General features: G+C 56.7%; 44 protein-coding genes, 3 tRNA genes and 1 rRNA gene. 20 read left to right on the forward strand and 28 right to left on the reverse strand.

The genetic code is table 11. From position 1 onward, the window contains the following. The 3 genes from R84865_RS12920 to R84865_RS12930 form a co-directional block, all read right to left on the reverse strand. Nucleotides 1-571: ribosomal RNA gene (locus tag R84865_RS12920) — 16S ribosomal RNA — on the reverse strand; the annotation flags it as partial. A gap of 415 nt (nt 572-986) precedes the next feature. After that, nucleotides 987-1,682 (reverse strand): GntR family transcriptional regulator, encoded by a 696-nt coding sequence (locus R84865_RS12925; protein ID WP_435638176.1) that lies wholly within the window; start codon nt 1,680-1,682, stop codon nt 987-989. A gap of 81 nt (nt 1,683-1,763) precedes the next feature. After that, entirely contained in the window at nt 1,764-2,603 is an 840-nt protein-coding gene (locus R84865_RS12930; RefSeq protein WP_435639888.1) for an alpha/beta fold hydrolase, read from the reverse strand. 103 nt (nt 2,604-2,706) lie between these two features. On the opposite strand from R84865_RS12930, the gene pabB reads away from it, so the two are divergent. Together pabB and R84865_RS12940 are read left to right on the forward strand one after the other, a co-directional pair. Beyond that, nucleotides 2,707-4,092, forward strand: a complete 1,386-nt coding sequence (pabB, locus tag R84865_RS12935; protein ID WP_435639889.1) for an aminodeoxychorismate synthase component I — start codon at nt 2,707-2,709, stop codon at nt 4,090-4,092. Between the two features lie 123 nt (nt 4,093-4,215). Further along, nucleotides 4,216-4,848, forward strand: coding sequence for a phosphoadenosine phosphosulfate reductase domain-containing protein (locus R84865_RS12940; RefSeq protein WP_435639890.1), 633 nt, complete (start codon nt 4,216-4,218; stop codon nt 4,846-4,848). Between the two features lie 106 nt (nt 4,849-4,954). On the opposite strand, the gene rpoD is transcribed toward R84865_RS12940, so the two are convergent. The 3 genes from rpoD to rpsU all read right to left on the reverse strand — a co-directional run bounded on the left by rpoD (nt 4,955) and on the right by rpsU (nt 9,401). Then, nucleotides 4,955-6,811, reverse strand: a complete 1,857-nt coding sequence (gene rpoD / locus R84865_RS12945) for an RNA polymerase sigma factor RpoD (protein ID WP_435632641.1) — start codon at nt 6,809-6,811, stop codon at nt 4,955-4,957. Nucleotides 6,812-7,154: 343 nt separating this feature from the next. Then, on the reverse strand, nt 7,155-9,002 hold the full coding sequence (gene dnaG / locus R84865_RS12950) for a DNA primase (RefSeq protein ID WP_435639891.1): 1,848 nt from the start codon (nt 9,000-9,002) through the stop codon (nt 7,155-7,157). Nucleotides 9,003-9,185: 183 nt separating this feature from the next. Next, nucleotides 9,186-9,401 carry a 30S ribosomal protein S21 gene (gene rpsU / locus R84865_RS12955; RefSeq protein ID WP_084055411.1) on the reverse strand — a complete coding sequence of 72 codons (216 nt, stop codon included), beginning with the start codon at nt 9,399-9,401 and terminating at the stop codon, nt 9,186-9,188. A 305-nt stretch (nt 9,402-9,706) separates the two neighbouring features. Between rpsU and tsaD the strand changes: the two genes are divergently transcribed. The 3 genes from tsaD to folK are packed head-to-tail and all read left to right on the forward strand — an operon-like array spanning nt 9,707 to nt 11,675. Then, nucleotides 9,707-10,771, forward strand: a complete 1,065-nt coding sequence (gene tsaD / locus R84865_RS12960) for a tRNA (adenosine(37)-N6)-threonylcarbamoyltransferase complex transferase subunit TsaD (protein ID WP_435639892.1) — start codon at nt 9,707-9,709, stop codon at nt 10,769-10,771. Next, the gene (gene folB, locus R84865_RS12965) at nt 10,764-11,117 is read left to right on the forward strand and encodes a dihydroneopterin aldolase (protein ID WP_435639893.1); all 354 of its coding nucleotides are present in this window, start codon (nt 10,764-10,766) and stop codon (nt 11,115-11,117) included. The genes tsaD and folB overlap by 8 nt, the downstream gene beginning before the upstream one ends. Before the next feature lie 3 nt (nt 11,118-11,120). Continuing rightward, entirely contained in the window at nt 11,121-11,675 is a 555-nt protein-coding gene (gene folK / locus R84865_RS12970) for a 2-amino-4-hydroxy-6-hydroxymethyldihydropteridine diphosphokinase (RefSeq protein WP_435638170.1), read from the forward strand. A gap of 94 nt (nt 11,676-11,769) precedes the next feature. Here the strand turns inward: folK and R84865_RS12975 are convergent, their stop codons facing one another. The 6 genes from R84865_RS12975 to R84865_RS13000 all read right to left on the reverse strand — a co-directional run bounded on the left by R84865_RS12975 (nt 11,770) and on the right by R84865_RS13000 (nt 19,159). Beyond that, nucleotides 11,770-12,888 (reverse strand): tRNA nucleotidyltransferase/poly(A) polymerase-related protein, encoded by a 1,119-nt coding sequence (locus R84865_RS12975; RefSeq protein ID WP_435639894.1) that lies wholly within the window; start codon nt 12,886-12,888, stop codon nt 11,770-11,772. After that, nucleotides 12,885-13,205: a thiosulfate sulfurtransferase GlpE gene (glpE, locus tag R84865_RS12980; RefSeq protein ID WP_435632647.1), complete on the reverse strand. Its 321-nt coding sequence runs from the start codon at nt 13,203-13,205 to the stop codon at nt 12,885-12,887. The genes R84865_RS12975 and glpE overlap by 4 nt, the downstream gene beginning before the upstream one ends. 57 nt (nt 13,206-13,262) lie before the next feature. Next, entirely contained in the window at nt 13,263-14,075 is an 813-nt protein-coding gene (locus R84865_RS12985; protein ID WP_435639895.1) for a symmetrical bis(5'-nucleosyl)-tetraphosphatase, read from the reverse strand. Further along, a complete protein-coding gene (gene rsmA, locus R84865_RS12990) occupies nt 14,072-14,908 on the reverse strand; it encodes a 16S rRNA (adenine(1518)-N(6)/adenine(1519)-N(6))-dimethyltransferase RsmA (RefSeq protein WP_435632649.1) in 837 nt (278 codons plus the stop codon). The genes R84865_RS12985 and rsmA overlap by 4 nt, the downstream gene beginning before the upstream one ends. A 140-nt stretch (nt 14,909-15,048) precedes the next feature. Further along, on the reverse strand, nt 15,049-16,506 hold the full coding sequence (locus tag R84865_RS12995) for a peptidylprolyl isomerase (RefSeq protein ID WP_435632650.1): 1,458 nt from the start codon (nt 16,504-16,506) through the stop codon (nt 15,049-15,051). A 163-nt stretch (nt 16,507-16,669) separates the two neighbouring features. Continuing rightward, entirely contained in the window at nt 16,670-19,159 is a 2,490-nt protein-coding gene (locus tag R84865_RS13000) for an LPS-assembly protein LptD (protein ID WP_435639896.1), read from the reverse strand. A 214-nt stretch (nt 19,160-19,373) separates the two neighbouring features. On the opposite strand from R84865_RS13000, the gene R84865_RS13005 reads away from it, so the two are divergent. From R84865_RS13005 to R84865_RS13025, 5 genes are all read left to right on the forward strand, one after another. Beyond that, nucleotides 19,374-20,417: an aminoglycoside phosphotransferase family protein gene (locus R84865_RS13005; RefSeq protein ID WP_435632652.1), complete on the forward strand. Its 1,044-nt coding sequence runs from the start codon at nt 19,374-19,376 to the stop codon at nt 20,415-20,417. Next, on the forward strand, nt 20,414-21,094 hold the full coding sequence (gene murU / locus R84865_RS13010; RefSeq protein WP_435638164.1) for an N-acetylmuramate alpha-1-phosphate uridylyltransferase MurU: 681 nt from the start codon (nt 20,414-20,416) through the stop codon (nt 21,092-21,094). The genes R84865_RS13005 and murU overlap by 4 nt, the downstream gene beginning before the upstream one ends. A 68-nt stretch (nt 21,095-21,162) precedes the next feature. Beyond that, nucleotides 21,163-21,585 (forward strand): OsmC family protein, encoded by a 423-nt coding sequence (locus tag R84865_RS13015; RefSeq protein ID WP_435632654.1) that lies wholly within the window; start codon nt 21,163-21,165, stop codon nt 21,583-21,585. A gap of 65 nt (nt 21,586-21,650) precedes the next feature. Further along, complete coding sequence (locus tag R84865_RS13020; RefSeq protein WP_435632655.1) at nt 21,651-22,712, forward strand: AI-2E family transporter; 1,062 nt, start codon at nt 21,651-21,653, stop codon at nt 22,710-22,712. A gap of 174 nt (nt 22,713-22,886) precedes the next feature. After that, nucleotides 22,887-24,323, forward strand: coding sequence for an MFS transporter (locus R84865_RS13025; protein ID WP_435639897.1), 1,437 nt, complete (start codon nt 22,887-22,889; stop codon nt 24,321-24,323). Here the strand turns inward: R84865_RS13025 and R84865_RS13030 are convergent. The 5 genes from R84865_RS13030 to purD all read right to left on the reverse strand — a co-directional run bounded on the left by R84865_RS13030 (nt 24,313) and on the right by purD (nt 28,857). Next, nucleotides 24,313-24,873: a prepilin peptidase gene (locus R84865_RS13030; protein ID WP_435639898.1), complete on the reverse strand. Its 561-nt coding sequence runs from the start codon at nt 24,871-24,873 to the stop codon at nt 24,313-24,315. The two genes, R84865_RS13025 and R84865_RS13030, sit on opposite strands and share 11 nt — an antisense overlap. Before the next feature lie 492 nt (nt 24,874-25,365). After that, nucleotides 25,366-26,010, reverse strand: coding sequence for a hypothetical protein (locus R84865_RS13035; RefSeq protein WP_435632658.1), 645 nt, complete (start codon nt 26,008-26,010; stop codon nt 25,366-25,368). Nucleotides 26,011-26,186: 176 nt separating this feature from the next. Further along, nucleotides 26,187-26,528, reverse strand: coding sequence for a histidine triad nucleotide-binding protein (locus R84865_RS13040; RefSeq protein WP_435638160.1), 342 nt, complete (start codon nt 26,526-26,528; stop codon nt 26,187-26,189). A gap of 65 nt (nt 26,529-26,593) precedes the next feature. Further along, the gene (locus tag R84865_RS13045) at nt 26,594-27,466 is read right to left on the reverse strand and encodes a phosphoribulokinase (protein WP_435632660.1); all 873 of its coding nucleotides are present in this window, start codon (nt 27,464-27,466) and stop codon (nt 26,594-26,596) included. A gap of 89 nt (nt 27,467-27,555) precedes the next feature. Beyond that, nucleotides 27,556-28,857: a phosphoribosylamine--glycine ligase gene (gene purD / locus R84865_RS13050; protein WP_435639899.1), complete on the reverse strand. Its 1,302-nt coding sequence runs from the start codon at nt 28,855-28,857 to the stop codon at nt 27,556-27,558. 213 nt (nt 28,858-29,070) lie between these two features. On the opposite strand from purD, the gene R84865_RS13055 reads away from it, so the two are divergent. The 7 genes from R84865_RS13055 to mnhG all read left to right on the forward strand — a co-directional run bounded on the left by R84865_RS13055 (nt 29,071) and on the right by mnhG (nt 36,300). Then, nucleotides 29,071-29,799 (forward strand): 16S rRNA (uracil(1498)-N(3))-methyltransferase, encoded by a 729-nt coding sequence (locus tag R84865_RS13055; protein WP_435639900.1) that lies wholly within the window; start codon nt 29,071-29,073, stop codon nt 29,797-29,799. 609 nt (nt 29,800-30,408) lie between these two features. Further along, nucleotides 30,409-33,243, forward strand: coding sequence for a monovalent cation/H+ antiporter subunit A (locus tag R84865_RS13060; protein ID WP_435639901.1), 2,835 nt, complete (start codon nt 30,409-30,411; stop codon nt 33,241-33,243). Between the two features lies 1 nt (nt 33,244). After that, nucleotides 33,245-33,631, forward strand: a complete 387-nt coding sequence (locus R84865_RS13065; RefSeq protein WP_435632664.1) for a Na+/H+ antiporter subunit C — start codon at nt 33,245-33,247, stop codon at nt 33,629-33,631. Then, on the forward strand, nt 33,628-35,154 hold the full coding sequence (locus tag R84865_RS13070; protein WP_435639902.1) for a monovalent cation/H+ antiporter subunit D: 1,527 nt from the start codon (nt 33,628-33,630) through the stop codon (nt 35,152-35,154). The genes R84865_RS13065 and R84865_RS13070 overlap by 4 nt, the downstream gene beginning before the upstream one ends. Beyond that, a complete protein-coding gene (locus R84865_RS13075; RefSeq protein ID WP_435632666.1) occupies nt 35,151-35,648 on the forward strand; it encodes a Na+/H+ antiporter subunit E in 498 nt (165 codons plus the stop codon). Before R84865_RS13070 ends, R84865_RS13075 begins: the two co-directional genes overlap by 4 nt. Beyond that, complete coding sequence (locus R84865_RS13080; RefSeq protein WP_435632667.1) at nt 35,642-35,929, forward strand: K+/H+ antiporter subunit F; 288 nt, start codon at nt 35,642-35,644, stop codon at nt 35,927-35,929. Before R84865_RS13075 ends, R84865_RS13080 begins: the two co-directional genes overlap by 7 nt. Nucleotides 35,930-35,943: 14 nt before the next feature. Further along, a complete protein-coding gene (gene mnhG / locus R84865_RS13085) occupies nt 35,944-36,300 on the forward strand; it encodes a monovalent cation/H(+) antiporter subunit G (RefSeq protein ID WP_435632668.1) in 357 nt (118 codons plus the stop codon). A 165-nt stretch (nt 36,301-36,465) separates the two neighbouring features. On the opposite strand, the gene R84865_RS13090 is transcribed toward mnhG, so the two are convergent. The 11 genes from R84865_RS13090 to rnr form a co-directional block, all read right to left on the reverse strand. Then, nucleotides 36,466-37,335 (reverse strand): Hint domain-containing protein, encoded by an 870-nt coding sequence (locus tag R84865_RS13090; RefSeq protein ID WP_435639903.1) that lies wholly within the window; start codon nt 37,333-37,335, stop codon nt 36,466-36,468. 610 nt (nt 37,336-37,945) lie between these two features. Continuing rightward, complete coding sequence (gene hemH, locus R84865_RS13095) at nt 37,946-38,938, reverse strand: ferrochelatase (protein ID WP_435632670.1); 993 nt, start codon at nt 38,936-38,938, stop codon at nt 37,946-37,948. 288 nt (nt 38,939-39,226) lie between these two features. Next, nucleotides 39,227-39,490: a DUF6482 family protein gene (locus R84865_RS13100; protein WP_435632671.1), complete on the reverse strand. Its 264-nt coding sequence runs from the start codon at nt 39,488-39,490 to the stop codon at nt 39,227-39,229. 382 nt (nt 39,491-39,872) lie between these two features. Further along, nucleotides 39,873-40,169, reverse strand: coding sequence for a hypothetical protein (locus R84865_RS13105; RefSeq protein ID WP_435632672.1), 297 nt, complete (start codon nt 40,167-40,169; stop codon nt 39,873-39,875). Nucleotides 40,170-40,212: 43 nt separating this feature from the next. Beyond that, complete coding sequence (gene dnaB, locus R84865_RS13110) at nt 40,213-41,601, reverse strand: replicative DNA helicase (RefSeq protein WP_435632673.1); 1,389 nt, start codon at nt 41,599-41,601, stop codon at nt 40,213-40,215. Nucleotides 41,602-41,837: 236 nt separating this feature from the next. Next, nucleotides 41,838-42,284, reverse strand: coding sequence for a 50S ribosomal protein L9 (gene rplI / locus R84865_RS13115; RefSeq protein WP_435632674.1), 447 nt, complete (start codon nt 42,282-42,284; stop codon nt 41,838-41,840). Between the two features lie 12 nt (nt 42,285-42,296). Then, nucleotides 42,297-43,151, reverse strand: coding sequence for a hypothetical protein (locus R84865_RS13120; RefSeq protein ID WP_435639904.1), 855 nt, complete (start codon nt 43,149-43,151; stop codon nt 42,297-42,299). Between the two features lie 15 nt (nt 43,152-43,166). Beyond that, nucleotides 43,167-43,394 (reverse strand): 30S ribosomal protein S18, encoded by a 228-nt coding sequence (rpsR, locus tag R84865_RS13125; RefSeq protein ID WP_025732762.1) that lies wholly within the window; start codon nt 43,392-43,394, stop codon nt 43,167-43,169. Between the two features lie 22 nt (nt 43,395-43,416). Beyond that, nucleotides 43,417-43,845, reverse strand: a complete 429-nt coding sequence (rpsF, locus tag R84865_RS13130) for a 30S ribosomal protein S6 (RefSeq protein WP_435632676.1) — start codon at nt 43,843-43,845, stop codon at nt 43,417-43,419. Between the two features lie 236 nt (nt 43,846-44,081). Next, a complete protein-coding gene (gene rlmB / locus R84865_RS13135) occupies nt 44,082-44,903 on the reverse strand; it encodes a 23S rRNA (guanosine(2251)-2'-O)-methyltransferase RlmB (protein ID WP_435637911.1) in 822 nt (273 codons plus the stop codon). Continuing rightward, nucleotides 44,903-47,503, reverse strand: coding sequence for a ribonuclease R (gene rnr, locus R84865_RS13140; protein WP_435639905.1), 2,601 nt, complete (start codon nt 47,501-47,503; stop codon nt 44,903-44,905). The genes rlmB and rnr overlap by 1 nt, the downstream gene beginning before the upstream one ends. A gap of 575 nt (nt 47,504-48,078) precedes the next feature. Between rnr and R84865_RS13145 the strand changes: the two genes are divergently transcribed. The 3 genes from R84865_RS13145 (at nt 48,079) to R84865_RS13155 (ending at nt 48,428) form a co-directional block, all read left to right on the forward strand. Further along, nucleotides 48,079-48,165: transfer RNA gene (locus tag R84865_RS13145), tRNA-Leu, on the forward strand. A gap of 49 nt (nt 48,166-48,214) precedes the next feature. Next, a tRNA-Leu gene (locus R84865_RS13150) sits at nt 48,215-48,301 on the forward strand. Between the two features lie 40 nt (nt 48,302-48,341). Then, a tRNA-Leu gene (locus R84865_RS13155) sits at nt 48,342-48,428 on the forward strand. The last annotated feature ends 31 nt before the right edge of the window (nt 48,429-48,459 follow it).

Consider the following 48,459-nt stretch of genomic DNA (forward strand, 5'->3'; position numbering starts at 1 on the left):
TTACGCCCAGTAATTCCGATTAACGCTTGCACCCTCCGTATTACCGCGGCTGCTGGCACGGAGTTAGCCGGTGCTTCTTCTGCGAGTAACGTCCTTCATGGAAGGTATTAATCTCCATGACTTCCTCCTCGCTGAAAGTGCTTTACAACCCGAAAGCCTTCTTCACACACGCGGCATGGCTGGATCAGGGTTGCCCCCATTGTCCAATATTCCCCACTGCTGCCTCCCGTAGGAGTCTGGGCCGTGTCTCAGTCCCAGTGTGGCTGATCATCCTCTCAGACCAGCTACGGATCGTTGCCTTGGTAGGCCTTTACCCCACCAACTAGCTAATCCGACATGGGCTCATCCGATAGCGAAAGGTCCGAAGATCCCCTCCTTTCTCCCGTAGGACGTATGCGGTATTAGCGTGCGTTTCCACACGTTATCCCCCACTACCGGGCAGATTCCCATGCATTACTCACCCGTCCGCCGCTCGACGCCTGGAAGCAAGCTTCCATCGTTTCCGCTCGACTTGCATGTGTTAGGCCTGCCGCCAGCGTTCAATCTGAGCCATGATCAAACTCTTCAGTTAAATACTGCTAACAAAGCCGAAGCTTCGTTTAATTTGGCTCGAGAATTGACTGCTAAAAGTTCTGCATAATATGAATTATGACAGTGCTAGAGCACTACAATCTCGATTATCTTAAGCTCACCGACTTTAAAAGCCTGCTCTTGCGAGCGTGGTGAGTGACGTTGCCGTCCGAATCGAAACGAGCGCCCACACAAATTGTCTGATCGATTTGTTAAAGAGCGTCGAACTGAAGCGCTAAACCGTGCCCCGTTCGAGTGGAGATGCATCTTACCTGAACACGAGATTGTGTCAACATTTTTCTCAACGGTAACCGTATGAATTTCATTCGCTTACCCAAAAGATTGACCACCGTGCTAAAAACACTACCCCACGAACATTTACCGAAGCCCATCGTCGCGGCAACTGTAACCGTGATTCACTGATGATGATCATCCAGCGCTACTGCATAGCGCTCCGAAACATTTTGTCGCGAAGCCACTACGTGACGCCTCATTAGCATTTCGGCCAGCTCCTCGTCGCCCGCCTCGATGGCGTCGACGATTCGATAATGCTCAAGATAGGCACGCTGCGGGCGTGCTCCAGCGGCGCTGAATTGGGTGCGATAAAGGCGTACCAGGTAATACAGATCGTCACATAGCGTGGTGAACAGCATACGATTGTGGCTACCTTGAGCAATCAAGTAGTGGAAATCGAGATCACCTTCACGCTGAAAATACGCTTCTTCCGATGGCATGCCTTGCTGGCGTTCATGCAGCGCCAAAACATCGCGCAGCTTTTTTATCTCTTCGTCGGTCATGTTACGCGCAGCCAAACGCGCAGCCATACTTTCGAGCGCTTCGCGCAAATCGAATAGCTCGAGCAGTTCGCGCATGGATAACTGCACAACCCGAGCCCCCACGTGCGGTACCCGCTCGATAAGCCGATATGCCTCAAGCCGGCGCATTGCTTCTCGCAACGGCCCTCTCGAAATACCGTACGCCTGCGCCAAACCTGGCTCGGTGATTTTAGTGCCGGAAGGAATTTCTCCGCGAACAATCGCTTCCTGGAGCTGCTGGAACACGCGCTCCGCGAGCGTTCGCACCTCGCCTCCCGCTTCTGTCAATTCATTCATCACGAACCTATATGGGAACAGCCGTTGCAATAATTTTGCAACTTACCTTAATAACACCGACAACGCACCCGGTGTTACCGGTTACTCCATTCGATCGATAAGCCGAGCGATATGAGTAGGTTTCTGGAAAGGCAACGAGTGATCGGTGCCGCTCAATTGCACGGTACGCCAGCTTGGCTGAGTGCGCGCCAGTTGCTGATGATAATCGCGCAGCGTGTGCGGACTGTTGCCACCAACAATCGACACGACTCGTCGCTGAGCAGCTAGCACCGAAGCCCTATCCAGGGACATGATAGCTTCAGTAACGCAATCGAGCGCATTGGCGAATCCTAGCGGACGCTGCGCCAATCTCGCGGTGATGATCTTCTCGACACGCGGATTGCGCGAACGATGTGGCGCAATCAGGGCCAGAAAGCGATCGATACCTTGCTCCCCCAGCGATTCTCTGATCGCTTGGGCGGCTTCTTGATAGCCAGCGCGCATGGCGCGCATTTCTTCGAGATTAGCGCGTTCCAATAGCCCAGGCTCGAGCAAGGTGACATCTGCAATACGGCTGCCCAAGCGCTGCTTGAGCAGCATCGTCATTAAGCCGCCGAAGGAATATCCCGCAACATCGAACTGCTCAAAGCCTTGTGAATCCACCAACGCCACAAGATCATCAATGATCTGATCAGCGCTAAACGATGCTTCATCACCGCTTAACGACTCAGTGCGACCCGCTCCGCGCAAATCGGGAATCACTATAGCGCTGCGCGGCCGCAGCTGCTGCACCACGCCCTTCCAGGTCAGCCCACCGGCAACGCCGGCGCCGTGCAGCAGCAGTAGCGGACGAACCTCTGCCGAGCTGGATAAGCGCCGCCAGAAAATCCGTTGATCGCTGACCGCGAGCGTTCCCTCGCGCAGGGTGTAACAAGAAGCCATCAAAATCTCCCAATATTGTGGCAAAGTATTATCCCTACCTTGTCTGGCCGTCTCAATCGCCCTAACGTAGCCTCCTTATTTGCCATTGAACTTGTGGATTACCATGGCCGCTGCCGCTTATCGCATTACCTCTATCGCTACACCGCTTGACTATTCGCCAACGCCCATTCACTACTTCAGCGCACTGAAACATCTAACAGGAGCCGTGCTACTCGACAGCGGCGCTCCCTCCGACATCGCCGGTCGTTTCGATATCATCTCGGCCATGCCCCTGGCGACGCTGACCACCAATGCGCATGGACAGGCTCACTGCGACAGCCACGCCTCACTTTCCCAGTATCCCATTGCTGCGCAGCGTGAACTGCTTGGACTGCTTGAATGCGATCGCGAACAGGTGCCCGAACACCTGCCCTTCGCCGCCGGATTGTTAGGCGCATGGAGTTACGATTTTGGTCGTTTGTTGGAGCAGCTAGCTGTTTCGCAGAACGAAGGTGATCCGATCGCTTGGTGTGGGCTATACGACTGGGCCTTGGTTCAGGACCATCATCTTCAGCAAAGCTGGCTAATCGCCACCCCCGAGCGTCGTGATCAGGTGGTGGCGCTACTCGAAAGCGCTCATGAGAATACAGATGCCCCCTTTGCATTGACGTCTTCTTTCGAACCGCTGATATCGCGCGCTCAATATGACGCCGCCTTCGCTCAGGTGAAGCACTATATCGACGCCGGGGACTGTTATCAGATCAATCTCACCCAAGCGTTCAGTGCCCGCTATCAGGGGGACGAATGGTCCGCCTATCAGCGCCTGCGCGCGGCCACCCCTTCTCCGTTCAGTGCCATGATGAAAATTGGCGACACCTGGCTGCTGTCGGTGTCACCTGAGCGATTTATCCGCGTAACCGACCATGATGTGATTGCTCAGCCCATTAAGGGCACTCGTAAACGCGGCAGCACGCTGGAAGAGGATCAGCGATTGGCAGCGGAGCTGGAGAACAGCCTTAAGGACCGCGCCGAGAATGTGATGATTGTCGATCTACTGCGCAATGATTTGGGGCGCGCTTGCGCTATCGGTAGCGTGAAGGTGCCAATGCTCGCTGAGCGGATTGGCTATGCCAACGTGCATCATTTGGTCAGCACGGTAAGCGGCCGGCTGGCCGCTCATCGCGATGTGCACGACTTGCTGGCAGCTTCGCTTCCGGGCGGTTCGATTACCGGCGCGCCCAAGCACCGCGCCATGGAAATTATTGATGAGCTGGAAGCAGCGGCGCGCGGCTATTATTGCGGCAGCATTGGCTATATCGACAGTCGCGGCAACATGGACACATCGATTGCCATACGTACCGCTCAAACCAGCGCGGGTAGGATTACGCTATGGGGCGGCGGCGGCATTGTCGCTGATTCCGCTGGCGAGGATGAGTACCTGGAAAGCGTCGCCAAGATAAACAGCTTGATGCAGGCGCTAACGGATCAACCTGCCACGGCGTTGTGTTAAGTGCCACGACTTATATATAAGCAGGGAATTTAACGTTATTACGCGTTGGAGCCACATTTTGGTAGGGTGACGGAATTGAAGTGCTGCACGTGATGCGGCTCGCCCTTTTGTGGAGAAATTGGTATGACCGACAAAACATCCCTGGACCTCGATTCAGTCAACCGCGAGATCGGACACAGTGCCGAAGAGCTGGTGCGCTGGGCGCTATCACTCGACAAGAAAGCCATTTGCACGACCAACTTTCGCCCGTTCGAAGCCGTTATCCTGCACATGGTCACCCAGGTTCAGCCTGATATTCCGATTGTCTGGATGGATAACGGCTATAACACCGAGGCGACGTATCGCTTTGTGGAGGAGGTCAGAAAGCGCCTTGACCTGAATCTGATCACTTATCTTCCCAAGCGTACCCGCGCTCACCGGGAAGCGGTCGATGGACCGACGCCCGCGCTGGACGATCCACGCCACCAAGCCTTTACCGAAGAAGTGAAGCTGGAGCCGTTTTCCAGAGCCTTGCGAGAAACCAACCCTGGCGTTTGGTTCACTGCCCTGCGAGCAAGTGATACTGCGGTACGTGCTTCCATGCAGCCGGTCAGTATCAACCAGGATGGGCTGATCAAGGTGGCTCCCCTGCTCCACTGGTCTTCCAAGGATTTGTACGAATACCTGCAGGCCCACGACCTTCCCAACGAGTTCGACTATGTCGATCCCACCAAGGGTGAGGATAACCGCGAATGCGGGCTGCACTTGCAGCACTGATATCAGCATCACAGGTGCTGTTGCAGAAGCGGTTTCCACTGAACGCCCAATAAAAAACCCCAGCATCAACCAGATGCTGGGGTTTTTGCTGCGTTAGCGCTTGCCGCTACTCGTCCATGAACGACCGCAGCGATTCTGACCGAGACGGATGGCGCAACTTGCGCAGCGCCTTGGCTTCGATCTGGCGAATACGCTCACGCGTTACGTCGAACTGCTTACCCACTTCTTCCAGGGTGTGATCGGTATTCATGTCGATACCGAAACGCATGCGCAGCACCTTCGCTTCACGAGCGGTCAGCCCACCCAGTACGTTGCGCGTTGCTTCGATCAACCCCTCTCCGGTAGCGGAGTCGATGGGCGAGATCATGGCGCCGTCCTCGATGAAGTCTCCCAGATGAGAGTCGTCGTCGTCGCCAATGGGCGTCTCCATGGAGATCGGCTCTTTAGCGATTTTCAGCACCTTGCGCACTTTCTCTTCCGGCATTTCAAGGCGCTCGCCGAGCTCCTCAGGCGTGGGCTCACGGCCCATTTCCTGAAGCATCTGACGCGACACGCGATTGAGCTTGTTAATGGTCTCAATCATGTGCACCGGAATACGGATGGTGCGCGCCTGGTCCGCAATCGAACGCGTGATGGCCTGACGAATCCACCAGGTTGCGTAAGTCGAGAACTTGTAGCCACGGCGGTACTCGAACTTGTCGACCGCTTTCATCAGTCCGATGTTGCCTTCCTGAATCAGATCGAGGAACTGCAAACCACGGTTGGTATATTTCTTCGCGATAGAAATAACCAAACGCAGGTTAGCTTCCACCATCTCTTTCTTGGCACGGCGAGCCTTCGCTTCACCGATGGAAAGACGACGGTTGATCTCTTTCAGCTCAGCAACCGAAAGACTGACCTCTTCCTGCTCTTCAGCAATGCGACGCTGAGCACGCAGGATATCGGAGCGATAGCCTTCCAGCTCTTCAGCGTATTTGGGGTGCTTAGCGATGAATTCATCAAGCCACTGCTGATTGCTCTCGTTGGCCGGGAAAGACGAGATAAACGTCTTGCGTGGCACGCGCGCGCGCTTCACGAAGATTTGCATGATGCGTTTTTCGTTCGCACGAACCTGCTCGATGGTGATACGCACCTGCAGGATAAGGCGTTCGAAATGCTTGGGTACCAGCTTGATCGGCGAAAACAGCTCTGCAAGACGCTCCTGCGCAACAATGACATCGGGCGCACCGCGGCCATTTTTGGCGATCAGCTTCTTAACCAGTTCGTTCTGCTCACGAATCTGCTCGAAACGCACCTTGGCCAATTCGGGGTCCGGGCCGCCCTCATTGGTGTTGGAGCTGTCGTCTTCATCTTCGTCTTCTTCGTCATCATCGACGTCGGAGTCATCTTCGGATGCTTCCGCAGAAAGATCGATTTCTTCTTCGACCTCGGCAACACCGGGTACGCCTTCATCGGGATCGATGAATCCGCTGAAGAGGTCGGATAGACGACCACCCTCTTCGCCCTGAGTGCCATCGAACACCGTCAGGATGGTGTCAACTGCACCTGGCAGGAATGCCAGCGCTGACATGACCTCACGCGTACCTTCCTCGATACGCTTGGCGATTTCGATTTCGCCTTCGCGAGTCAGCAGCTCTACCGTTCCCATTTCACGCATGTACATACGCACGGGATCAGTAGTACGCCCTACTTCAGTTTCAACGGCTGCCAGCGCAGCGACCGCTTCTTCTGCAGCGCTTTCGTCGGTAGAGCTATCCGACATCATCAGATCGTCGGCATCGGGCGCCTCTTCAACGACATTGATACCCATGTCGTTGAACATGCTGATGATGTCTTCAACCTGATCTGGATCGGCAATATCTTCAGGAAGGTGATCGTTGACCTCGGCGTAGGTTAGGAAGCCTTGCTCCTTGCCACGAGCGATCAATTCCTTAAGACGCGACTGCGGTGTATTTCCAGCCATAGAAACCTGTCTCGACGAATTAAATGGATCATGCTGTCGTTAGCTACAAGATAGCGCCGTCTCACTAGAACGAAAGTGACAACATGTAATTCCTACTACTGCAAAGGCTCAGTCAGGCGAATTGCCATTGAAGGCAAGCGCCGGCGCTATAGTGATACGCCAAGAGCGTTTTGCAGCCTGTCATTTGCTGCCGTGAAGCACTGCCAAATCCAAAAACAAGGCAGGCCAAACGGCCAATGTTCAGCGGGTGGGCATCGAACTGTCTCTGCCAATACCCGCTGCGTTTAACCTGTTGTTTCACAAATGGGGCGCCACGCCAGGGATTTCAACCCTAGGGTCGCTATCAGCGCCTGCCGAGCTCCTCAATGAGCGCCAGCAGGCGATGTTGTTGAGTGGCCGTCAGTTTCTGCCCCGACCGACTGACCGCCAGTAATTGCTGGTACTCTTCTTCTGGCGATAGCCGCTGGCGCTGCTTGTAAAGCATATCGATCAAAGCACGCAGCTCGGCCGCCTGATCCTCCCGAGCCATGTCAGGCGCTCGTTTCAGCAGCGTAATCAGACGCGCCCCTTGCTCGGTGCCATGAAAATGCGCGAGCAGTACCTGGGAAGAGCGATACCCTCCCGCTTTGAGCAGTCGCGCTACTTCTATAAACAGTAGTCCATCTTCGGACTCAGGGCACCAATCGTTTTGCTCCGGGAGATCGCTTGATAGCCCCGGATTATGTACCAATAAATGCAGCGCCCGCGTAATGGGCGCTGACCCTATATGTACCTTGGCGGTGCGCCCTGCAGTGGCGAACCGCCCGACACCGGCACTAGTCTCGCCGGTATCGCTGGCCGCCGCATTGTCTTGCGGCTGAGCTGCCTGAGAAGCGGGAGCGACAAACTGTTCAAGCCGCGACACACTGATACCGCTGCGCGTCGAGAGCTCCTCCATTAACAGTGAATGAAGCACGCCCTGCGGCAGCAACCGCAGCTTCTCGAGCACATGTGCCACGAAGCGCTCGCGTCCTTCAACGCGCTTGAGGTCAAGACCTTCACGCGCTTGATCGAACAAGAACTCTGACAACGGACTGGCGCATTCGATTCGTGCCTGAAAGGCTTCTCTGCCCTCCTGACGCACCAGAGAGTCAGGATCTTCTCCTTCAGGCAAGAACAAAAACCGCGCCTGGCGCCCGTCAATCATCGACGGCAGCGCTACCTCGAGTGCCCGCTTAGCCGCGCGACGCCCTGCACCATCGCCATCGAAACAGAACACCACCTCGTCAACCACACGGTATAGGCGAGTCAGGTGTTCTTCAGTAATGGCGGTGCCCAGCGTTGCCACTGCGTTGTGGATGCCGTGCTGCGCCAGCGCCACGACATCCATATAACCTTCTACTACCACCAGCCGCGCGATATTGCTCTTTTGCTGACGCGCTTCATAAAGGCCATACAGCTCACGACCTTTATGGAATACCGGCGTTTCGGGCGAGTTCAGGTATTTGGGCTTGGCGTCACCCAACACACGACCGCCGAACCCGAGCGTTCTTCCCTTCCAGTCGCGAATGGGGAAGATGACGCGGTTGCGAAACAGATCCCAGGTGCGCGAATCATCCTCACGCTGGCGTAGCAGGCCGTACTCCACCTGCACGTTTTCAGCCACTGAGTGACCGTTAAGGTATTGCTTCAGGCCATCCCAGCTATCAGGCGCAAATCCGATCGCAAACGCGTCGATGATATCGCTGTTCAGCCCGCGGCCATCGAGATAGCGACGCGCCTCGGCAGCGTGCTGCTCGGTTAGCTGCTGCCGGAACCAATCGGATGCCAGCTCCAGCAAATTAACGCCGGCATCACGCTTGCGACGCTGCTCGGCGAGCTTCTCCTTTTGCGCGGCGGGAAGATGGTCGTCTTCACGCTCGACCTCCATGCCCTGACGCTGCGCCAATTGCTCGACCGCCTCAGGAAAGCTCAGGCGGTCGTATTCCATCAAAAAGCGCAGTGCGTTGCCATGGGCTCCGCAGCCGAAACAGTGGTAAAACTGTTTTTCCCGACTAACGGTAAAGGAAGGCGATTTTTCATCGTGAAATGGGCACAGCCCGGAGAGGTTGCGCCCCGCTTTCTTGAGCACCACTCGCTCACCCACCAGTTCGCCAATATCGACCCGTGCGAGCAAATCATCGATAAAGCGCTGAGAGATGGGTCCAGCCACGATAATCTCCGCCAGAAATAGTTACGACCAGCAGTGAAGGAAAAGCAGGCCCGTGATGCACATCCAACAGATGAAAGGATTCGCATCACCGACCATAGAATACGAACGGCCGCCGGAATGGCGGCCGATCAACCCTCTAGAAGCGGCGGGCTACCGCTTCGGGTACGCAGTATCGATCAGAGATCAATACAGACGTTCGAAACGCTTACGTTCACGCTGAAGTTTCTTGGCATGACGTTTCACAGCTGCTGCTGCTTTACGCTTACGCTCAGTTGTCGGTTTTTCATAGTGTTCACGGCGACGGACTTCAGAAAGAACGCCCGCTTTTTCGCAGGAACGCTTGAAACGACGGAGAGCGACATCGAACGGCTCGTTGTCACGTACTTTGACGGAAGGCATTAAGCGATCACCACCTTAAGGGTAAGTCGATTTATGATAAATCGCGCCCCAGGTATTCACCTGCCCGGAGAGCGGCCCAGTTAAGAGACACGGCATTCTACAGCCAGTCAATTTCATTTGCAATCCAAACGCCGAGACGCGCTAACGAGCATAACAGCGCCTGAAAGCACGCGGTAACGGCGCGTTTATCACGGCGCCTTGCAACCAAGGGAAGACGCTGCCCGCGAAAACAATTAGAATCTGCGCCCTGATTCCGCCCCTTTCTGCGGTGGCAACGCTATTTTTGATGAGCAACGGAGACGCCGATGCGTGTACTGGGCATCGAAACATCCTGCGATGAAACCGGTATTGCGCTCTACGATACCGAAAAAGGCCTGTGCGCAGATGCACTGTTCAGCCAAATCGACATGCATGCCGATTATGGCGGCGTGGTGCCAGAACTGGCCTCGCGCGACCATATTCGTCGAGTACTGCCGCTAATAGAGAAGGTGCTGGCCGACGCCCAGCTAAAGCGCAATCAACTCGATGCCATCTGCTACACCGCAGGTCCCGGCCTGGTTGGTGCGCTGATGGTAGGTGCCTGCACCGCGCATGGCCTCGCTCACGCTCTTAACGTGCCGGTACTGGGAGTTCACCACATGGAGGGCCATTTGCTGGCGCCCATGCTGGAAGAGAACCCACCTGCCTATCCTTTCGTTGCGCTGCTGGTATCGGGCGGCCACACTCAGTTGGTCGACGTGGCAGGACATGGCGATTATCGCTTACTCGGCGAATCCATCGACGATGCAGCTGGAGAAGCCTTCGACAAGGTAGCCAAGATGCTAGGGCTCGCCTACCCGGGCGGGCCGTCCGTTTCACGTCTCGCCGAGCAAGGCGACCCTAAGGCACTGCGCTTTCCGCGCCCGATGACCGACCGCCCCGGGCTGGATTTCAGCTTCTCAGGGCTGAAAACGCACACTCTCACCAGTTTGCGCCAGTTAAATGCTGATAACGCACTCAGCGAGCAGCACAAGGCTAACGTTGCCCGCGCGTTCGAAGAAGCCGTTATCGATACCATTGTTATCAAATGCCGCCGCGCCCTCGAGCAGACCGGCCGCGATCGACTGGTAGTGGCCGGTGGTGTTAGTGCCAATCAGCGCTTGCGCGCCCAGCTGGAACCCGCGCTACGCCAGAAGCGCCCGGCTGCCGAGGTATTTTACCCCGGCGCGCGTTTCTGCACCGACAATGGTGCCATGATTGCCTACGCTGGCGCGCTGCGTTTGCAAGCAGGAGAGCAAGATGCCAACGGTCCACTGGTAACCGCGCGCTGGCCGCTCGCTGAATTATCCCCTACCGCTACTGAAGCCTCGGAGCATCACGCAAATGGCTAGTATCTTGATTGAAGGATTAACATTCGACGCTGTTATTGGCGTGCATGAATGGGAAAAGAAGATATATCAGAAGCTGCGTGTTGATATAGAGATGGAATGGGATATTAGCGCTGCTGCAGCTACCGATGATCTTACCCACACGATCGATTACGCCGCGGTATCCAGCCGAATCATCGCCTGCGCTAACGAGCAACCGCTTGAATTAATTGAAGCCATGGCGGAAAAGATTGCCGACGTGGTTAGCCACGAATTTGGCGTTAGCAAGCTGCGGCTTACCTTGCGCAAACCTGCTGCGGTACCTGCCGCCGATGCAGTAGGCGTACGAATTCAGCGAGGCGAGTGGTAATCAATGACAGCGGGAAGGCGCAGAGTTCTACTCGGCATCGGCAGTAATCTTCAGCGTGAATACCATATTGCGCTGGCGCTGGATGCGCTGGCTCACACATATGGCGAACTCGATATCTCGCGCGTGTTTGAGAGTGAGCCGGTTGGCGTTGAAGGCGCCAATAACTTTTACAATTTGGTGGTCGGCTTTTACAGCGATATCGAGGTTGCGGCGCTATCGCAATGGGCCAAGCAATTGGAAGTTGCCACCGGACGACGCCCCGAAGACGGTCGCGCGGCCCCCAAGCACCTGGATATCGATCTACTCTGTGTTGGCGATTTACACGGCGTAGTGAGCGGCATCACGCTGCCACGCGATGAAATTCTAACCAGTGCCTTCGTGCTACGCCCGTTGGCAGAATCCTTCGGCAGCGAACTACACCCCGTATCAGGGTTGAGCTACGCCGAGTTGTGGCGCAGCTTTCAAGCTGCCCAGCAGCTGTGGCCGATACACTTCGATTGGAAAGGCATCGCCATCTCACGTCCCGACGCGCCGTCAACAGACAAACGCCACTCGTAATGACCGCTTCAGCGTAGCGAACGCTGGGACATAGCATCAGCGATCGCTGAATGAAGCGCAGCAAGAGGCGAGCAACTTCCTCTCTACCACGCGCTTACGCCTCACCCGCCAACACCGCCCGCCGAGCATGGGAAAGATACTCGCCAACTTGCTTGCCTTTGATACCCTGCTCTACCCACTTACGCGGTGTTAGCGCACGCGCGCGCTCGAGTCGCGCGCCAAGGGTGTGGGTATCGAGTAATGGTGTAAACACCTTAAGCAGCGGCAGCAGCGTGTTCCAGCGCTCAGGCTTGCGCCAAATATCCACGCTATTGCACCACTCCAACAATCGATCGGCATCCCACTCCGGGCTCTTCAGGCACGCTACCGATAGCGCCAGCAGCCGCGCTAAATCTCTCGCTTCGTTGGGCAGTTTGAGGCGCTCCGCCAGCGCACTGCGCTGCTCATCGGCAAGCGGCAGCACCAGTGCCGCCCAGCGAGCAACATTACCGTCTATTCCCGCCTGCACCGCCTGAGCGAGTGCCGTTAGGCAACTGTCGAAGCCGTGTTCGTTTGCCAATTCGCTAAACCACGCCGCCAATCCATCGACGTCGCGTAGCACGTTGAAGTAGCGGCCGGGCTGCTGCTCTGAGAGGGCCTTGAAGGTTTCCTGCTGTACGCGCTCAGCCGCGAGTTCACTTAGCTCGCCGGCGTGTGCCAGCTGTTGGCAAAGCGTCAGCGTTGATGTTGCTGGGCAAAAACCAAGATGCGCATAGCGCGCGGCAAAACGCGCCAGCCGCAGCACGCGCAGCGGGTCCTCGACAAACGCCGGCCCCACATGGCGAAGCCGACGCGCCTTGATATCCTCCGCCCCGCCAAATGGATCGACCAAGCTGCCATCAAGACGTTCGGCAATGGCATTGATGGTCAGGTCGCGACGCTCAAGATCCTGCGTCAGCGTTACCTGAGGCGATGCGTACACCTCGAACCCGTTATAGCCGCGCCCCGTTTTACGCTCGGTTCTGGCGAGCGCATATTCTTCATTCGAATTGGGATGCAGAAATACTGGGAAGTCGCGCCCCACCTGAATAAAGCCACGTGCCAGCATCTCGTCAACGCTGCTGCCCACCACCACCCAATCATGATCGCTGTAGGGGTATTCGAGCAGACGATCGCGTACCGCGCCGCCCACCAGATACACCTCCAGTCCATCCAGGACGCTGCTGGCGCTCACTGGCTAACCCAATCGGAATGGCGCTGCTGCCATTCGGTAAAACCGCCATCAAGGCTGTAGACATCGCTAAAGCCCTGCTCGGCCAACCAGCCCGCGGCGCCCTGACTGGAGTGCCCGTGATAGCAGACTACCACCAGCGGCTGCTGAGTTGGTGCATTTTCAAGAAAGTGCGTCAACGACACATTATCGAGATGAGTAGCGCCAACGACATGGGCATCGGCGAAGCTGACTGGATCACGAATATCGACCACCGTTACGAGTTTTTCGCTACGCAACCAATCCGCCAGGGTATCGGTATCGAGGTGCTTGAAGGACATGGCAACTCCTTGTTTAGCATCGAGAATGGAGGGTGAGCCGATGACTTGCGCCGCCGCTCACGTTCGGCTGTTGGACGCCACGCTAATCCGCTCACCGCTTTCCAGCGCCATGGCGGTGAGCGCACCGCCCCATGCACAGCCGGTATCCAGCGCCTGACAGGCAATCTGAGCATCGGGGGTACGCCCTTCCAGCGCTGCCCAATGGCCGAACAGCAGTTGCAGGGAGTCGCTGCGCGGATACTGGAACCACGGCATGAAACCGCGTGGCGCAGATCGAGGCCCCAGTTTGGCGGAAAAATCCAGACGCCCAGAAGCATCGATAAAGCGCATCCGCGAGAACACGTTAAGAATCGCACGCAGCCTATCCCAGCCGCGCAGCGATTCATCAAAACGGTCGGGCGAGTTGCCGTAAAGATGCTGCATCAGCAGTTGCCACTCATCGCCCCTTAACACCGCTTCCGCCTCACTCGCATAGCGCTGCGCGTCAGCTAACGACCACTGCGGCGCTATTCCCGCGTGTACCATGCATACAGCGTTATCCGGTGAAGCGACCAGCAGCGGCCGCTGACGCAGCCACTCAACCAATTCGGCCGCATCAGGCGCATCGAGAATAGGCGCAATGGTGTCATTGCGTTTGGCTTTCTGCGCGCCTGCCGCAACCGCCAGAAAGTGCAGATCGTGGTTGCCCAACACCATTGTCGCATTCAGCGAACGCGCTAGACGCAGCGCCCCCAGCGAGCGCGGGCCGCGGTTTATCAAATCGCCCACCAGCCATAGCTGATCGTTGGCGGAATCGAAGCGCACCTTCTCCAGAAGAGCTTCCAATTCATCAGCGCAGCCATGTACGTCACCCACTACCCAGGTGGTCATTGCGCCTCCTGCTGCTCGCTGTAGCGATTGGTGATACGCACGAATTCTTCCAGAGTTACCGTTTCAGGGCGGCGTGCCGGGTCTATATCCAGCGCGCTCAAGGTTTCGCCATCGACCCATCCCTTGAGCGTATTGCGCAGGGTTTTTCGACGCTGAGAGAATGCCTGACGCACCACCGCGGCCAGCGCATCCAGATCGTTGGCCTTGAACTCAGGGTCGCGCCGTGGCGTCAATCGCACAATCATGGAGTCTACTTTGGGGCGCGGTACGAAGGCTTCGGGCGGCACTACAAACAGGCTCTCAACGCGACAATGGTACTGCGCCATTACCGAAAGACGCCCCCAGTCGCCGGTGCCCGGGCGCGCAGCCAGGCGCTCGACCACTTCCTTTTGCAGCATGAAGTGCATATCGCTAATGGTGTCGGCCCCAAACGACAGCAGTTTGAAGATCAACGGTGTCGAAATGTTATAAGGCAGGTTACCCACCACGCGCAGCGCCGGGCCGGTGCCTTTCAGCTCGTTAAAATCAAAATTCAACGCATCGGCCTGATGCACATGAAAGTCGGGATAGTTGAAAAACTGGGTACGCAGCCCCGGCACCAGATCGCGGTCCAGTTCGATGGCATCCAGCTGCCCAACAGCCTCGAGCAGTTGCTCGGTAATCGCCCCTTGCCCCGGACCAATCTCAACCAGACGATCCCCTTGCTTTGGCCGAATGGAGGAGACAATGCGAGCGATGATATTGCCATCGCGCAGAAAGTTTTGGCCGAACCGCTTACGCGCCCGGTGACCGCCGGTGGGCGATAATGCTTCGCCCTGAGTTGGCTTCGACATGCTGAATTCCACTAGCCTGAACGCGCGGCTTACGCCGCAAAAAAAGACACTCGCCATCGCTGCGAGTGTCCTTAGTGTACCTGATCACTGCGACAGCGCCCATGCACGAGCAGCGCTGCCGGATATGGCGCTGATAACGCTTACTGCGGTTGCTGCTGCCCACCGCCGCCCATCGGCGCCATTGGCCCAATCCCTTTGTCATTGGGATACAGGCGATTATCGACGTAGGCTTCCGAGCGAATTTGCTGCAGCCAGGTTTGCAGTTCGTCCTGCGCCTTGCGCTGGAACAATGCGCGGCGCGCCTGCTCGCGCTGCTGATCGACAGTAACGTCTTTTTGGCGGCGTTCCTGAACTTCGATTATATGCCAGCCAAACTGCGTCTTAATCGGCTGGGATAGCTGCCCAATGGCACCACGATGCAGGTAGTCGTTGAACGGACCAACGGTATCGCCGTCGTTTACCCAATCCATTTGCCCGCCAGACAGCGCTGAACCGTGATCGTCGCTGTACTGCTTGGCGAGCTCGCTGAAGTCAGCACCGCCCTCAATCTTCTGGCGTAGCTCTTGCGCCAGTTGATGCGCTTGCTCGTCGGTACGAATCGGGTTGGGAGAAATCAGAATATGGCGCGCCTTGAACTGTTCAACCTTCACTGGCGCCTGCTGACCGCCGCGGCGATCAATCAACCGCACCAGATGGATGCCGCTGGCGCTGCGCACCGGCTGGCTAACGGTACCGACAGTAAGGTTGGGCACAACGCTTGAAAACAGCGTCGGCAGGTCCTGCTGCGAGCGCCAGCCCAAATCCGCGCTTTCAACCTGACTGGTCGACTGCTGGTCGCTGTCACCGTCGGTGGGATTGGCACTCGCGGCCGCCTGCTCGAAGCTTTCACCGTTCAGTACGCTATTACGCAGCTTGGAAGCACGCTGCTGCGCAGCGCGCACCTGTGCATCGGTCGCTTCATCGGGAAGCGGAATCAGCAGCTGAGCCACGTGGTACTGTACGCCCGTAGCGGCCGCCTGATTTTCGAGGAATTGATTGACCTCTTGATCGGAAACACGCACCTGGCCGCCCACGCTGCCCTGCTGTACCTGCGAAATGAGGATCTCGCGGCGAATCTGCTGGCGTACCTGATTATAGGAAAGCCCTTGGCGCTGCAGCGTTTTGACGAACTGATCAGAGCTCATGTGGTTGCGACTGGCCACTTCAGCCACCGCTTGATCGAGCTGCTGATCACTGACGCTCAAATTGGCGCGTTTGGCTAGCTGAAGCTGAATATGCTCGAGGATCAGACGATCAAGCACCTGCCGCTGCAGCACATCCTGCGGCGGAAGCTGACCACCTTCACTGCTGATCTGCTGGCGAATCTGCGCCATGCGCGCCTGCAGTTCGCTGGTCATGATGACGTCCTTGTTGACCACCGCCGCAATGCCTTCAAGCTTTTGCTCCGGCGCAGCGCCCCCTGACGGCTGATTGGCAGACGTCTGCTGGGCAAATACTGGCGCTGTTGCACCCAAGCTGATAACTACGCCCAGAGGTAGCAGCATCGCCCGCGTCGATACTGGAAGACGCAGCCCCGCAGCCTTATTGCCATTCTTCATTATACGAACCTTGAACTTGACCAAGTAGCTGTTGGCACCTCGCCTGCATCAGCGAAGGCGCCGGAGAATCGAACGGCGATGAACCGCCCCGTCGGATGCGCAAAGCATCCCGAATCACACGGCGCTTGTCCAGCCATAGCAACAAGCGCATAGGAAGTGACGGTTAGAAACGCGTGCGCTGATAACCTGGGACCGCATCCTGGAAATAAGGTTCTGGATCGGAACCCAGGCCACCCAGACCCTTGAAGATAAAGCGCAGGAAGACGCCGCTTTTCGAATCGTCGTCGTCGATGCGGTTCAGCGTATCGTTGTCGTCGATGTACTTACGCCACGCTACCTGCACTGCGTAGCAGCAATCGTTGAACTGGATACCGGCCAGTTTTTCCAGCGAACGGCTGTTGGTTTGGTCGTACAGATAGCGACCTACCAGCGACACCGATGGAGAAATGGCCCAAGAGCCGGACACGTCGAATTCGTTACGGTTGTAGCCGAGACGATCATCGCGGTCGCCAGAAGGATCGAAGCCTTCACGCTCCCAGCGGTTACCGAGATTGAACGCGTTGCCGTTATCAGCATTGTGATAATGGACGTACAGATCGTTGCGCTCAGCGTTGCCGCGTTCGGTGTCATAGAACATCGCGTAGCTGGCGCTCCAGTCACGGTTGATGTGCCAAGTGGCGCGCGCGATGGCCGGCGAATAATCACGGGTCAGATCGTAATTGTACTTGTCACGCGGCCCCTTACCGTTAGGACCAAAGTATTTCGACGGATCATCGTCGGTAACATGACGATTTTCGAAGTAGTAGCTCTGCCCCAAATCGAAGGTGAAGCGCTGGAAGCCAGTGTCATCGTCGAAGAAGCTGGAGCTAACGCCGTACGAAATCTTGTTCACGTCACCAATGCGGTCGATACCGTTGAAACGATACGGCGACCACAGATCCTCGAAGGAAGGCGAACGCAGCGCGGTATCGAATTCAGGCAGTTTGCTCTGGTCGCGATATGGCACGTAAGCGTAGTAGAGGCGCGGCGTTAGGGTCTGGCGATAAGCGTGTCCGAACATCGATGAATGACGCTCGAAAATCAGCCCCGAATCGACACTGAACACCGGCACGGTACGGTTGGGAGAAGAATCCCAATCACGGTTTTGCGGGCTTTTCCAGTCGACATCATATTGGGTCAGGTACATCTGAACGCGTGGCTCGAAGAAGCCCCAGGTGGGGTCGTTACGATAGCCAATAGCGGGCGCGACGTTGACACGTGCGCCGGTCACCTTCTGCGTCAGGTAATCCTTGCTGCCCGGCATGTCGTCGGTGCGCCAATGAACGTCGCGATTATAGTAATCGTGCGATTCATTACGGTAGAAGTAGGTCGCGTTGGAGTTGAACTCTTCATAGAAACCGTTTTCCTGCTGCCACAGCGCATTAGCGGTCAGCGACGGCAGCTCGTTGAACGGTTTGTCATCAGGATCGACCGGATCGTCCATCACCTGATAGCCACGCGCACGTGCCTGCAAGTGCCACACATCGCCCGCGTAATCGAGCATCGCGAGGCTTTGCAGGTTATCGCGGTTCTGCTCGTCGAAGGTATCACCGAAGTCGTCGAAGTACGAGCCGTCGCTGGCGCGCGAGTACTTCATACGATACGTCAATCGGTCAGTGAAGCTGCCATTGTGGTCGTAGTTGATAAACCAGCGATCGTCACCGTGGTGCTCTGGGTCGTTGCCACTACTATGACCGCCATCGTTCGGCAGGTAGTTGCCCTCGAGAATGCCCGCGTTGCGCTCCCCTCGGTAACGGAACTGCCCACCCAGCATCAGACCACGATCAGACATATAGCGCGGCGTGACGGTGGCGTCATAGTTCGGCGCCAGGTTCAGATAGATGGGCTGGGTGTAATCGAACCCGTTACGGCTACTGACCCCAATAGTGGGATATAGAAGCCCGGTCAGACGTCGATCGTCGATCGGAAAGCGCATCCACGGCCAATAGAATACCGGCACATCATGGATGCGAAACTTGGTATTGGTCGAGGTGCCATAGCCTTCCGCGCGATTGATGACGATCTTGTCGCCCTGAATCTTCCACAGGGTGCTGTCGGGATCACAACTGGTGAAGGTGGCGTTACGCATCATGTAACGGCCATCGTCGAGACGCTCGAGGCGGTCAGCATCGCCGCGCGCGTGGGACGAGTGAAACACGTAGTGCGCTTGTTCGACGTCGGCGGCATCGCTATTGACCGCTGCGCTGCCGGTGGTACCGCGCACCAAAACATTGGGCTGGCGGTAGGTAACGGGGCCGGTCAGATTTACCCGCGAGCGATCTTCATCCAGCGTCGCTTTACCCGCCTGCAGCTGCTGATCCTGCTGGCGTACAATAACGTTGCCGCTAAGCGTGGTAACACCGGAATCGCTATAGCCGGCATCGTCTGACTGAGAGTTAAGCTTGCCCTGCCCGGGACGAGAAATCGAATAGCTGGGCGCGAGATAATAACCACTGCATAGCTCGCCTTCAGGACGGTTATCGCCCCATGAGTGCCAATCGAGCTGAGAGGCCGGTAACGAGGAAGGAAGCGGTGCTGCAAAGGTGAACGCGGGCAACAGCGATGAAAATACGCCCGTAAGAGCACTCGCCGTCCAGAAAAGGCGCTGAGCCATGGTGCTTGGTGTCCTTGCTTCTTGAAAATATCGCGCGATGGCCGCAACGGCATCATCGCTTGACGTATACGAAGGGCGCGTTCATGGTGCCTTCGGCACAGCACGCGGCCATTATATTATGTGTTGGGTGCTAGCATGCGGGGTGGAGGGTAGAGCGTCAACCACGACCGCGCTGCGACATGCTATTTTTGTCCTTTATTACTCAGGAGAGTCAATGAGCGACCGGTTCAAGGCGTTAACACAATGGATTGCGCAGCGTCATGCGCTAGACGAGCAGCAGTGCTCGCTTACGGCAGTCGCTGATGACGCCAGTTTTCGTCGCTACTATCGACTCACCCTCGACAATGGTAGCCGCATCATAATGGATGCGCCTCCTGAAAAGGAGCCCTCGCGCAGTTTTGTCGATATCGCATTGGCATGGGGAAAGCAGCAATTGCCGGTTCCGGCGCTGTATGCCGCTGATTTATCGCGTGGCTTCATCGAGCTGGAAGATTTGGGCGGCACCCTACTGACGGATCACCTGACGCCACTTGATAAGGCGCAGCGTATTAAATGGCTAGAGCGCGCGATGACACTTTCCGCACGCATCGCCGCACAGCCCGCTCAGGCGCTGCCGCCGTACAACACCCAACGACTTGGCATGGAGCTTGATCTGTTTCCGCAGTGGGCGCTTGAACGCTGGCTTGGCATCGCCGCCCCGCCCCAGTGGCAGCAACAGCGCGATACGCTAATCCACCAGGTACTTAGCCAGCCGCAGGTAACGACCCATCGTGACTTTCACTGCGGCAATCTGATGGTGGATGCTCAGCAGCGGCTTCGCGTAATTGATTTTCAAGGCGCCTGGCACGGCGCCATTGGCTATGATCCCGGTTCCTTGCTGCGCGATCGAAACGCGCCGTGGGACGACGAGATCCAGCGCCACGTATTCCAGCACCACCACCAGGCGGCACTTGCCGCGGGCATCACCCAGCAACACTCGCTTGAGCAGTATCTCAGTTGGATAGATGAAGCCAGCGCCCAGCGCTCGTTGAAAGTGCTGGGGCTTTTTTGTCGCTTGGCGCAGCGCGATGGTAAACCACGCTACCTGCTTAACTACGAACACTTCTTCCTTGCTCATCTGAAGCAAGCGCTAAGCGCCATGGTAGCGCGCGGCGACGCCAACGCGACCCTTTGGGAAGGACTGCTTGCGTGGCTGGAAAGTGAGTTTGAACCCGCGTTAATCGACGCGCTCGCAAGACTGAAGGAACAGCAGCAATGAAAGCAATGATTCTTGCCGCCGGCCGTGGCAAACGAATGGCCCCGCTCACTGACCACTGCCCCAAGCCGCTGCTGCCGGTGGCCGGCAAACCGCTTATCGTGCACCACATTGAGCGCTTGCGCGATGCAGGTATCACCGACCTGGTGATCAACGCGGCTTATCTGGCCGAGCTGTTGGTAGAACGCCTCGGCGATGGCAGCCAGTACGGCGTGAACATTGCCTGGAGCCGTGAACAGCAGGCCCTCGAAACCGCCGGTGGCATTCGCCAGGCCCTTCCACTACTGGGAGAAGAACCGTTTCTGCTGGTGAATGGTGATGTATGGACCGACTTCCCGTTCAACACGCTAATCGAGCGGCCGCTTGGCGACGATCTTGCGCGGTTGGTAATGGTACCGAACCCTCCGCATAACCCGAGCGGCGACTTCCACCTGAACGATAGCGGCCGCTTGCGTCTGGACGGTGAACCCCGCCGGGTATACAGCGGCGTGGCGTTGATGTCCCCGGCGCTCGTCGCGGATGTGCCACTCGGCGAAGCGGCCAAATTGCTTCCTCCGCTGCAAGATGCCATTCGTCACGACAAGGTTGGCGCAATAGATTATCAAGGCAAGTGGGTTGATGTTGGCACGCCAGAGCGCTTGGCGGCGCTCGACGAGCAGCTCAGCAATGCCGCATCCTGAGCCTTATCCGATAACTTTCTTTCGATTAATCACTGGCCGTTAAGGCAAAAACACTTCAGGAGAATGCCATGCAGGCAGTAGTAAAATGGACGGATGGTCGCCAATTCCTCGCCGAATCCGGCACCGGCCACAGCGTTGTGATGGACGGCGCCCCCGACCACGGCGGACGCAACACCGGCCCGCGCCCGATGGAAATGCTGTTGATGGGGTTGGGCGGCTGTACCGCCTTCGATGTGATGGAAATTCTCCAAAAATCGCGCCAGAACGTGATCGATTGCCGCGTAGAGCTAAGCGCCGAGCGCGCTGACAGCGTGCCATCTGTATTCGAACGTATTCACGTTCACTTTATTGTTACTGGCCGTGATTTGAAGGAAGCTCACGTTAAGCGTGCGGTTGAGCTGTCAGCAGAAAAGTATTGCAGCGCGTCACTGATGCTTTCGCGCGGCGGTGTCGATATCAGCCACGATTACACGATCGAAGACGCCAGCTAAGCAACGCCGCTGACTCTGCTTAGGGTATAAAAGCAGCACGGCCGACGGTCAACACAGGAGTTATCATGCAGACACCTACCGAGCACAAGGCCTTTGTGCTGCTGCTGGCCATCGTCAGCATCGCCTTTTTCTGGCTGATACTGCCTCGCTACGGCGCTATTTTCTGGGCCATCGTGCTAGCGGTACTGTTCAATCCAATGAATGTGGCGCTCACCAGAAAGCTGGGCGGAAGGCGCAACACCGCGTCACTGATTAGCGTGGCGGTGTGCATTTTCATCGTCATCATTCCCATGTCGCTCATATTAGGCGCACTGATCCAGGAAGGCGCCTCGATGTACGTACGCGTTAGCAGCGGCGATATCGATTTCAACGCCTACCTGGCACGCTTCCAGCAGGCGATCCCGCCCTATATCAGCGAATGGCTGCACAGCAAACACCTCGGTGACCTCTCGGAGCTGCGCGAGCGGCTTTCGTCTGCTGCCGTGCAAAGCAGCCAGATATTTGCGCGGCGAGCGCTTAGTTTTGGCCAAAACACCCTCGACTTCATTATTAGTCTGGGCATCATGCTGTACCTGCTGTTCTTCCTGTTCAGGGATGGCGACCGGCTGGGAGCGCTTATCCGCTCCACGATTCCGCTCAATGCCGCTTACACCGATAAGCTGTTAGCCAAATTTACCGCCGTTGTGCGCGCCACCGTAAAAGGCAACGTGATCATCGCGGTTATTCAGGGGGCAATTGGCGGTGTCACCTTTTGGTTTCTGGGCATTGAGGCATCGCTTTTGTGGGGCGTGTTGATGGCATTCTTGTCGCTACTGCCTGCCATTGGCGCGGCTATTGTATGGGCACCGGTGGCCGCCTACCTGCTGCTGGTCGGCGACTACATCAGCGGCTCGGTGCTGCTGTTTGTGGGCATCGTGATTATCGGCATGACCGATAACGTGCTGCGCCCTCCTCTGGTCGGCAAGGAAACCAAGCTACCCGACTACGTGGTGTTGATTTCAACCGTGGGCGGTTTGTCCTTGTTCGGTATCAACGGCTTCGTGATGGGGCCGCTGATTGCTGCCTTCTTCATTTCAGCCTGGGCACTGTTTGGTGCCGAGCAGCAGGAAGAAGCAGCGCGCCAGTAGCTCTATCGATCAGGCATGGTTTGCCATGCCTGATCTTATATCCGCAATATTGTGCCAATAAATGCGTTTATTAGGCTACGTTAACCCACACATAGCCTGTTTAGCACCACAAACCAACAGCACCTTTCTCCGCATTAGGCATATCATGGTGGCCCTTTTTTCCTGGTTACCGTCATGAGCACCTCCTTCCCTTCTGCCAACGTCTCTGCCAGCGATATCGCGGCAACATTGAGCAACAGCCAGTCGATTGGCGCGCGCATCGATCGTCTTCCCGCCGTCGCCACGCTATGGAAGCTGACCGCACTAATTGCCGTCGGGGGATTTTTCGAGCTGTTTGATCTTTTCCAAACGGCCTATATCAGCCCCGGTCTCTTAGATGCGGCAATTTTTGCACGCGGCAGTGACGGACTGTTTGGCTTTTCCGATCAGGCGGCCTTCAGCGCAGCAACCTTCCTGGGTCTGTTTATCGGCGCAGTGCTGATAAGCCCCTTGGCGGACCGCTGCGGCAGACGCTCGGTATTTGCCTATGCATTGCTTTGGTACACGGTGCTTAGTGTACTCATGGCGCTGCAATCGACCTCGGCAGGAGTGATTGGCTGCCGGTTGCTGGTGGGTATTGGGCTGGGCGTCGAGCTCGTGACCATCGATACCTACTTGAGTGAATTAGTGCCCAAGCGCATGCGCGGCTCAGCGTTCGCCTTCGCATTTTTCATTCAATTTCTCGCGGTACCGGCGGTAGCGCTGCTGTCATGGCTGCTGGTACCGCATAGCCCGCTGAATATTGCCGGATGGCGCTGGGTTATTTGGATCGGAGCTGCCTGCGCGCTACTGATGTGGCGACTGCGCAGAACGCTGCCTGAATCGCCGCGCTGGCTGGTCAATCATGGTCAGGGTGAAGAGGCCGCGCGCGTTGTCGAAAACATTGAACGCCGCTGCGAGCAGGAATACGGACGGCCGCTGCCGCCCATTGAGCGCGCTAACGATACACCGCAATGTTCGGGCCAATCGCGCCAGCTATCGATGTGGCAGCCGCCCTACCGCAAGCGCATGCTGATGCTGATTACCTTCAATATCTTTCAGGCAATCGGCTTCTTTGGGTTCGGCAATTGGCTGCCAGCGCTACTAGGCGGACAAGGAAGCGGGCCTACCCACAGCCTTTTGTACGCGTTTTTCATTACGCTGGCGTATCCGCTTGGTTCGCTGGCGATGATGAAAACCGCCAACCGGCTGGAGAATAAGTGGCAGATCGTTACATCCAGTTTGGGGACCGTGGTTTTTGGCGTGCTGTTTGCTCTGGCGAACGCACCATGGGCGCTAATTATCAGCGGCTTTGCCATTACCTTGTGCAACGCATGGATGACCTATGCGTTTCATGCGTATCAGGCAGAGCTGTTCCCTACCGCGATACGTGCGCGCGCGGTCGGGTTTTGCTACTCGTTCAGCAGGCTTTCAACGGTATTCTCCAGCGTGCTGATCGGCTTTATTCTGGATAGTTTGGGCACGCCTGCGGTGTTGGTGTTCATTGTGACCAGCATGCTGATTGTTGTGCTGACGATTGCGGTGTTTGGTCCTCGCACCAAAGGGGTGGCGCTCGAGGACATCAACCAATAGCGACCCCCGAGCAATATAACGACCACATCAGCCATCCCCACCCCGACAGTGCCAGCGCGGGGCCGAAAGGAACTCGCGCCGCATAACGCCCACTTGCCCACATGAGTACGCAGGTGGCGATCCCCAACAAGGCCGCGGTGCCCATAATCGGCACCAGCAGCAGCGGACCACCCCACGCTCCTAGCGCTGCGAACAGCTTGACGTCTCCGCCGCCTAATCCTTCACGCTGAAGAAAGAGACGATACAGACCCCGAACCAATGCGAATACGGCCCAGCCAGCCACGCCCCCGATAATCGCCTGATCGGCAGCCACGAACAGCTGCTGACTATTGGCGAGCAATCCACCCCATAGCAGCGGTCGAGTAAGGCCGTTCGGCAATGTTAGCGTTGTGATATCGATCACGGCCAGCCGTACTAGCACGATGCCACCTACCGAGACAGCACAGGCCGCCAAGGTCGGGCCATTAATCAGCAGCGGCCCAACACCAGCCAAGCCACCGAATAGCCACGTAAGCGCAGATTGACGGTGGAAACAGAGGAAAATTCTCATCACGCATCTCTAATAGCCAGATGATCCGCGTTATCGGCCATTAGTAATCGCGATTGAGAGGTTGCTGAGGTAATGCGTTGTGACGCGTTTCACAACAAGAGGGATGGCGAGCGCCGCCAGCAGCAAAAAAATACCCGACACTCGCGAGAGTGTCGGGTTTCGTCGTCTGATAGAAATGCCGAGCCGCTATTGTTGTTGTTGGGCGGTGGCGCTATCAAGGATTGCGGTGTTGTTTTTGTTGGGCAATCGTTCGTTATTGGTATTGACCAGGCGACGAGGAAAAAGGATTCGCTCTCACATTGCTGTGCGCTGGCATGAAGAATAAAGCAAAGGCCAGGCCAATTTTTAAAACTTCATGAATATCAATGCTTTGAGAAAAACAAGCGCTCGGTAGTAAAAACCAGCGCACGCTATTTACGCACCTTACTGGCGCAACGGCGACATCATCGTGCAACGAAACCAGCACATCGCCCCGTGCCAACAACAATATTGCTAGAAATGGCGCACCAGTCGGGCTGTCACCGTTGAGGCAAGACCCGCTCCCAACCGCAATGGCCATCGATGCCAACTGCGGCTACTGCTGGCCACATAAGCTCCCTGCCCCTGCTGATCGGCCAATGCTTTGACGAGTGCTCGCGAGCGCTGATCGGTGGTTGAGAGGCGCTCTAACTGATCACGCAAGCGCTTTTCGGTAGCCCGACAGTGTGCCGCTGATATTTGCTGACCGTGGTGTTGACCAGCGCCTTGTGCCACCGCGCCGCTCACGAGGGCCGTTGCATAAGCCAGCGGCACCAAATGGCTGGTGCTCCCCTGCACTTCGGTGAGTCGCGCTTGTGTCCATAGCACGCGATCGAACCCCTGCGCCGCCACCCCGAACAAGCGCTCGCGTTCGGGGCCGTTGTGAGCGCTTAGCGCGCGCCCTCGCAACAGCGCCACATTCACGACCTGATCGAGATGATCCACGCGCAGTGATTCGGCAGCCGTTTGACGGCCATCACGCGTTGCAGACTCAGCAAAGCGGCGAGCGGGCGACGGCTGACTAGGATGACGGCTGGCATCACTGCCCAACGTTTGCAGCAGACCGTCGAATTGCGTTATTAGCGCATCGGTAAGGGTGAAGCGACGTGCAGCACTCATCTCAACCACCTCCAAGGTAATAATCCTTCAGGGGACGCGATGCCCGACCTGAGCGGGCTTCACGAGAGCACGGCTAGCGTGGATACGTCCCGCGTGGATACGTCCGGCGCTATATGGCTGTGCGCCGCAGACGCCTATGCCGCCGCTGCTGCTAGCGTTGATATCAGCGCGCGGCGTTAGGCCAAAGGCAGCAGCAGTGGACGCCCGCCCAGCAGGTGCATATGAATGTGATACACCGTTTGACCGGCGTTGTCACCGCAGTTCATCAGCACACGATAGCCTTCTTCCGCTATGCCAAGCTGTTTGGCGATCTGCGCTGCCGTAATCGGCAGACGCCCAAGCAGCGCGGCGTCTTCGTCAGTAAGGTCGTTGAGCGTGGCAATCGGCTTTTTGGGCACGACCAATACGTGTACCGGTGCCTGAGGCTCGATATCGTTAAACGCGATCACCTGATCGTCTTCGTAAACGATGTCGGCCGGAATTTCTCGCGCGATGATCTTTTCAAACAGAGTGGTCATAACATCCTCAATAATCACTAAACCGCAAGGTGCGTAGCTAACGCCCGCGCCCCTTGGCGTTCATTTCAGCGGAAGCGCCGCTGGCTGAGCAGCGCTTCGATTTTCGGGGCTAATATCAGCTCAATCGCCAGCGGCATCTTTGCTCCAGGCACCACCAGCGTGTGGGGGCGCGAAATAAAGGAGCCTTCGATCATTGCCAGCAAATAAGGGAAATCGATCTGCATGCGATCACGGAAGCGAATCACCACGAACGATTCAGCATCGGTCGGCACCGCTTGCTGCTCGAAGGGGTTAGTCGTATCGACCGTGGGCACGCGCTGGAAGTTGATATGGGTACGCGAGAACTGCGGCTGAATAAACCGCACGTAGTCCTGCATGCGGCCAAGAATGGTATCGACCACTGCCTCGTGCGAGTAGCCACGCATGTTGATATCGCGATCGATCTTCTGAATCCATTCGAGATTGACCGTAGGAGCAATACCCACCAGTAAATCGACGTGGCGCGCGATGTTGTATTCGTCGGTCACCAGCCCACCGTGCAACCCTTCGTAAAACAGTAGATCAGTGCCTGCGGGAAGCCTCTGCCATTCGGTGAAGGTACCGACCCGATGCCCTTCCTCGATCAAACGCTTGTCTTCTGCGTGAATATAGCGGCGAAAATCACCGGTACCCCGCAAGTTGTATTCGACAAACAGCGCCTCGAGACGATTGATCAGGTTGGCTTCGACATGAAAGTGCGACAGCTGCGCTTCACGCTCGGGCTCTTCACGGCGAATCCGCGCGAGATCGTCGCGGGTATAGCGATGAAAGGCATCGCCGTCGACGTATGCTGCGTTAACTCCCTCGCGCAGAAACATCCGCTCAAAGGCGCGTCGCGCAGTGGTGGTGCCGGCTCCCGAAGAGCCAGTAACAGCAACGATAGGATATTCACGCGACATCGGGGCGCCTCTTTGTTGGGTAGCTAACGCAGCGAATAATCAGCATAGCGCGTTACCGACACCGCTGCGTTATTGCCTGCCGAATCGCCCTATTGCTGCTCGCGGGCAATCGCACGATGCGCGATATCGGTACGGAATACCGCGCCTTCGAGGGTAATCTGCTCGACCCCTTGGTAGGCATTGGCGGCCGCCTCAGCGACGCTATTACCCAGCGCGGTCACGCACAGTACGCGACCGCCCGCCGAGACCAGTTGATCATCTGCCAGTGCGGTACCGGCCTGGAACACCTTGCAGCCAGTGTGCTCGGCAGCCTCGATGCCGCTGATTGGATCGCCCTTGCGGTAACTGCCGGGATAGCCACCCGCCGCCATTACCACGCCGACTGCCGGCTGGGAGTTCCAGTGGCACTCGACGCGATCAAGCTGACCGTCAACGGCAGCCTGCACCAGTTCCACCAGATCGCTGTCGAGTCGCAGCATGATGGGCTGCGTTTCTGGATCACCGAAACGCACGTTGTACTCAATCACCTTGGGGGCCCCTTCAGCATCAATCATCAGGCCCGCATAGAGGAATCCACAAAAAGGCGTACCTTCCTGAGCCATGCCGCTCACGGTTGGCTCGATGACTTCGCGCAGAATACGGTTTTCTACTTCTGGCGTAACCACCGGCGCTGGCGAATAGGCCCCCATGCCGCCGGTATTGGGACCTTTGTCACCGTTCAGCGCACGCTTGTGATCCTGACTGGTGGCCATCGGCAAGATGTGCGAGCCATCAACCATGCAAATGAAGCTGGCTTCTTCGCCGTCGAGAAATTCCTCGATAACCACCCGCGCCCCCGCATCGCCGAAAGCGTTGTCTTCCAGCATGTGGCGAATGGCATCGCGCGCCTCTTGCTCGGTAGTGGCGACCACCACCCCCTTGCCTGCCGCCAGACCATCGGCCTTGATAACAATGGGCGCAGCACGGCCCTGCTGAGACAGTCCATCGAGATAGGCGAGCGCTTCATCGATGCGAGTGAAGGTTTGGAAGTCGGCGGTGGGAATTGCGTGGCGTGCCAGAAATTCCTTGGTAAACGACTTGGAGCCTTCGAGCTGTGCAGCGGCTGCCGTCGGCCCAAAGATAGCCAGCCCATGCTGCTGGAAGCGGTCAACCAGCCCCGCCACCAGCGGTGCTTCTGGCCCGACAATGGTCAGCGCGATCTGCTGTTCCTTGGCGAAGGCAACCAGCGCATCCTGATCATCCATCGAAAGCGCCACGTTGGTCAGTGCGGGATCCTGCGCCGTACCTGCATTACCGGGCAGCACAAATACCTCGGTTACCTTGGGAGACTGCGCAGCTTTCCATGCCAGCGCGTGTTCACGCCCGCCGTTACCGATGATCAACACGTTCATTGTATCCGTCCTATGTACCCGCTAACTCCATGAAGATTGCGCGCTCATGCATAACGATGCGAGGCGTCGCTGCGATGTGGCGTATTATGCCAGAAATTGCACGCTAGCCGAGTAGCCTGCGGCGGCTAGTTTGCATAACCGAAGGTTCCACCAGCCTCTACGCCGATTTGGTATGCTAAGCCGCCTTATACGTTGCCGTTGCGCGAGTTCACCATGAATCTGATTTTATTCTCCCCCACTGATACCTTCATCAGCAGCGACGGTGAGTCACGAGTGCGCATTAGCGATGCGCGTCGTCTTGCCCATCTGCACCAGGTACATCGTGCGCAGGAAGGCAAAACGTACCGCTTGGGCGAGCTCAATGGCGCTATTGGACGCGGCGAGTTGCTGACGCTCACTGAACAGGCGGCGGAGTTCTCGTTTGTTGCTGAGCACCAGCCGCCCGCAGCGCTTGATGTACACGTGCTGCTAGCACTACCGCGGCCCCGCATGCTGGCGCGTAGTCTCGAAAACATGGCCGCGCTTGGGGTGAAGCGAATCACCTTGATTAACACCGCGCGCGTCGAGAAAAGCTTTTGGCAAAGCCCCGAGCTGCGTAAAGAGAAGATTACTCAGCATCTTCAGTTAGGGCTCGAACAGTGCTGCGATACCATCATGCCGCAGGTCGATAGCGCGCAACGTTTCAAGCCATTTGTCGAAGACCAACTGCCGGCCCTATTGGCAGAACGCCGAGGGCTAGTCGCCGACCCAAGCGCCACGCTCCCCTGCCCACGCGGACTGCCCGCAGCAACGCCGCTGCTGCTCGCTATTGGTCCCGAGGGCGGTTTTATTGATTATGAGCTCACTCAATTGCAGCAGGCTGGCGTAGAGGGCATACAGCTAGGCCCCCGTATTCTGCGCGTTGAAACTGCCGTGGTCGCGCTGCTGGCACGCCTTTATTAGCGTTGCCGGCGTCGTGCGGCGTCCAGTGACACTGTTTTTCAGCGCCCGTTGCCGCGTACTTTTCGGTAGCTCGGCCACTTTAGACATCTCAGCCATACGTGCGCCGCCGTGCCATTAACTCTCCGCCCGAATATCAGCTACCTTCGCTGATTCAAGTGGCAATTAATTGATAAAAATGATATTTTTTATCTCTAACAATTTCCGATTCCGGCAGTCAACACGCCAGCAATCATTGCTACGCTTACAATGAACGCATGCTTGCTATCGGTAACGCCCGCCGGGCCAAATGCAACGTTTGACCTAACACACCTCCGTGCAGTGTGCCCATAACGCCGAGTGCCTTCGCGCCTTGCGTGTCAGTATCAACAATACTGAGCCGGAGCTATCGCATAACAGATGGTTGTGTACGTTGTAACAACCACCAGCAAGCAGTGCGCTGCTTGCCTTGACGGCGATTGATTCAGCCGAGCCGCGTTAGTCCAGCGACGTTTCTGTCTTTTGCGTCAACGGCATGTGTCGCGATCGCCGGTAAATTGCACCAGCGGATACCTGTCCGATGTACGCCGCTCGTGCGCTCAAGGTAGCTGTTCCTTTACTAAGAGAGCGTCGATGTTACTGCCTTTCATTATTTTGCTCCCCCTTATTGGCAGCCTGGTGCCGGTACTGGCACGCGGTGCCAGACGCACTCGTATAGCGCTACTGACTGCGTTACTGCCGGCTGCGGCGCTCGCTATTACGGGCTGGCTGGGAGTACAGGTACTGAACGGTGAGATCCTTCACTTTGAGCTGCCGTGGGTACCCAAAATGGGGCTGGCGCTAGCGTTCCGCTTCGACGGACTATCACTACTCTTTACCTTGCTGATTCTTGGCATTGGTCTGCTAGTGATCGTGTACGCCCGCTATTACCTCGACGCCAAGGATTCGATGCCACGGTTTTATGGGTTTCTGATGCTGTTCATGACCTCCATGCTGGGGATTGTGACCTCCGATAACCTGATGCTGCTGTGGTTTTTCTGGGAGCTCACCAGTGTGTCGTCGTTTCTGCTGATCAGCTTCTGGACCTGGTCGAGCAGCGCACGCAAAGGTGCCCGCATGGCGTTTGCGGTTACCGGCGCGGGCGGGCTATGCCTGCTGGCAAGTCTGATGCTAATGGGGCATATCGTCGGCAGCTTCAGTTTGGACACCGTGCTCCACTCGGGTGAAACGCTGCGCCAAAGCCCGCTCTATCCGCTAGTGCTGGTACTGCTGCTGCTTGGCGCCTTCACCAAATCGGCGCAGTTTCCCTTCCAGTTCTGGCTACCGCATGCGATGTCGGCCCCTACCCCGGTCAGCGCCTATCTACACTCGGCCACCATGGTAAAAGCCGGCATCTTCCTGCTGATTCGGCTATTCCCGGTAATGGGCGATACCGACGGCTGGTACTACATCATTACCCTGACCGGGTTGATCACCATGTTCTATGGTGCCTACATGGCGATGGTGCAGTACGACCTGAAAGGCCTATTGGCGTACTCCACCATTAGCCACCTCGGCCTGATTACCATGCTGCTGGGGCTGGATACTCGGCTCTCGACGCTGGCGGCGGTATTCCACGTGATCAACCACGCCATTTTCAAGGCATCGCTATTCATGGCCGTCGGGATTGTCGATCACGAATGTGGCACGCGTGATTCACGACGCTTGGGCGGATTGCGACGCTACATGCCGTATACGGCGGCACTGGCGACGGTGGCCGGCGCATCGATGGCCGGTGTTCCGCTGCTGAATGGCTTCATTTCGAAAGAAATGTTCCTGACCGAAACGCTGCAAATCCAGAGTCTTGGTGGCCTGTCGTGGCTAATTCCGGCCTTGGCGACGCTTGGCTCGGCACTTTCGGTTGCCTACTCGCTACGCTTGGTGGTGGATGTCTTCTATCGCGGCGAGCCGCGCTTTTTGCCCAAACAGCCGCACGAAGCACCGCGCCCGATGCGTCTGCCGATCGAGATACTGATCATCCTGTGTTTAGCGGTTGGCATGTTCCCCTCATTCACCGTGGGCGCGCTTTTGAATACCGCCATGAGCGTGGTTGCCACCGATGCCATGAGCGGGCAAAGCCTGGCGGTGTGGCACGGTGTCAATCTGCCGCTAATGATGAGTGTGGCGGCAATGCTGCTGGGACTGATCATCTATTTGTTGCGCAATATTCTGCACTCCAGCTTTCGCCGCGACTTCCTTAAAACGGATGCCAAGCTGGTGTTTGAGAAGGCGGTACAGTGCAGCACCGCCTTTGGCGAGCGTGTGCTCGACCGCATCGACAGCCGCTCGCTGCAGCAATATATGCTGGCGATGATGACCATCATGCTGATCATGGCGACGCAAGGGTTGATTAAGATGCCCGGCCTGATGGGGCCTGTACCGCTGCAACCGATCGATCCCTTCGTGCTGGCAGGCGCGATTGCGCTGTGTATCGGCGCGATTGCAACGGTTAACTTCCAGCGCTTTAGGCTGGTCGCGCTGATTTGCCTGTCGATTACCGAGCTGATGGTAGCGCTGGCATTTCTGAAGTTCTCGTCACCCGATCTTGCCCTCACCCAGCTGGTGGTGGCGCCGGTTACGCTGATTCTGATGCTGCTGACACTTTTCTTCCTGCCGCAGCAAACGCCTCGGGCATCGAGCGGCATTCGCATTTTGCGCGATCTGGTGCTGGCGGCGGCGGTTGGTACCGTCATCGCCAGTCTGAACTTCGCCGTATTGACTGACCACTACGACTCCATCGGCAAGTTCTTCACCGATAACGCGGTGTCGGGTGCGGGCGGCCACAACGTGGTGAACGTTATTCTGGTCGACTTCCGAGGCTTCGATACGCTGGGTGAAATTACGGTGCTGGCGATTACGGCGCTCGGCGTGCTGAAGTTGCTTAACCGCATGAAGCTGTTTGTGCCGACGACCAGCGCTGAAAACCGCCCGTGGGCGCCGGAATACTTCCCGACCATCTTCGGCTCGGTAGCGCAGGTAGTGTTACCGCTGGCGCTGATGGTGGCGTTCTATTTCTTCATTCGCGGCCACAATTTACCCGGCGGCGGCTTTATCGGCGGGCTGGTGGCAGCTTCTGCACTGATCATGATGTATACCGCACGCGGGGTCGAATGGACCATGCGGCGTCTGCGCATCGACTTCCAGCGCTTGATTGCCGTTGGGCTATTGATTGCCTGGCTGACCAGCGCTGCGCCACTGCTATTTGGCCACAACTTCCTGACCACCTGGTTCGATCACTTCGATATACCGCTGATCGGCTCTCTCGAAATTGCCTCGGCACTGGCCTTTGATCTTGGGGTGTTCCTGACGGTATTGGGCGCAACGATGATGATTCTTGCCAACCTTGGGCGTCTTGCCACTCCCTATAGTCCCGCCCGCGAGCACCGTCAGATCGACGGCGCGAAGTCGGCCAAGAAGGAGATGCGCTGATATGGAAGCGATATTTTCAGCCACCATCGGCATTTTGACCGCCTGCGGCATATTCATGATGCTAAGAGGCAGAACCCTGCCCATTGTGCTTGGGATGAGTCTGCTCACCTTTGCGACCAACCTGTTTCTGTTTTCAATGGGGCGTCTGCACATTGGTGCCGACGGACTGGTAGGCAGTAAGCTTGGCGCGATTGATCCCGTGCCTTCGGCGCTGGTATTGACCGCAATAGTGATTGGCTTCGCGATGACCGCCTTTGTGATGATTCTCGCCATTCGCGCACGTGCTGACCTAGGTAGCGATCATATCAACGGCAGCCGTCGCAAATCGCGTCACGATCACCGCTCTGATCCGCTTGAGCTCGACGAATCACGAGGCGGCAAACGATGATGCATCATTTGGTTATAGCGCCGATTGCGCTACCCATGCTGTTCGCCTGCCTGCTGATGCTTGAGCGCAGCGTGCTACCCCATCGCCGTCGCGTACTGGCGCTGGTTGGCACTACTCTGCAGTTGCTGGTAGCGGTAGCGCTGTTGTGGATGACGCGCGATGGCACCATCTGGACCTATCAATTAGGCGAATGGCAGCCGCCGTTTGGGATCGTGCTAGTGCTCGATCGCCTGGCCGCCTACATGGTGACGATCTCGACCCTACTTGGTGCAGCGGCAATGCTCTATGCCTCCAATGGTCAGGATGCCAAGGGCACCAACTTCCACGCCCTGTTCCAATTCCAGCTGATGGGCATCAACGGGGCCTTCCTGACCGGCGATTTGTTCAACCTGTTCGTCTTCTTCGAAATTCTGCTGATCGCCTCTTATGCGCTGTTGCTGCACTCTGGCGGAAGAAAGAGAACGCTGGCAGGTATGCACTACGTCATTCTTAACGTGGCGGCATCGTCATTCTTCCTGATTGCAGCCGGTACGCTTTACGGCACGCTCGGCACGCTCAACATGGCGGATTTAGCCGTCAAGGTAGCTCACGTGAGCGAACGCCAGCAGGGGCTGGTCGAGGCTGCCGCGCTGATGCTGATGGCAGTGTTTTTGTTGAAAACGGCCATTCTGCCACTGCATTTTTGGCTGCCGCGCGCCTACGCAGCCGCGCCTGGCTCGGTGGCGGTCATTTTCGCCATCATGACCAAGGTAGGTGTCTACTCGCTGCTGCGCGTGTACACGCTGATCTTCGGCGATCAGGCCGGCAATATTGCCTACTTTGCTCACCAGTGGCTGTGGTGCGGGGGCATCGCCACCATCGCGGTAGGTGCATTAGGCGTTTTCTCAAGCCCCGATCTGCGTATTCAGATCAGCTATCTAACACTGGTATCAGTGGGCACCATGGTTGCCGCGCTGGGTATGGGCACTGTCGATAGCTACAGCGCGGTGCTCTTTTATCTGCCGCATACCACCTTTATCACCGCAGGGCTTTATTTGGTAGCAGAAGCCATCGGTCGCCAGCGCGGTCGTGCAGGTACCCGCATCGTCAAAAGCCGACAGCTGCGTCAGCCCTACCTGCTGGGAACCCTCTATTTCGTAGGCACGCTGGCCATTCTTGGCATCCCGCCCTTCTCTGGGTCGATTGCCAAGGTAATGATCCTGACCACCGCCCAAGGCACTCAGGCCGCCTGGTTGTGGGCGATGGTGCTGCTATCAACACTGCTCGGTTTGATTAGTATGTCGCGCGCCGGCACCACTATCTTCTGGCGTGCGGGAGAAGATGCCTCTACGCGCGGCGCGCTGCTTAACTGGCGCACCGGTGGCGCGGCCATTGCGCTGCTGAGTGTCGCGCTGCTGGTCCCGTTGTTTGCCTACCCGCTGAGCGGCTTCACACACGATATCGTGGCCCAGCTGGCTGCGCCCGGTGACTACGTGCAGGCTGTTTTGGGACAGGCACCCAACCTTGGGGAGTCAGTACAATGAAACGCTTCTTCGGATGGCTGATTACCCACCCGTTCATCTCAAGCCTGGTGTTCGTGATGTGGGTGCTAATGAACACCTTGAGCGTCGGCAACACGGTCATGGCACTGGTCGTCGCGCTGCTGATTCCCAAGCTGATAGATGGCTTTTGGGTGCCACAGCCGAAGCTGCACAAGCCGTGGAAGCTGGTGATGTTTCTGATTCACGTGATCTACGACATCGTGGAAGCCAATATTCAGGTCGCCAAGAATATCTGGCTGCCCAAGCATGCGCCGCGCCCTGCCTTCATTTTCTACCCGCTGGCGATGCAAGAGTCCTTCCCGATCACGCTATTAACCAGCACCATCTCGCTGTCACCTGGCACCTTATCGGCGCACCTAAGGCCCCACGATAATACCCTGCTGATTCATGCGCTGGATGTAGAAGATCCTGACCAGCTGGTTAATTTCATTTACGAGCGCTACGAACGCCCGCTCAAGGAGATTTTCGGATGCTGATTCAATATCCGATCATTCATATTGCAGTGTGGATTGCCGCCCTGCTGTTCAGCGTGGCGGTGTGCCTGAATATCTTCCGCGTGCTGGTCGGCCCGAGTCTGCCTGATCGCATCTCGGCACTGGATACGCTAAGCGTCAATGCGATTGGGCTTATCCTGTTGATCGGGATAGGCACCGGCAGCCGCTATGGATTTGAAGCTGGGCTACTGATTGCGCTGTTCAGCTTTCTAACCACCGCAGCGCTGTGCAAATACTTGCTGCGCGGCATGATTATCGAATAACAGGGGGCCAGACTATGTGGCAACTCATCATTGAGAGCGTTATCGCCCTGCTGCTGGTGGTTGGCGGCTTGGCTGCCGTGACCGGAGCCGTGGGCATGCTGCGTTTTAACGACTTCTATATGCGTATGCACGGCCCGGCGATGAGTTCTACCGTGGGCGTCGGTGCCATTATTCTCGCATCCATCGGGTTCTTCTGGTTCCACACCCATACCTTCAGCGCTCAAGAGCTGATTCTCATGGTGCTATTGATGGTGACCACCCCTATCAGCGCACACTTGCTAACCATGAGCGCGATGCACATGAAACTGCCCCGGCAATCCAATACTCAGGGTGGTCCCTTCGAAATCAACGAACAGATCGACCAGGATTAACGCTATAGCGGCGTTGGCGTACTGACAGCGACGAAGCCGCTGCGCCAATACGCTGAATGATTTATCGCCCTCCTGCACCAATAAAAAATGCGCCATCGCTGGCGCATTTTGTTCATGCGTCTTACCACGTGCTGATCTCTCACATTGATGCAAAGCCGGGGTGGCTCAGCACGCCACCGCGACTTCGTTTTGAGCAATACGCTCGAGCTGCTCTTTAATGGCGACCAGCAGATGCTCGTCTTTGTCGCCAGGACGTACCACCTTGAAGCCCGGACGCGGCGAACGACCTGTAATACTTTGCCAATTCTCGGCCAGCTTGGCGGGATCAGCATTGATGAAGCGACCGCGCGTGTTGCCATTGTCGCTGAACGATTCGGAGAACATGCCGCTAGTGGCAATCATGTCGTAGGTATCGAATTCGACGTGATAATAGGTAACCCGCTCGACGAAGTCGTCCTGATAAATGGTGCTGCCGTTCACCAGATCCATCGCGCGCACCAGCACTCCATTGATGTGCACGTGGTGCCAAGCGGATACCGCCACTTCGCGGCTGGGAATGCCATTGCCCAGCGCACCCGGAAGAATGTGAACCGGATAACTTTTGCGCTTCTGCTCATCAGAAAAATCAGCCGAGAATTTTGCTGGCTGTATACCTAGCCAAATGACTTTTCTCACGCCAGACAGCGTGGTCACTTCGTCACCCTCTTTCAATGTTTCGACCTTTACTTCTCCGCTGGGAGTAGAGATCAAGGTACCTTCAGTAAAACAGGTGACTTTACCGTCTGAGTCCTCGAGCCATTTATCCCCAAAGGCTTTCTCTAACTTGGTTGTAAAGTTACTGGATAACACACTGTTAGTATCGTGCAGCGTATAGTAAGCGTATCGATCACCGCCCTCTGAGGTAAAGAAATCTACTGCTCCGACGATACCATCAGCGACCTTATCTTCAGCCCAGCTCAGCGGTTTGAAAAATGAATAATCGGAGAACTGGGGGACTTCGAATCCATGTCCGAAGAGACTGACTTTGTACGACATTTTATATTCCTCTTAACAATAATTAGGCTTGTGTGGAAGGCAGCGCACTATATGGCGGCTTCAGCAACTGCACAACGCCGGTTATCGTCGAGGAAATTAAGGTTAGGCTAATGATAGAGGAATTCTTGCATAGTCTGGGATTTACACGGGTAAAACAGCATAAATAAGGCAAGAAGGCGGCACCAATTGTAGTATTATTATTACTTCCTTATTAGGATTCAAAGATAAAGTTAAGAATAGGCAGAATTGTCGTTTTACTAATAGAGTGCGTCTTTTATAAATATCTATCAGCCCAATAGTAAATACAGTTATTCAAATTCAACAATAATCGAAGCAGCCGCCAACCCAGCGGCAAAAGACTATGTGACATAGTGTAAGCTCGCGATATTTTTTTGTTCATCTTTTTAAGCTTAATAACCATACGAATAGTAGTGATATTATCTATCGCCCTCCCACCGCAGGCCATCACGTTCGGCTCTCCGACCGATAAGCATGCCGCTACCGACTGCTGAGCCAGGTGCTTGCCAAGCAGCCTACACCGATAATGCAAAAAACCGCCGCGCGGATTGCTCCACGCGGCGGTTTCGTGCTGTCACTATGGTTTGCCTGATTACCAGCCTTGGGTATTTCGTGTCACCAAATCAGCCAGCACGGCGATGTGGTCCTCGCGGTCATTGAGCGCGGGAATGTAGCTATATTCGCCGCCGCCTGCCTCTTCGTAGCCTTCACGGTTTTGAATGGCCAACTCTTCGAGCGTTTCAAGGCAGTCAGCGGCAAAGGCTGGGCTCATGATGTCCAGAGTTTCATAGCGCTGCTCCTTGCCCCACTCTTCCAAGGTGACGTCGGTGTAGGGCTGGAGCCACTCCTCACGACCAAAACGCGATTGGAAGGTCATGGTCCATTCGCTATCGTCGAGCTCGAGCGCTTTGGCCACCGAACGGCTGGTCAGGTCACACTCGTCGTAGTAGGGATCGCCCTTCTGCTCGATATAGCGCTTCGGCACGCCGTGAAATGACATCACCAGATGGCCTTGGCGGCCCTTTTCCTTCCAGTGCTCACGGACGCTTTGCGCCAACGCTTCGATGTAGTCGGGGTGATCGCAGTAGCGGCGCACCATCCGCAGCTCTGGGATATTGGTAAAGGATTTCAGCGCTTTCGCCACGCGATCAAACACCGATGCCGTGGTGGAGCTCGAATACTGTGGATAGAGCGGCAGCACCAGTACCCGTTCGACATTCTGACGTTGCAATGAGGCAATCGCCTCTTCCATCTTGGGATAACCATAGGTCATGCCCAATTCGACGGGAACATCGAAGCCAAACTGCTGCGACAGCGAGCGTTTGAGGGCAGCCTGCTGGCGGCGCGATATCACCAGCAGCGGCGATCCTTCGTTGAACCAGATAGATTGGTAGGCTTCCGCTACCTTCCTGGGTCTGAACGGTAATACGGCACCGTACAGAATCGGCAGCCACAGCGGCCGCGCCAGGTCCACCACGCGCGGATCCGAGAGGAATTCAGCAAGGTAACGGCGTACCGCAGGACGCGTGGGCTCGTCGGGGGTGCCAAGATTTACCAACAACACTCCGAAACGCGGTTGTGACATAGCTTCACCTCTTGCCTCTGGATAATAGACCTATGATAGCGCCCTTGGCGCCCGATCGATAACGATCGGCGACTGCTTCGCTAGTAGATGGTGCGCAATTATATAGCACGCACTTGAAATGTGCGTCCCATGCCTCTCTATCGGAATATATTGACAGGAACTATCGGTTAACTGCTAGCGAGAGTCTTAAGGCATAAGCACTCACCGAATTTTTTCAACGGTGGTGCAGTTGTGGAGGGAAGTAATGGTCTCGGCGCCATGCTCGGTAAACGGTGGGCCGGTGAGGCGTTAGAGTTGCAGCGAGGTGCCGGTGTTGCGATCGCGGTCTTCGTTTTGCTCGGTCAGCCACGCGTGTTTGAAGCCAAGCGTGCGTAGCGTTTGAGATGCGCCATCAAGCGAGCGGAACATCAGCGGACGCCCCCGCTTGAGCAGCCTGCCTACCATACGTTGATTGTGCATCAGTTCGATTTGGTAAAGATGCAATCCCGTAGAGGTTACGATAGTGGGCTCTACATCGGGCTGCGGATAGCGTTTGAGTTGTTCGATTTCCATAAGTAGGTTACTCCTGATGTGCTTTTACCAAATTTCAGCGTCTCCGTTTGAAAATGCGGCAAATGAGTTGGAAAACACGCCAGCGCGCAAACAGGTTGCGCAAGGCGCTTGATCGACCCGATAACCATAGCGATAGAGTGTGACGATACGATGACGCCGGGGCGGTTGGCGGTTGGCGGTTGGCGAGCGCATTAAAACGAGCATCAACACAAGCGCTGGCATGAAACTGCACAGCGGGAGTTGCGCTACCGATTGCCTGGCCGCTCAGGGATTGCCTGTACTCACCAACAAAAACCCCGCAGCATAAGCGGCGGGGCTTCTGTTAGGTGGAGCAATGACGGTGCCCAAATGCTTAACGCATTAAGCCCTTAGCATGCCGCGATTATTGATTGTAGGTGCTGGGGTCGATCCAGGTGCCCAGGGAGTTGCGGTCGATCCATTTGCCGGCCTTCACTTCCTTGTAGCGAAATACCACTTTGTCGCCTGGCACGAATGGCAGTTCAGCGTCCTCAACCTGGTAGGTATAGGTATCACCGTCGATCACTAGCGTGTGACGATAAAGATCAGGCATACCTAGCCACTCTTTAAACGGCCCCTCACGCTCCATCTTCTCCAGCGTACCCCTACCCTGAAGTTTGGGCTGACGCTGTTGTCCCGAGCGTCGAAATCCTCCAGCCATACCTTTCTACCTATATGTTGCCATTGAGTGAAACTTTACCTAGCTATTCGTCGCCGTACTGACCGTAGCTTTCAGGCGCCAAATCTTCAAATCGCGTGTATTTGCCCACAAACGCCATATGCACCGTACCAATGGGGCCGTTACGCTGCTTACCGATGACCAGCTCCGCCAGGCCCTTATTATCGGGATTGTCACGGTTATACACCTCGTCACGATAAACGAAGGCAATCAAATCGGCGTCCTGCTCAATGGCCCCGGATTCGCGCAGGTCGGACATCACCGGACGCTTGTTGGGACGCTGCTCAAGCGAGCGGTTCAGCTGAGATAGCGCGACCACCGGGCAATTGAACTCTTTTGCCAGCCCCTTCAGCGAGCGTGAAATTTCGGAAATTTCCGCGGTACGGTTCTCGGACATGCCGGGTACCTGCATCAGCTGCAGATAGTCGATCATGATCATGCCAATGGGGCCATTCTCGCGCACCAACCGCCTAACCCTGGCGCGCATTTCGTTGGGAGAAAGCGCCGGCGTGTCATCAACGAACAGCTTGCGATCCTTGAGCAGATTGACTGCTGAGGTAAGCCGTGGCCAGTCTTCGTCTTCAAGTTGACCGGTACGTACCTTGGTTTGGTCGATACGTCCCAATGACGAGATCATGCGCAGCATCAGCTGCTCTGCGGGCATCTCCATAGAAAATACCACTGCCGCCACATCACCGCTGACCACCGCGTGCTCGACAAGGTTCATGGCGAAGGTAGTTTTACCCATCGACGGGCGCCCTGCCACGATCACCAGATCGGACGGTTGAAGCCCTGAAGTCATTTCATCGAGATCGCGAAAACCGGTAGAGAGCCCGGTCATCTGGCCTTTCATATTGAACAGCTGATCGATTTTATCGACCGCTTTGCTCAGAAGGCCGCTCATACCTAAGGGGCCACCGAACTTGGGACGCGATTCGGAAATCTGGAAGATCAACCGCTCGGCTTCATTCACCAGCTCATCGGCGGGACGCCCTTGAGGAGCGAATGCACCTTCGGCGATCTGGTTGGACACCTGAATCAGCTTTCTTAGCGTGGCGCGCTCGCGCACGATGTCAGCATAAGCGCGAATGTTACTGGCCGAGGGGGTATTGCGGGCCAGCTCGGCCAGATAGGCCAATCCGCCTATCTGCTCGAGCTGATCGCGCAGCTCCAGTGCTTCGGAAAGCGTGATGACATCGACCACATGGCTTTCATCGAGCAGCTGTTTAACCGCATTGAAGATGGCGCGATGCTCGTAACGATAGAAGTCGTCGGGGACTAGTCGTTCAGAGACAACTTCCCAGGCAGCGTTGTCCAAAAGCAAACCGCCCAGCACTGACTGTTCGGCTTCCAACGAATGGGGAGGCATCTTTAGCGCGTCTGTTTCACTGTCGCGCACGTTTGCTTCACTCATAAAAATTCCCGATAACCAACGCTAGGCTTCCCCGCTCTATCTGTACCGCCGCTATGATCAATTCCCCTATTTTGCCTGAATCGCACGCGCTCTTCACGGAAAATAGCCGTTCTTTCTACGCTTGAATTATTGGAGTGACGACGGTGCAGTAGTGAGACGACAGATCATGTTTCAGGCGACAAATAAAAGGGGCGCACCTCGAAAGGTGCGCCCCTTTGTTGCTTCTTTACTGCAGATTATTCAGCAGTAACTACAACGCGAACCAGCGCTTCCACGTCGGCGTGCAGGTGCAGTTCGACATCATATTCGCCAGTGTTGCGAATAGGGCCTTCCGGCATGCGAACTTCACTTTTAGCGACGTCGATACCCGCCTGAGCAATAGCTTCGGCCAGGTCACGCGGACCGATAGAACCGAACAGTTTGCCCTCATCGCCTGCTTTAGCGACCAGCGACAGCTCGATGTCTGCCAGCTGAGACGCACGGCTTTCAGCTTCAGCGCGACGCAGCGCAGCTTCGGCTTCAAGCTCGGCACGACGGGCTTCGAATGCTTCAACGTTTTCACGGGTAGCCGGTACGGCCAGACCGTAAGGCACCAGGTAGTTACGGCCGTAGCCAGGCTTAACGGTCACCTTGTCACCGAGTTCGCCCAACTTACCAAAGTTATCGAGCAGAATGACTTCCATCTCGTAGACCTCTTAATGTTTGTTGCTTGCCAATCGAGCGCGAATATTCGCGAAAGAATCGATCAAAGCGAGCAACAGCACTATCAACGTTACAGGCCAGGCCACCAGCACCAAAATATCAATGATGGCAGCCCACAGCCCATTAATTCCTTTCAGATCGACCACCCCATGCACCAGCGCAATGCCTGCTGCCATGAGCGGCAACCACACCACCACCATGGTGGAGAAGATGCCGAGCATCATGCCAAACAGTGCGATGCCGAAGACAACCAGCAGCTCAAGCGGTGTTAGCCGCAACTGCAGAAACTCTTCGCGCAGGCCGCCCGGGTTAAACAGCCGAGCCTGCCAGTAGCGGGCCAACAGCGTTACACCAAATGCGACGATCAGCAGCACCAGGCCGCTCAATACGCCCATCACCAGCACGCCCAACATTTGTGCGTTGAGACCTTGCTCAGCGTAGGACGCCATCATCGCCTTCACCTCTGGCGACTGACGCTGCATCTGTTCCAGCAGCTGGTCGGCGTGACGCGGAATCAGGATGCCGCTTTGGATCAGCAGCGCGGCCACAACCGAGGTGCCAATCAACGCCCTGCTCCAACTTACCGTTACGCGCAGCAACAGCGACATAACGATGATCAGCACCAGCCCGCACAGCGGCATGGTATTGCCCTGGACCGCCCACACCAGCGTGGGAACGACCGCGCCTGCCATAACCGGCAGGGCTGGTGTTGGTCCCTTGCGCAGCGTCCATAGCGCGGCAATCGCGCCTGACAGCCAAAAGCCCCAGGGCAGAATACTGGCAATTAGCGCTACCACGACTGCGTTGAGACGCTTTGCCAGAATCCAGTTAACGAAGCTTGTCAGCATGGGTTGGATCGAAACTTACTGGTGGCTGTCGGTGTACGGCAGCAGCGCCAGGTAACGCGCACGCTTGATAGCGGTTGCCAGCTGACGCTGGTAACGAGCGCGAGTACCGGTGATGCGGCTAGGTACAATCTTGCCGGTCTCGGTGATGTAGGACTTCAGTGTGTCGATGTCCTTGTAGTCGATCTGCTTCACGCCTTCGGCGGTAAAACGGCAGAACTTACGGCGACGGAAAAAACGTGCCATGGATCAATCCTCCAAACGATGGTTATTCAGCAGTAGCGTCTTCTTCAGCTTCGGCGTTTTCTTCACCGCGGCTGACATCGCTGTCGCTGTTTTTGCTGTCTTCACGATCACGACGACGGCCGCCACGTTCGTCGGCAGATTTCGAGATCGGAGAAGCTTCAGTTACCGCTTCCTGAGCGCGAACGACCAGGTTACGAATAACGGCATCGTTAAAGCGGAAGATGTTTTCCAGCTCAGCGATCACCTCGGAGGTGGTTTCGACATTCATCAGCACGTAGTGCGCTTTATGAATCTTGTTGATCGGGTAAGCCAGGTGACGGCGGCCCCAATCTTCCAGACGATGAACAGTACCGCCGCTCTCGGTGACGAGATTGGTGTAGCGTTCGATCATCGCCGGAACCTGTTCGCTCTGGTCGGGATGGACCATAAAGACGATTTCGTAATGACGCATGATATCTCCTTTCGGTTTAACAGCTTCTTCAGTAGCGGCAATACCGGCTGACAAAAAAAGCAAGGAGTGAGTCGCAGCGGGTAGCGCTGGACACTAAAAGGGGCACCTATTCAGGTACCCGTGATTACCCTGACCGCTTCACACCCTATAGCGGCATGGAGCTGTCGGGGCAGTGTATTCTAGAGATTGAAGCGCTAGACCACAAGCGCGATGTAAAGAAGGTAGCAGGCGAGTGGCTAACCGAGACGCTGACGCACCGACTCGAACAGGCTGATGCCCGCCGCCACTGACACGTTGAGGCTAGACACCTGCCCAGCCATCGGCAGTTTAACCAACTGGTCGCAGTGTTCGCGGGTAAGCCTGCGCATACCGCTGCCTTCAGCACCCATCACCAGCGCAGTAGGACCACGCAAATCAACATCGAAGAGCGTCTGCTGCGCCTCGCCAGCAGTGCCATACACCCAAACGCCCTGCTCGCGCAGCGCGTCGAGGGTGCGCGCCAGATTAGTGACCTGATAGACCGGCACGGCTTCTGCTGCACCGGAGGCAATCTTGCGCACGGTACCGTTAAGCGGTGCGGCGCGGTGCTTGGCAACAATTACCCCGTGCCCTCCGGCAGCATCGACATTGCGTAAACAGGCGCCGAAATTGTGCGGATCAGTAACGCCATCGAGCACCAGCAGCAGCGGTGGTGTCGGTTCGTTCCACCCTTCCAAACGCCACAACAGCGATTGCTCGGCCTCGGCTTGCAGCGCCGGGCAAAAGGCAACAACGCCCTGGTGGTTACCGTTACCACTGCTCTGATCGAGCACTTCACGGGTTACCTGAGTAACGGGCGTGCCGCGCTGTTCGGCCTGTGCGATAAGCTGAGCAAGGCGGCGCTCGGCCGCTCCCTCCTGCACCCACAGCGCCAACGGTGCCTGCGCATGCCGCGAGGCGAGCACCGCCTCAACGCTGTGAATGCCATATACCGTATCGCCCTGCGGAGCCGCAGCAGCATTGCCTGAACGCTTTCCGCCGACCGGGCGGCGCCCTTTCGTATCACCCCGTCGCGCCATTAGTCGTTGTCTCTAGAGCGATCGCGTGACGCTTTCTGCGCAGCATTGTTGGAAGCATCAGCGGCGCCATGTTGCGCCTTGTCACTAGCGTGATCGGAGGCTGCATCGCTGACGGAACGCTTACGCGGCTTGCGATTGCTTTCCTTGCGTTCATCCCACGGCGGTACATCGTTGCCGTTGCCAGATTCGCTGCCATTGGTTTCCGCATCACCCTGCGCCTGACGCGGTTTGCGACGATCACGCCGCTGCGGCCGACGCTTACGTTTTTTATTGCCCTTGTCAGCACCACCTTCCTGCTCTGCTTTCTGAGTGCGCGTTTCGCGACCAGGGGCTTTGTCGGCGGACGACGAGTCATCCGCGATCATGAAGTCAATCTTGCGGTCGTCGAGATCTACTCGCGCAATCTGTACCACCACGCTACCGCCCAGGCGATAAGTGGTACCGGTGCGATCGCCTTTGAGCTGGTGGCGTTCGGCCTGGTACTGATAGTAGTCAGACGGCAATGAACTGATATGCACCAGCCCTTCGACGTAATAGTCGTCGAGACGCACGAAGATGCCGAACTGAGTGACCGAAGCGATATGCCCCGGCAGCACTTCGCCCACCTTATCGGCCATGAACTCGCACTTGAGCCAATCTTCGACGTCACGGGTGGCCTCATCGGCGCGCCGTTCGGTCATGGAGCAGTGCTCGCCCAGCTCGACCATCTGCGCGTCGGTATAGGGGCACCACTGCTGACGTGGTTCGACCGGCGTGTCATCGACACGGGCCACTTCAGCGGAGGCTTCACCGCTGCGAATAACCGAGCGAATCGCACGATGGACCAGCAGGTCGGGGTAGCGGCGAATAGGCGAGGTGAAGTGCGCATAGGCCGCATAAGCCAGCCCGAAGTGCCCTTCATTGGCAGGCGAATAAACCGCCTGGGTCATGCTGCGCAGCATCACCGTCTGGATAATGTCGGCATCAGGACGATCGGCAATCGCTTCACGCAGCGCTTGATAGTCCTTGGGCGTTGGCTCGTCGCCACCACCGAGGCTTAGCCCCAGTTCGCCAATAAAGGCGCGCAGGGTTTGCAGACGATCCCCTGACGGCCGCTGGTGAATACGATAAAGCGCCGGCAGTTTGTGTTTTTCAAGGAAGCGCGCGGTAGCAACGTTAGCGGCCAGCATGCACTCTTCGATGATCTTGTGCGCCACGTTGCGCGAGCGCGGCACAATCTTCTCGATCTTGCGCTGGTCGTTGAAGACGATCTGCGTTTCAGTGGTTTCGAAATCGATCGCGCCCCGCTGGGTGCGTGCTTTGCGCAGCGTGCCATAGAGACCATGCAGGTCATTAAGCGCTGGCAGCAGCGCGCTGTATTGCTCGCGCAGTTGGCGCCCTTCTTCGCTATCGGGCTGCTCCAGCATCTCGCCCACTTTGGTGTAAGTGAGGCGCGCGTGAGAACGCATCAGCCCTTCGTAGAAGGTATAGCGGCTGATCGCACCATTGGCGGTGATATTCATTTCACACACCAGACACAGGCGATCCACTTCGGGATTGATGGAGCACAGCCCATTCGATAGCAGTTCGGGCAGCATTGGCACCACTTGCCCAGGGAAATACACCGAGTTACCGCGATTGCGCCCTTCGACATCCATCGGGCTATCGATACCGACGTAGTACGACACGTCAGCAATCGCTACCAGCAGTTTCCAACCGCCGGTTTTGGTGCGGTACGCATGCACGGCATCGTCGAAGTCCTTGGCGTCCTCGCCATCGATGGTCACCAGCGGAAGTTCGCGAATATCAACGCGCCCGTGTTTGTCTTCTTCGCGCACTTCGGCAGAGAAGTTCTGCAGCTGTTCGATGACTTCTTCGGGGAATTTATCGGGAATATCGTGATCGCGGATGGCAATCTCGATTTCCATACCCGGGTCCATCCGCTCGCCCAGCACCTCAACCACTTTCCCTTGCGGGCGCTGTTTCAGGGAAGGCTGCTGAGTAATCTCTACTGACACTACCTGACCGTCTTTGGCGCCACCGATATCCTCGGGCGCAATCAGCACCTCGTTGGGAATACGGGAATTCTCTGGCACCAGCGCGGCGTAGCCCTCTTCATGAGAAGCCTGATCGCGGAAGATGCCGGTGAGCGTTTGAGTGCGCGCTTCGATAACATCGACGATGGTGCCCTCTGGGCGTCCGCGCCGATCGCGGCCACTGATACGCGCCACCACCACATCACCATTAAAGACGCGGCGCATTTGGCGCGGCGTCAGCACCAGATCCGGTTTTTCTCCATCCTTGCGCGCCAGGAACCCGATACCGTCCCGATGACCGATCACCCGGCCTTCGATCAGTTCAGAAGGATCGATCGCCGCATAGGCGCCTTGGGCCGTTTTCAGCACCTGACCATCGCGCGCCATCGCAATCATGCGGCGTCGCACTGCTTCACGCGCTTCTTCTTCGGTAAGGCCCAGCAGATCACTCATTTCCTCATGAGTCAGTGGCGATCCGTGCTCGGCTAGTCGCTGCTGCAAGTATTCGCGACTGGGCACTGGATTTTCGTAGTTGCTTGACTCTCGAGCGGCATTGGGGTCTTCGCTCAGCGTCCAGGATGTCATGGGCAAATCCCCGGGATAAGATGAGGTGGTAGTGTGATATTCAAGGAAGAAAAAGGCATCGGCAATATGCTTTCAGCGAACGCGTCTCGACCATGGCCAGCGCTGGCATCGCGATAGCGTTTGCGGGCGCTCGTAAAGCGCCGTTTCAGCAAGCGCGCAGAGACTGCCAAGTGCGGTAGGGCTGGGCAACAGACGCTAGCAAAGAATGTGCTGCGACTATCGCAAGAGGTGGAGGTGCGATGCTTCAAAAGCAGTTGTTTAAAGAGGCAGCAACTGCTCTCTATTATAGTGGACGTGTTAACCATAGGGGTGAGTATAACTGTCCCCTCCTCACTAGGGAAATAAAGCGCACGTCGGAAGCGTCGGAGCATCTGTTAACGGGCAAGCCGTTGGGCCATTGTTGGCGATACCGACAACCAGCCAAGCGAGCAAAAGCCGCGTTCTGGCCGCTATAAGCCCGTTTTCATTGGATTTTTATCGCTTTGGCTATTGCGCGAACCAAAAAAATCGGTATTATTTGCCGCCACTTGGTTCGCACTTTCACCTACGCTCATCGCGGAAGTGAATGGCAACTCGCCCAGATGGCGGAATTGGTAGACGCGCTAGCTTCAGGTGCTAGTGACCGCAAGGTCGTGGAGGTTCAAGTCCTCTTCTGGGCACCATTAGGTGCATCAGCAACACGCGAGCTGCAAGCGACACAAGACACAATATGCCCGGATGGCGGAATTGGTAGACGCGCTAGCTTCAGGTGCTAGTGACCGCAAGGTCGTGGAGGTTCAAGTCCTCTTCCGGGCACCAGCATGTTGTCACTGCACTTCTTCAAGAACGCAGTACACAGGCCCAGGTGGCGGAATTGGTAGACGCGCTAGCTTCAGGTGCTAGTGACCGCAAGGTCGTGGAGGTTCAAGTCCTCTCCTGGGCACCATCGATATTCTCTCGATGTCCTTTCTTTCTGT

It is taken from the genome of Carnimonas bestiolae, from assembly GCF_051251145.1.
Taxonomy (GTDB): Bacteria; Pseudomonadota; Gammaproteobacteria; order Pseudomonadales; family Halomonadaceae; genus Carnimonas; species Carnimonas bestiolae.

What these genes read in the sequence shown, in the direction of transcription:
- rpsU (WP_084055411.1), bottom strand. Translation starts at nt 9,401, where the DNA reads ATGCCTTCCGTCAAAGTACGTGACAACGAGCCGTTCGATGTCGCTCTC.
- rplI (WP_435632674.1), bottom strand. Translation starts at nt 42,284, where the DNA reads ATGGAAGTCATTCTGCTCGATAACTTTGGTAAGTTGGGCGAACTCGGT.
- tsaD (WP_435639892.1), top strand. Translation starts at nt 9,707, where the DNA reads ATGCGTGTACTGGGCATCGAAACATCCTGCGATGAAACCGGTATTGCG.
- R84865_RS13080 (WP_435632667.1), top strand. Translation starts at nt 35,642, where the DNA reads ATGCTGATTCAATATCCGATCATTCATATTGCAGTGTGGATTGCCGCC.
- rpsF (WP_435632676.1), bottom strand. Translation starts at nt 43,845, where the DNA reads ATGCGTCATTACGAAATCGTCTTTATGGTCCATCCCGACCAGAGCGAA.
- R84865_RS13005 (WP_435632652.1), top strand. Translation starts at nt 19,374, where the DNA reads ATGAGCGACCGGTTCAAGGCGTTAACACAATGGATTGCGCAGCGTCAT.
- hemH (WP_435632670.1), bottom strand. Translation starts at nt 38,938, where the DNA reads ATGTCACAACCGCGTTTCGGAGTGTTGTTGGTAAATCTTGGCACCCCC.
- R84865_RS13070 (WP_435639902.1), top strand. Translation starts at nt 33,628, where the DNA reads ATGATGCATCATTTGGTTATAGCGCCGATTGCGCTACCCATGCTGTTC.
- R84865_RS13020 (WP_435632655.1), top strand. Translation starts at nt 21,651, where the DNA reads ATGCAGACACCTACCGAGCACAAGGCCTTTGTGCTGCTGCTGGCCATC.
- R84865_RS13120 (WP_435639904.1), bottom strand. Translation starts at nt 43,151, where the DNA reads ATGCTGACAAGCTTCGTTAACTGGATTCTGGCAAAGCGTCTCAACGCA.
- R84865_RS13105 (WP_435632672.1), bottom strand. Translation starts at nt 40,169, where the DNA reads ATGGCTGGAGGATTTCGACGCTCGGGACAACAGCGTCAGCCCAAACTT.
- folB (WP_435639893.1), top strand. Translation starts at nt 10,764, where the DNA reads ATGGCTAGTATCTTGATTGAAGGATTAACATTCGACGCTGTTATTGGC.
- rpsR (WP_025732762.1), bottom strand. Translation starts at nt 43,394, where the DNA reads ATGGCACGTTTTTTCCGTCGCCGTAAGTTCTGCCGTTTTACCGCCGAA.
- R84865_RS12995 (WP_435632650.1), bottom strand. Translation starts at nt 16,506, where the DNA reads ATGAAGAATGGCAATAAGGCTGCGGGGCTGCGTCTTCCAGTATCGACG.
- R84865_RS13015 (WP_435632654.1), top strand. Translation starts at nt 21,163, where the DNA reads ATGCAGGCAGTAGTAAAATGGACGGATGGTCGCCAATTCCTCGCCGAA.
- R84865_RS13030 (WP_435639898.1), bottom strand. Translation starts at nt 24,873, where the DNA reads ATGAGAATTTTCCTCTGTTTCCACCGTCAATCTGCGCTTACGTGGCTA.
- R84865_RS13060 (WP_435639901.1), top strand. Translation starts at nt 30,409, where the DNA reads ATGTTACTGCCTTTCATTATTTTGCTCCCCCTTATTGGCAGCCTGGTG.
- R84865_RS13065 (WP_435632664.1), top strand. Translation starts at nt 33,245, where the DNA reads ATGGAAGCGATATTTTCAGCCACCATCGGCATTTTGACCGCCTGCGGC.
- folK (WP_435638170.1), top strand. Translation starts at nt 11,121, where the DNA reads ATGACAGCGGGAAGGCGCAGAGTTCTACTCGGCATCGGCAGTAATCTT.
- purD (WP_435639899.1), bottom strand. Translation starts at nt 28,857, where the DNA reads ATGAACGTGTTGATCATCGGTAACGGCGGGCGTGAACACGCGCTGGCA.
- rpoD (WP_435632641.1), bottom strand. Translation starts at nt 6,811, where the DNA reads ATGGCTGGAAATACACCGCAGTCGCGTCTTAAGGAATTGATCGCTCGT.
- R84865_RS12925 (WP_435638176.1), bottom strand. Translation starts at nt 1,682, where the DNA reads ATGAATGAATTGACAGAAGCGGGAGGCGAGGTGCGAACGCTCGCGGAG.
- R84865_RS13055 (WP_435639900.1), top strand. Translation starts at nt 29,071, where the DNA reads ATGAATCTGATTTTATTCTCCCCCACTGATACCTTCATCAGCAGCGAC.
- R84865_RS13090 (WP_435639903.1), bottom strand. Translation starts at nt 37,335, where the DNA reads ATGTCGTACAAAGTCAGTCTCTTCGGACATGGATTCGAAGTCCCCCAG.
- R84865_RS12985 (WP_435639895.1), bottom strand. Translation starts at nt 14,075, where the DNA reads ATGACCACCTGGGTAGTGGGTGACGTACATGGCTGCGCTGATGAATTG.
- murU (WP_435638164.1), top strand. Translation starts at nt 20,414, where the DNA reads ATGAAAGCAATGATTCTTGCCGCCGGCCGTGGCAAACGAATGGCCCCG.
- R84865_RS13100 (WP_435632671.1), bottom strand. Translation starts at nt 39,490, where the DNA reads ATGGAAATCGAACAACTCAAACGCTATCCGCAGCCCGATGTAGAGCCC.
- R84865_RS13025 (WP_435639897.1), top strand. Translation starts at nt 22,887, where the DNA reads ATGAGCACCTCCTTCCCTTCTGCCAACGTCTCTGCCAGCGATATCGCG.
- R84865_RS13000 (WP_435639896.1), bottom strand. Translation starts at nt 19,159, where the DNA reads ATGGCTCAGCGCCTTTTCTGGACGGCGAGTGCTCTTACGGGCGTATTT.
- rlmB (WP_435637911.1), bottom strand. Translation starts at nt 44,903, where the DNA reads ATGGCGCGACGGGGTGATACGAAAGGGCGCCGCCCGGTCGGCGGAAAG.
- mnhG (WP_435632668.1), top strand. Translation starts at nt 35,944, where the DNA reads ATGTGGCAACTCATCATTGAGAGCGTTATCGCCCTGCTGCTGGTGGTT.
- pabB (WP_435639889.1), top strand. Translation starts at nt 2,707, where the DNA reads ATGGCCGCTGCCGCTTATCGCATTACCTCTATCGCTACACCGCTTGAC.
- R84865_RS13075 (WP_435632666.1), top strand. Translation starts at nt 35,151, where the DNA reads ATGAAACGCTTCTTCGGATGGCTGATTACCCACCCGTTCATCTCAAGC.
- dnaB (WP_435632673.1), bottom strand. Translation starts at nt 41,601, where the DNA reads ATGAGTGAAGCAAACGTGCGCGACAGTGAAACAGACGCGCTAAAGATG.
- R84865_RS12940 (WP_435639890.1), top strand. Translation starts at nt 4,216, where the DNA reads ATGACCGACAAAACATCCCTGGACCTCGATTCAGTCAACCGCGAGATC.
- R84865_RS13035 (WP_435632658.1), bottom strand. Translation starts at nt 26,010, where the DNA reads ATGAGTGCTGCACGTCGCTTCACCCTTACCGATGCGCTAATAACGCAA.
- glpE (WP_435632647.1), bottom strand. Translation starts at nt 13,205, where the DNA reads ATGTCCTTCAAGCACCTCGATACCGATACCCTGGCGGATTGGTTGCGT.
- R84865_RS13045 (WP_435632660.1), bottom strand. Translation starts at nt 27,466, where the DNA reads ATGTCGCGTGAATATCCTATCGTTGCTGTTACTGGCTCTTCGGGAGCC.
- rnr (WP_435639905.1), bottom strand. Translation starts at nt 47,503, where the DNA reads ATGACATCCTGGACGCTGAGCGAAGACCCCAATGCCGCTCGAGAGTCA.
- R84865_RS13040 (WP_435638160.1), bottom strand. Translation starts at nt 26,528, where the DNA reads ATGACCACTCTGTTTGAAAAGATCATCGCGCGAGAAATTCCGGCCGAC.
- rsmA (WP_435632649.1), bottom strand. Translation starts at nt 14,908, where the DNA reads ATGTCGAAGCCAACTCAGGGCGAAGCATTATCGCCCACCGGCGGTCAC.
- R84865_RS12930 (WP_435639888.1), bottom strand. Translation starts at nt 2,603, where the DNA reads ATGGCTTCTTGTTACACCCTGCGCGAGGGAACGCTCGCGGTCAGCGAT.